The organism is Rhodococcus sp. IEGM 1366, from assembly GCF_033142425.1.
Classification (GTDB): Bacteria; Actinomycetota; Actinomycetes; order Mycobacteriales; family Mycobacteriaceae; genus Rhodococcus_F; species Rhodococcus_F globerula.
In genome coordinates this window covers 1-57,671 of record NZ_JAWLRZ010000015.1, presented here as the reverse complement: position 1 = coordinate 57,671, position 57,671 = coordinate 1, and the positions used below count along the sequence as shown (strand labels likewise).

The following is a 57,671-nucleotide window of genomic DNA, read 5'->3' as shown; positions in this document are numbered from 1 at the left end:
GAAGCGCGGCGCCGTCGACCATCGACACGTCCACGACCTGCCCGCTGCCGGACCTCGCTGCTTCGAGAAGTGCGCAGACGATCCCGAAAGCTCCCAGAGCCCCGCCGCCGGCGTAGTCACCGAGGTAGTTCACCGCTGGGCGGGGGCGTTCGCCGGGATGTCCGAGGGTGTGTAGCACTCCCGACTGGGCGACGTAGTTGATGTCGTGTCCGACGGACCTCGCCAGCCGGCCGGATTGACCGTAGCCGGTGATCCGAGCAAATACGATCGCGCGATTGCGTTCGAGGAGAACCTCGGGGCCGAGCCCGAGTCGCTCGACAACGCCGGGGCGGAAACCCTCGATGAAGATGTCGGCCGACTCGATCAGCTGCAGCACCGACTCGATACCCGAGGGGCTCTTGAGGTCGACCTCCACCGAGGTGGTCCCGCGATTGACTACGTCCCGGTCCGGGGTGAGTCCCTTGGTCTGTCCGATCTCGCGCGCGGAACGGTGCCGCGGGCGCGCGACGCGAACGACCTCGGCTCCCATGTCGGAGAGCAACATCGAGATGAACGGGGTGGGCCCGAGCCCCTCGAGTACAACGACCTTGGTTCCGGCCAGAGCACCCACTCCGGCACCGCCGCGCGCGGACATCAGTATGACCTCGGCATCTTGAGAACGTTGTGCGAGACGAAGTTGAGCACCATCTCCTGCGAGAACGGTGCGTTCAACTGAAGGCGGCATTCACGCCAGAGCCGCTCGACGTGGTACTCCTTCGAGTACGCGTAGCCGCCCAGGGTAGACATGGCCCGATTGCAGGCCTCGAACCCGGCCTCGGCACCGAGGAACTTCGCGGCCGCTGCTTCCTTGCCGCACTTCTGTTGGGTGTCGAAGAGGTCCGCCGCATGCATGGCCATCCGCTCAGCTGCCTCGAGACGGATCCAGGAGTCCGCCAACGGGTGCGCGACGGCCTGGTTCTTTCCGATGGGACGATCGAATACGACACGATCCTTTGCGTATTGAACCGCGATATCCATTGCAGCGCGGCCGATTCCGATCTGTTCCATGGCAACGACGATGCGCTCGGGGTTGAGTCCGTCGATCAGGTAGCTGAATCCCTTTCCGACCTCACCGACGACTTCGTCGTCACGGACCGGCAGATTGTCGATAAACAGCTCGTTCGAATCGAGCGCCGCCCGACCACACTTCTCGATTTCGCGAGCAGTGATGTGGTCGCGGTTCATATCGGTGAAGAAGATGGTCATTCCGTCGAGCGGGTTGTCGTCGTCACGCGGCGACGTACGGGCGAGTAGAAGGATCTTGTCCGCGTTCTGCGCGTTGCTGATCCACACTTTCTGACCGTTGACGACCCAGCCTCCCTCGACCTTCTTGGCCATGGTGGTGATCCGCGACGTGTCGACGCCTGCGTTGGGTTCGGTGATAGCGAAGCACATGAGGAGTTCGCCGCTGGCGATCCTGGGCAGCCACTGCTTCTTCATCTCCTCGGAACCGAAGTTGATGATCGGCGCCGGGGGGAAGATCGAGAAGTGAATTGCCGATGCACCACTGTTTGCGGCGCCGGAAGCGGAGATCTCGTAGAGCATCACCGCTGCCTCGGTCATCCCAAGTCCGAGTCCGCCGTACTCCTCGGGAATGACCAAGCCCAGCCACCCGCCGTCAGCGAAGGCTTTGACGAACTCGCGCGGGTATTCGGCCTTCTTGTCCTTCTGTCGCCAGTACTCGAGATCGAAGCTTCGTGCGAGCTCGCGCGTCGCCTTCCGGACAACGTCTACTGTGGTTTCTTCTGCGGTGATGGTCATCGTGTACTCCTACTTCTGCAGAGCTGGAATGGCGGCGAGGCTGTCCGGGGAGTCGAGTGCGGCGAGGTCACCGGTCGGCTCGCCGAGGTGTCGCGCACGAATTACCCGGCGCATGATCTTGCCGTTCTTGGTTTTCGGCAGAGCCGACACGACGTGGATGGTGGGCGCGAAGGACCGTCCGACGTTGTGGACCGCTGACGCGACCAACTCGGCCTCGTCGGTGTCTTCATCGCGCACGACGACGAAGGCCGCGATTTTCTGGCCGCGCTGCTCATCCGGTACACCGATGACGGCGACCTCGACGATGCGTGGGTCTTTCAGCAGTGCCGCTTCCAGCTCCGCCGGGCCGATCCGTCGACCGGAGACCTTCATCGTGTCGTCCGACCGACCGTGGATCGTCCAGCTCCCCTCCCGGGAGACGCTGGCGAGATCGCCATGAATCCAGACATCGGGCCATGTGCCCCAGTAGGTTTCGAGGTATCGGCCGTTGTCGCGCCAGAACGAATGTGTCATACCCGGCCAGGTGTTCATCACGGCCAGTTCACCGATCTCGTCGAACACCGGGGTTCCGGCTGCGTCGAGAACTGCAGCGTCCATGCCGAGCATCGGGCCGTTGAAGGACGCGGCGTCGGCGGCGAGGAACGGATAGCAGACGACGATTCCGCCGGGCACTTCGGTTCCGCCGCTGTAGTTGACGATCGGTCGCGTACCTTCGCCCACGTGGTCGAAGAGCCACCGCCAGGTCGGCTCGTCCCAGGCTTCGCCGGTGGAGGCAAAGGCGATGAGCGAAGACAGGTCCTGCTCGATGGCGGCGCCGTGCGTCACCGCCATGACCGCCCGCGCCGCTGTCGGCGCAATGCCTTGAAGTGTCACGCCGTTGCGCTCGACGATGTCCCATAGCCGCGAGGGCTCCGGGTACGTCGGAACACCCTCTGTGAGAACCAAAGTCGCGCCTTGCTGGAGCACTCCGATGAGAAGGACGCCGTAGAGCATCCACCCGATGTCGGCAATCCAGGCGACGACGTCACCGCGGTGGACGTCGAAACCATAGGCTGCGTCGACTCCGCATTTGACGGCCAATCCGCCATGCGAGTGCACGATGCCCTTCGGCGCGCCGGTGGTCCCGGACGTGTAAGCAATGATGACAGGGTCGTTCGGATCGGTGTCGACCGTCTCGACCGGCTCGGGGTCGGCCGGCAACTCGTCCCAGTAGACGTCTCGGCCGACGGTCATCGGAGCACTGTCTGCGAGGTTGCGCACGACGATGACCTTGCGAATCGAGGACGCTGCGGTGAGTGCCTCGTCGGCGGTTTCCTTGAGCGGAACCCTTTTTCCGCGTCGGGTGGTCGCATCCGCGGTGATCAACAAGACTGCATCGGAGCTGCGGATACGGGATGCCACTGCTTCGGCGCCGTAGCCGGAGAACGCCGGTACCACGACTGCACCAATCATGGCGGCGGCCAGAAATGCCACTGCAGTCTCGGTGACAACAGGTGTGAACAGCACGATTCGGTCGCCGCGCTGCACGCCGAGGTCGCGTAGGTTCGCCGCGAATCTGCGTACCTCACGGTCGAGTTCGGCGAAGGTCAGCGACTGTCGGGTGCCGTTGTCTGCCTCGTACACGATGGCGTCCCGGTCTGCGAGATCGCCGGTGGCGTGGCGGTGCGAGCACAACTCGGCCAGATTGATCGCGCCTCCGACGAACCATTTCGGGAGCGGCTTGCCGGCGGAGTCGTCGCGTACCGCCGAAAACGGTTTCGCGAACGTGATGTCCAGGTCCTCGATGACCGCTCGCCAGAACCATTCCGGGTTGTCGATGGACGCTCGGTGCAGGTCCTCGATGTTCTCGTATCCCCAGTGATGCATCGCCTCGAGGAGTCGGTTCCGGGAAATGATTTTCTCGGTGGGAATCCAGGCGGGTGCGGAGGAAGTTCCGAAAGCGCATTGCCCCTTCATCGCATGTCCTTCCTGTTTGATCGCATCGGTCAGCTCGGGCGCTTGAGCATGAGGCCGTTTCGGCGTGCGTCGCAGACGATCTCGTCACGCTGATTGAGGCCGAGGTGGCGGAAGAAGACGATTCCGGCATCCTTGCGGCTCTTGGACTCACGTTTGCCGACGATTTCGGTCCGGACGTGGATCGTGTCGCCGTGGAACACCGGCTTGGGAAAGGTGATCTCCTCGAAGCCGAGGTTTGCCACCGTCGTGCCCAGCGTGGTCTCCGGGACCGGCACGCCGCATACCAGTCCGAGGATGTACAGGCTGTTCACCAACCGCTGACCGAACTCTGTGCCCTTGCTGTACTCCGCATCCAGATGGAGGGGAGCAAGGTTCAGGGTCAGTGAGCTGAAGAGCACATTGTCGTACTCGGAGACTGTTCGCCTAGTCGGATGGTCGATCACGAGACCGGATTCGAACTCCTCGAAATACAAACCGGGCATGTCTGCGCCCCTGCCTTTCATTCTGTTTCTCACGACACCACCGTCATCAACAGCCGTGCCTCGGATAGGGGAAACCCTCGATCCCGCATCAAAGAGCGGGACCGGGTCGAGAAGGAAGCGTTCTGAACACTTCAACAAAAGTTAATCTATCGCAGATTAACTTGGTCGTCAACGAGTCGAATGTGCTAATTTTCAAGCGATGACCGATACGACGCACGACACCGACGCAACAGCGCCCGACACCAAAGCCGCACGCACTCGCGTGCGGATCATGGACGCCACCGCCCGCGTGCTCGGTCGACGAGGATTCGCGCGCACTCCACTATCGGAGATAGCAAAGGAAGCCGGCCTTCAGGCTGCCGCGATCTACTACCATTTCACATCCCGAGAAGAACTCATCGAAACAGTCATCAGAGAAGGAACCGTGCAGGTCAACAACCATGTCCGTCACGAACTGGCCGGACTTCCCGCCAGAACTGACCCACTGGACAAGATCGCGGTCGCGGTCTCAGCTCACCTGCAGGTGGCACTCGGATTGTCCGATTACATCATCGCTGCGGTCCGCAATTCTCGACAACTACCCGACTATATGCGGGACTCGATTCGAGTCAACGAAGAAGAGTACGCCGCACTGTGGCGCGACCTCATCGACGAAGCTCACCAGGCCGGCCGCATCAGGAGCGACGCAGATCCCTACCTCTCCCGAATGCTCGTCTTCGGCGCCCTGAACTGGGCAGTGGAGTGGTGGCGCCCCGAGAACCTGACCGCTGAGACGGTAATCGAGACAGCTCAGACCATTGTGCGCCGCGGATTGGAAAATCGTGCAGCGCCGATTAAATCGCCACTTTTCATCGAGCCGAAGTAGCACCTAGACCACTGCGAACAGCAGAAATCCCACGCTTTTCGAGGCATTCACCGTGCATCCGATCTGCTGACCGTCCGACATCTCGGGCTAGCATATGCAGCACATCGGGCCCTCCAAGAAAGCCTATTGTCAGCTAGGTCACGTTAATCTACGATAGATTTACAGACCGACAAGCCTCGGAGCGACCGAAACCCCGTAGTCAACTGCACCCGAAACCGCTCACATGCACGAACTCCGCGACTACGGCAGCCGAGCAACCTCTACCCAGAAGTTTCCGATGTGAACGCTTGCGCGGAATCAGAGAACACCCCACAAAGGAGCCTCCCCATGACCACTCTGCGACCCTATCGATCGATGCTCTTCGTCCCCGGGCACAAGGAAACCTGGGCCGATAAGGCCATCGCATCCGGCGCCGACGCCATCATCCTCGATCTCGAAGACTCCGTTCCTTCCGCAGACAAGAAAGACGCACGCAGCACTGTCGTCAATACCATTGCGCGTCTGCACAATCAGGGTATTCGTGCCGATGTGTGGGTTCGGCCGAACAGCCGCGACACCGGACTGATGGGCGCCGATCTCGAGGCCGTCGTCGTACCCGGCGTTTCCGGACTCCTGCTACCGAAGACCTTCGACGCCAACGAAATTGTCCAGATCGAGGCGGTCGTATCCCACCTCGAAGAGACACGCGACCTTCCTGCAGGCGAAATCGGGTTCCTCCTGAGCCTCGAAACAGCGTCGTCGATGGCGAACTGCGAGTCGATGGCCGCTGCCGCGCCCCGCGTCGCCGGACTCCTCGGTGCCACCGGCCCCAACGCCGACGTCGGACGTGAACTCGGGTTCGAATTTACGCCCGAGGGCCTGGAAACGCTGTACCTTCGCAGTCGCATCGTGCTCGCCTCCCGCGCGAACGGCCTGCACCACCCCGTGGGCGGTGTGTGGCAGGACATCGCGGATCTCGACGGATTCCGGACTTTCGCGGAAGACAATCGACGCCTCGGCTACCGAGGCATAGCTCTGATCCACCCGTCCCACGTTGCACTCGCCAATGAGGTATTCACCCCCAGCCCGGAGAAGGTCGAATTCTACCGTCGCATGGTGCAAGCCTTCCGTGATGCCGAAGCGCAGGGCCATGGCGCCGTGGACTTCGAGGGCCAACATATCGACCTGGCTCACGCCAAGACCGCAGAAGGAGTCATCGCCCTCGCGGCCGCCGTTGCCCAAGTTTGACCTTCACGGATCGGTGCTATGTGCCGTTTCCGATCCGCCCTCCTCCCCGAGCCTCCAGAAGGATCGCCATGTCCACCTCTGACGTTTCAGCGCCAGCGACCCAGGTCACCGTATCTGCCGCGCGGCGACGAGCCATTTATGCCGGAGCCATCGGCAACTTCATCGAATGGTACGACTTCGGCCTCTACGGTTTCTTCGCAGTCACCATCTCGGCATTGTTCTTTCCTGCCGCCGACCCGACCGCTGCACTACTGTCCACCTTCGCGGTCTTTGCATTGGGATTCTTCGTCCGCCCCTTCGGCGCCTTCGTCTTCGGATGGATCGGTGACCGCATCGGTCGCCGGGCCGCCCTGCTCAGCGCCGTTATCCTCATGAGCCTCTCGACCGTTCTTCTCGGAGTGCTGCCAACGCACGCCAGCATCGGCGTCTGGGCAACCGTTCTACTCGTTGTGCTCCGCCTGTTCCAAGGACTGTCCGCCGGTGGCGAATACGCCGGCTCCACGATCTATGTGGTCGAGCACGCCCCCCGTGGATGGCGCGGCCGTTACGGTTCGCTGTCACCCGCGGCAGTCGGAATCGGAACTGCCACCGCTGCCATCGTCTCCCTCGTCGTGACATCGTCGGTCTCCGAGGCGGATCTCGCCTCGTGGGGTTGGCGCATACCGTTCCTACTGTCCGGCCCGCTCGGCATCATTGCCATCTTCCTGCGAATGCGTATCGAAGAAACTCCGGAGTTCAAGGCAGTTCGCGATTCCGGTCAGGTCGTATCGGCACCACTGGCCGAGGGCTTCCGCGTGGCGAAGAAGTCGATGGCAACAGTTTTCGGGTGGAACATGCTCAACGGTGTCTCCTTCTACATGCTCACCGGTTTCACGGTGTCCTACATGATGAAGGTCGCCGAGCTTTCTTATACCGCGGCACTCACCGCACTAGCTATATCTCTGCTCTTTTACACCAGTGTCTCCCCCATCTACGGTTTGTGCGTGGACAAGATAGGCCGGCGCCCGGTCGCGATGTTTTCATCGCTGGGCACTGCGATCATCGCTCCGCTCTCGTTCTACCTGCTCCACCAGCAGACGTTCACAGCGTCACTGCTCGCGCTGATGGGGATCGCCTTCTTTGCCGCCGGAGTGACCTCCATCGTCGCGGTCTCCATGGTTGATCTCTTCCCTGCCCGTATCCGATTCTCAGCCGGCGCAGTGCCCTACCAGCTTTCCATCGCTATCTTCGGTGGCACCGCACCCTATGTCGCCACCTGGCTCGGTGGCACAGATGTGGAACTCGCACCCGGTTACTACCTATCGATCATCTCTGTCATAGCCGCAATCGTCGCTTGGTTCGGATTCAAGGGCATCACCGAGAATTCGAACGCGGAGCTCGTCGCGACTGCTGCCGCGGAAAACACACAGAAGTAGCTCGCCACCGGGACGGCAGAATTACCCGAATCGAGAATGCGGACTAGAGAGGCCTTCATGTCCACCGCCACCATGCCCACTGTCACAACCCAGCTACGCGACTCGATCGCAGTCATCTACCTGAACAACACCCCGATCAATATGGGCAACGCAGCGTTGCGCTCCGATATCGCCGCCGCCCTGCAAGACACAAGCACAAATTCGGCGGTGACGGCAGTGGTTATCGCATCCGCATTGCCGCATTTCTACGCAGGCTCCGATCTAGTGGAATTCGGCGGCGAACTCCACTCCCCCGAACTGCCATCCGTTATTGCGACGATCGAACAACTCGAGATACCTGTGATCGCGGCAATGAACGGACTTGTCCTCGGTGGAGGACTCGAATTCGCGCTCGGCTGCGATATCCGCATCGGCGATCCATCCGTACAGGTCGGATTCCCCGAAGTAACACTGGGCATGGTGCCGGGCGCGGGTGGAACTGTACGCACCCCCCGCGTGACCGGCATACCTACTGCCATCGATCTGGTGGCGTCGGCACGGCGAATAACCGCTGACGAGGCGCTGTGTGTCGGAATCCTCGACGAGATCGTCCCCGCCAGCGAACTCCTCGACCGCGCCCTGACACTGGCAAAGTCAATTCGAATCAAGTCCCGGGTAATCGACCGAGCGGTGCCGCCGGCTGCCCAGGAAGAGATCGATGCAGTAATTGCGAGGGTCGGTCGCCGGGCACGTCCCAACGTCCTCGAAGCGATCAACCTCGTTCAACAGGCCGGGGTCGGGAATCCTCATGACGCCCTGACGAACGAACGACGCGTATTCAATCGCCTCCGCTTCTCCGACGAGGCAAAGAACCTGCGTTATCTGTTTTTTGCCCGTCGGGCAGCGGCCAAGGCCTTGCGATCGAAAGCCAATCCGCTGCCCGTCCGAACTGTGGGGATCGCCGGTGCCGGGACCATGGGCGCCTCACTGGCCCGCACATTCGCTGATCACGGTTTCTCCGTCGTCGTCTTCGACCGTGATCCTGCGGCGACCCAACGCCTCGCCGCGCAGGTCGACCGGGTCGTCCCAGCTACCGACATCGCAGGATTGACGGACGCCGATCTCGTGATCGACGCAGTATTCGAGGACATGGCAGTCAAGACCAGCTTGCTACGGGAATTGGAACCCGTACTCGCGCCCACCGCCGTGATCGTCAGCAACACCTCGTATCTCGATCTCACCGAACTTTCCCGTGCGCTGACACATCCTGAACGTTTTGCGGGTCTCCACTTCTTCAATCCCCCGCATCGAAACCCACTTGTCGAGCTGATACCAACGCCCACAACCAATCTCGCCACCGCAGCCACACTGTCCCAGTTCATCACCAGGTTGGGCAAGGTCGGCATTCCGGCCGGCCTCGGCGACGGTTTTGTTGCCAACCGCGTCTACGCCGACTACCGCACTCAAGCCGAGTTCCTGGTGGAGGAAGGTTCCTCGCCGACAGAGGTAGACCGCGCGATGCGTGCACTCGGCATGCCCATCGGCCCCTTCGCGGTTGCCGACATGTCAGGCTTGGACATCGCATGGGCACGGAGGAAACGGTTGGCGGCGACGCGCGATCCGAATCAGCGGTACGTGGCGATCGCCGACCGACTCTGCGAAGCGGGCCGACTCGGGCAGAAGACGGGAGCAGGGTGGTTCCTGTACCCGGACGGCTCCCGCAGGGCGGTACCCGATCCCGACGTCGACACGGTCATCACGGCCGAACGCGCACTCAAGGGAATCGAGTCACATTCGATCGAGCCCTCGGAAATTCAGAACCGGGTGCTTGCGTCCATGCTGTGCGCCACAGCGGGACTTGTCGACTCCGGCATCGCCGAGCGCCCATCGGACATCGACGTAGCGATGACCGAGGGATTCGCATTCCCCAAGGAACTCGGGGGCCCGGTCCGAGAAATGTCCTCGCGACCGGACAGCGCGATCGTCGCCGCCCTCGCAGCTGTCTATGCCTCATGCCCCGTCACATTCGCAATAGCAGAACCCGCGTCGCGGGGAGTACTGCCAGAGACGGTGGCCCACTGCCTGAACGAGGTCCGAGAGCAAAATTGAGACACAACCGCGCCGCCATCGTCGATGAACCGGTCCACTACCGTGGAGCGATGACGAACGACGCTCCGAAGAAGGGACCGCGTGGTGAAACCACCACGCGCGGCGGCCGGAATACCCGCCAACTCATCCTCGACGCGGCTGCGGAAATAATGTGCCGAGACGGGTACGCAGGAACCAAACTGTCCGACATAGCGGAGATCGCCGGAATCAAAACACCGGCGATCTACCGCCATTTCCACTCCCGCGACGACCTGGTCGACGCGGTGATGACCGTCGGCCACCAACGGTTCATCGAACACGTGACATCCGTTATCGATGCGCTGCCACCAAACGCGACACCACTGGATCGAATACTCGCGGCGGTAGCCGGCCACCTGGAAGTGGCGCTGACCATGTCGCACTACGCGGCAGCCTCCACCCGAAATATGAACCAAATGCCCGACGACATCCGCATCAAGCAACAAGAACTCCGCCGAGAATACGGAGCTATCTGGCGGCGACATCTCTCCGAGGCGGCCGAAGCCGGGCAGCTTCACCCTGACCTCAATCTCTACGCCGCTCAGGGGCTGATCATCGGTGCTTTGAGTTGGTCGAACGAATGGTGGGATCCCGAACGACAGACACTCAAGCCGCTGATCAGAAACGCCCAAGCCCTCGTCCGGCAAGGGCTCGGCCGCTAAGCGCAAACGGCCGCACAGAGAGCGTCTCGATATGTGGCTGCACACGCTACGCCTACGGAATGCGGGTCGAAATCACCGACAAAAGGCCACTGTCACATTAATTGAAAAGTGTATCGGCACAGCTATTTTGAGTTGTCCGCTGCGTAGAGATGGTCCGGCCACCGGCTGTGTACTCGCCGGGGGTAGGCCATCTGGCGCACGCAAGATCAACGCGCCACCACCGGGACCACCACCTCATTACGACGACGAAACGGAACAGTCCAAGGCGGATCGTAAAACCAAGCAACCGGCTCACCGTTCGGAAACCACGCGGTTTTCTCCAACACACGCAACAGTTCGGCAGATCGCGCATCGACCGTCCCCCGGCTGCGGTCACCGGAAAAGCGCAACACCGCCACCGTCTCGCCAGCAACCTCCACGAGTTCCACGTTCTGCTCCTCGGGAGTGGGCAGAGTGTTCATCGTGGACTGCGATGGCATGTAGAACCGGACTATCCACGAGTCACCCGGACCGCGAGCCTGCGATACCGGCGCGGTCATCGCGATCTTCGACTTACTCACGTTGGCCCCGAAGATGTAGCCGGCCAGACGCCGACAACCTGCGCTACGGGCGCTCTCCTCGCCCCCCGGCACCGTGGTCTCCGCAGCGATACGCGGACCGTACCGGCGGATCTCGAGCCCGTGAGTCGTCTCCTGGACGTCATAGCGAGGCTCCTCGGTGCCGCCGCGAACACCTACCAACGAACCGAAACCCTTCGCCACATCAGTCACCATCGATGCCAACCGCATCTCGTCCTCCTATCGGAACAGCTCTGGCCGGAACAGCTCTGGACATTGAAAAGGGGCAGTGAAAGGGACCGGGAGCTTCGCCGACGGACAGTCCGACGTATCGGCCCAACCCGGCGAAAACGTCGTCGCCGCCGAAGTCGGCAACCCCCGCGGCACGAAGAAGGATCTCCTGGACGCAGACCGTGCCGGGCGCGGATGGGAGCCGGCACCCGGCACGTGATCAGTCCCGTCAGCACAGACAGGAACTGTCCTTACTGTCCCCTGTTTGCGCGGACAACGCCAGAAGGCGCGCCGAATCATCCTGGAAGCCTGGAAGAATTCGGCGCGCCCCGGCGGCGAAGCCGGACACTCATCGCACGAGTCCCGCGAGGAGCTCCTCCGCGACGATGTACAGCTTCGTGTTACTTCGCTGCGAGGTCTCGACAAGGCTGGCGAACGCAGTGTCCGCATCGATGGAATGCACAGCCATCAGAACACCTTTCGCTTGATCGATGACAGCGCGAGAGTCGAGGGCCCGTTCGGATTGGATCACGCGGTGGCGGGCGTCACGATAGCGTTCCCCGCTCGTGATCGCATACCCCGCCGCTGTCACGAAAAGAGTCAACACCGCGGCCTGCGAGTGCCGGAAACCCTCACACCGCGCACTGTAGAGGTTGACTGCGCCGGAGCGAACTCCTGGCGGTAGAGATGGAAGGGGCACGGACAGGAAGCTGTTCACCCCGTACCTGCGCGCTTCGGCACAGAACCCGGGCCAGCGGCACACTGCGTCGGTGTGGGCGGCGACCACGACGTCGAGTCCTTCCGCAGCTTCGAGACACGGCCCTGCACCCGACAGATACTGGAGCGTGTCGATTCGTTCGACAACCGGGGCAGTGCAGGCGGCGGTGTACGGATTGCCGTCGCTATCGACGAGGGTCACTCCCGCCATGTCGGAGTCGGCGACGAGTTCGACGGCATACTCGCATAGTCGGGTGAGAGCCGCATCGAGATCCGCTGCCCAATCCAGGCTTTCGTACAGACGCTGCAAAGCTCGGGAAGTCGCGTCGGGAGTCGGCAACCACTCATCCCTGAGTGTCTGCTCATCTACGCAGAAGGCCCTCAGCGTGCGAGGATCCGCTGCGCGACTGCGACTTTCGACATCGTGGGCTCCCATCGTCGCCTGAACGGATTGGATGTTCCGGACAGAAGGGGTCCGCTGGCCGGCGTTCATCGCGTTTCAGCCGCCCGAGGCGGCCCGGCCAGCAGTATCAGGCCGTCGACCACCTGGTAGGCGCGATGTTCAGCGGCCCGATCATCGAGCCCTCGCAGTGCAACGATATCCGGGCGCGGGTCAATCGACGTGTGAGTCGACGATGACATCTGGGTTCATCTCCTCGAGTCAAACGGTAGGCGAATGGCCGCCTTCCGGTTTCGATGGTTTTCATTGGCCAGGTAGAGCTTTCGGGCGCAGATGGCTTCAAACGCACCGATGGCATGCTCGGGAAGGTGTCGAGCGATGTCGGCTTCCTTCGCGCCGGCAGGCAGGGGCACGGATTGGTAGAAGCTTCCGTAACGGCTTTCCGACCCGGGTACCTTCGTGCTGTTTTCGGTGCGATCGGCCTTGATAGTCACAAAAGTGCTGCTCGATGCGGACCATGTTGCCTTCGAGGGCACGTCCAGATGGGCATCGCTTCGAATCTGGTCATCAAATCGGACCAGTCGGGCAGCGGCGTAGGAGTGCCGTGTGGGGCGGGAGAATGCTCATCGTTGTCTTCTCCAAAGATCTCGGGGATTCACCTGACCCTTCCGAGTCCACTCTCCTTCGAGTGTTGCCAGTAGGGTCGGCGGTCCTCACTTGGATGACCTCTGATCACGTGAGGCGCTCATTCGACTACGTGCCGGTTCGTCGATCACCCCACGTGATCAGCAGTTCCAACCGCCGTGAGTCGTTGTCGATTCGGCTGAATACTGCCCGAGAGGTGAAAATTTCTGTTACCGCAGGTCATTTCGTTCACTGTGGAGGTTGGTCGTCAGATAAATCTGAAACCAGTCATGGGCCAGCAGCGCAAACATCATCGAGAGCGCCGAACTCCTCGAAGAGATGGGTGGCCCACGGGCACTATCGCGATGTATACCCCAACTGCATCCTGAGCATTCCGGTTGACTTCCAGCACGCGAATCGAAATACTCTCATAGGTTTCGCTCTCCCACAGGAGAATTCACTGAAATTCACCTTGACTACCCTGCATCAGACTGCACTGCACCAGACAGGTGTACCGGAACCGAATTCACTTTCCGGCACCTCCGACCGACCGCGGACCGGTTTGAAAACTGGGTGGGTGCGGCATCCCTGATAAGAATGATGCTCTCGTCCCCAGCCCAGAGCGCTCTGTTTGCCCAACTACCGCTGCACTGCCGCCGACTCGAATCGGATAAAACCAGTCCTTCCTCCAGGTATTGCCAATAACCGATTCACGACCCGACGGCCGACAAGCCGAACCGAACACCCGAATCACTGACCTCACCGAGCGGGACCACCGAAGCAAGCCGGACTCCCCAGGACCGTGCCGACGGACCACGACTGCAATGGAGGACAAGGATATCGTAGGTCCCTCGGCAGTACCTTGAGCAAAGGAAAAGAGAGACGCTGTGGACGACTCCCATCCCCCGCAGGCGAGGCCACCACGACCGCCACCGCGCCAGCGACAGCCCGCTGCGGCTACACGCGGCCTGACAGTCCGCTACCTGACGGCCGGCGATCGGCATGCGGTGCAAGTGCTACACGAACACATGTCAGGGCACGACGCTCATCTGCGCTTCTTCGGGCCTCGCCCGAAACACCTCGAGAAACTAGCGGAGGCAATCTGTCGACAGAACGACGCGTGTCTTGCGCTCGGCGCCTTCGAGAGTGCCCAGCTAGTCGGTGTTGCCAATTACGTCATTACAGAGACCACCACCAGACACATCAGCGCCGAAATCGCGCTCGCAGTCGTCGACAACGAGCAAGAGCACGGAATCGGCACCCTGCTCCTCCGACATCTGGGAAACGCCGCATACCAACATGGCGTGACAAACCTGACCGCAGAAATCCTGGCCGAGAACGACCAGATGCTCGCAGTCATCGAGGAACAAGGCTGGTCGAACACACTCCACCACCAAGGCTCGCTCGTACATTTCGACCTCACATTGGTTTCGCAACCTGAGCCGGCCAACATCGATATTCCCACATCGACAAACAGTCGGGTAGCCCGTGCTCTGCGCAAAGGCGGGCGGTGACGCGTCCGGAAATTATCACCATTCTCAAATCACCTATTCCCAAACATTATTGGGATAATTGAACCTGAAGTAGACCCCCTTTCTTTCGGGATCGGCGTAGCCGGTTCTCGAGTGCAGAGCACCCGAATGCGCCGAGCAGTCGAAAAATATCATGCGCTCATGCTGAGGGAGAGGATCGCACTGTGATCGCCTGCGGGGGAACGTCGGATGTGCGGAATGAAAACGATTGTATGCGGAACCTTGTATCCGGCAAGATTTTCCGATACTGCTCGGCCAGGTCTTCGGTATCGACGCAATCTACGCCGGTGCGTATTCGACCACCGCGGTGACCTGTTTCCTGAACCTGGTGGGCCACATCCACAACGACGACATGCATCACTGAAGGGTGGCTTTGGAGTTCCGCTTCCACCTCTTCGAGTAATACTTTTCTGTGTTCAACCCACTTCGGAGAAGCCCTCCAGGATCCAACACGAATGGCATTCCGGCACTGAACGTTATACATCAACGCCTCTCGGACAATCAGTGTGAATCACAGAGCGTGAAAAATTGAAGGTTCCTTCCCCCAGGACGTAGCCGCCAGGCAGTCTTGACACATTAAGGTTGCGACCTTAATGTATGGGTATGACCCAGACCACGTCTCGACTGGCGATGATCGAAGCGGCCGAACACATCGTCGCCGAACGTGGCTTACACGCACTAACTCTCAAGGACGTCCAACTCACAGCGAACCAATCGAACAAATCTGCAGCGAAATACCATTTCGGTTCCCGGGAGGGTCTCATCGAGGCCCTTGTCGAAGCTCGGATGTCCCCCGTTGATACGCATCGACAAGAAATGCTCGACGAGATAACGCGACTGGGCACGCCACCGACTACCCGACAAGCCGTCGAGGCCCTTGTCCGGCCGTTGGCAGCCGAAACTCTCGGTCGCTCCGGTAGTCGCTACGCGCGGTTCCTCGTCCAAGCCCTGTTCAACCCCGCTCTCGCCGACATGATTGAGAAGCACCTGAGAGCAGAAAGCTACAAACACGTCCGGCAGTTGCTGATCGAACTCTGTCCGGCACCGAACCCGATCGCGATCTGGCGCACCGATGGCATCGTCATGCACAACATGACAGTGCTCGCGGCACACGAAGGAAGCGATCGCTCTCCCGCAGAGAGTACGGCGATCGTCTGCGATCTCGTCGATACCTGCGTGGCCATGCTCGAGGCACCGACCTCGATGACAACCAAATCCTCAGGAGCATCCTCATGACATATGCACTTCCCGCTACTGCAGCACCCACACCGACCGATCCCCTCGCATACTTCGGACCGATCATCGCCCCGCGAACCGCAGAGAATGTGGAAACTCCTCCCTACGAACTGTTCTCACTAGAACCACAGACACCGACCATCGGTGCCGAAATCTCCGGAATACGACTGGGCGGAAATCTGTCGGACGAGGTCATGGCGGAACTGCGCCGCGCACTGCTCGAATGGAAGGTCCTGTTCTTCCGGGACCAGGACATCGAACGCGCGGACCACCGTGCCTTTGCCGAAGCATGGGGAGACCTCGAACAGCACCCGTTCTACCAGTACACCCAACCAGGACAAAGCGACGTCGACGTCGCCACCCTCGCCAAGGACGCAGCCGCCGTCGGCGCCGAGAACATCTGGCACAACGACGTCACATGGCACGAATTCCCCTCGTTCGCAGCAGTTTTACGTGCCATCGAGATCCCCACTGTCGGCGGCGACACACTCTGGGCCGACACCGGCGCGGCATACGACTTGCTTCCCGGCGACATCAAGGCCCGGATCGATCACCTCGAAGCCGAACACGACTGGATCACCTCGTTCGGGTCCGGGATGCCACAGGAAGCGATCGACAAGCTCCGACCGAGCTTCCCACCGGTGCACCACCCCGTTGTGCGAGTGATCCCGGAAACCGGTCGGCGCGTACTTTTCGTCAATGTTGCATTCACACAACGAATTCTGGGTGTATCAGAGCAAGAATCAAACGAACTCCTGCGCCTGCTGTACCGTCACCTGATGCGCCCTGAGTTGCAGGTTCGGTTGCGGTGGAAGCCGAATACCATCGCTTTCTGGGACAACCGGACGTGCCAGCACTACGCGTCGAGCGACTACTACCCGGCGCGCCGTGTGATGGAACGCATTTCGATCGTAGGAAGCAAGCCCACCGGCATCTCGCGGTAACCCGGCAGGAACTGCGACATCGCATAGCATCGCGACGAGCCGAGCCGAGAGCGAATCGTCGCCACCTCGGCTTGTCATTGCATTCTCGGACTTCGCAGCCTTCGAGACCATCCGAGTTTCGCGTGCTGAGGAACACAGCGCCCGATCCAGGCCCGCACATGGCATACATCTGCCGTAATACGCTTGTGGACAATACTTTTGACTCGCGGCGGTCACGGCTGTTCATTCGGATGATCCACTGCAGCCCAGAACCAAGATATGACTACCGCCCCATCTCCGGACTCCCCATCTTCCGGCCATTTACAGGAGTGTCCTCGTGACCGAAGTACCCACCTTGCCTGTCCACACTGATCTGCGGTCCATACTCGAGACGCGCAGCAGCTGTCGCGCGTTCCAACCGGACCCCGTTACGCGTGAGACGATCGAGCAGATCCTCGAGATGGCACAGCGCACTCCCTCCTGGTGCAACACGCAGCCCTGGCAGGTTTCGATTACCGAAGGGCAAGGCACCGAGCGCTTCCGGAAGGGACTCGCCGAGTATGTTCGGTCGTCACCGCAGGCACCGGATTTCCCTTTCCCGGCCGAGTACCGCGACGTGTACGGCACGCGCCGTAAGGAGTGCGCGACGCAGTTGTATTCGAGCGTGGGCATCGCGGCGGATGACCGGAAGGCCTCGTCTGAGCAGACCATGAAGAACTTCGATCTGTTCGGTGCGCCCCACGTCGCGGTCATCACCACCGACGAGGCACTCGGCGTTTACGGCGCGATCGACTGCGGGTTGTACGTCAACACGTTCTTGCTCTCCGCGCACAGCCTCGGTGTGGCCGCTGTTCCGCAGGCTGCTCTCGCCGGGAGCGCGCCTTACCTGCGCAATTTCTTCGACCTTCCCTCTAACCGAAAGGTGGTGTGCTCGATCTCGTTCGGCTATGCCGACGAATCCCACCCCGCCAACGGCTTCCGCACCGATCGGGTGGACATCGGAACGGTCGCCGACTGGGTGTCCTGAGTCGACGGCCCGTCGCTGCCCCAGTCTTCGTTCCACTCGAGAAGGACCCCTCACATGTCGTTGAACCTTGCAGACCTCTTCGAAGCCGTTGTCGACAAACTTCCCGACCGCACCGCCCTGGTCTGCGGCGATGAGCGTCGTACGTTCTCCCAGCTCGACCAACGGGCGAACCTGCTCGCCCACCACCTCGCTCAGCGAGGTGTCCGGGTGGGTGAACATGTCGGCATCCACATGCGCAACAGCACCCAGTTCGTCGAGGCCCTGCTGGCATGCCTCAAGATTCGTGCGGTGCCGGTCAACATCAACTACCGGTACACCGAAGACGAGCTGACGTACCTCTACAACAACTCTCAGATCGTCTCGTTGATCGTCGACGGCGAGTTCGTTCCGATCATCGCCGGCGCCCTCCCCGCCTGCCCTGGCATCAAGGACGTACTGGTATTCGGATCCGTGGATGATCCGACGTCGATATCCCTGCCTCTCAATGACTTCGACGACGCGATGCGGACCCAATCGGCGGACCGGGATTTCGGCCCACGCAGCGATGACGACAGATTCGTCATTTACACCGGGGGCACAACCGGAATGCCGAAGGGAGTGGTGTGGCGACACGTGGACTTCTTCATGGCCGCACTCGCGGGTGGAAACCACGGAGGTGCCGCCTTCACCAACACCGCCGACCTCGCCGACGCTGTCGCAGCCAACTCCCACCCCATGGCGTTTCTGCTCCCGGCACCGCTCATGCACGGCGCAGCGGTGTACTCGGTGTTCAGCGGCTTCTTCAGCGGCGCAAAGCAGGTTCTATTGCGCAGCTTCGAACCAGTCGAAGCGCTCCGTCTCATTCAGGACGAGCAGCTTTCCTGCGTCACGGTCGTCGGTGACGCGATGGCACGTCCGTTCACCGATGCGATAGCCCGCCACGGCTCCGACTACGACCTCACCTCGCTGACACTTGTCAGCTCCGGCGGTGCACTGTGGTCACGCAGCTCGAAGAACCAGCTTCTCGAACTGATGCCGAACTTGTTCTTGCGCGACGGATTCGGAGCATCGGAATCCGGGGTGGACGGCACACTCGAGATCGACGCGGACGGCAACATGCGTGTCGTGGGCAACCCCAACATGCTGGTCGTGGATGAAGAACTGCGTCCGATCGAGCCCGGCTCCGACATGCTCGGATACATTGCCCGTGTTGGACACGTACCACTCGGGTACTTCAACGAGCCGGAGAAGACCGCAGAGACCTTCCCCGTGGTCGACGGGGTACGGATGTCGATCCTCGGCGACATGGGCCGGGTCGAACCGGACGGCTCGATCGTGCTGCTCGGCCGCGGCTCGGTGTGTATCAACACCGGCGGTGAGAAGGTGTTCCCCGAAGAGGTCGAGGCTGCCATCAAGAGTCATCACGCCGTGATGGATGCCGTCGTCGCCGGCACACCGAACGCGCTTTTCGGCGAACAAGTCTCGGCTGTGGTGCAACTTCGCGAGGACTTCGAGGATATCGACACCGATGAGATCGTCGAACATTGCCGGGCCTCGATCGCCGGGTACAAAATCCCGCGTTCGATCGTCGTCGTTCCCGCCATCGTGCGCTCTCCCGCCGGAAAGGCGGACTACCGCTGGGCTCGCGCGACCGTCGCGGAGGTTGTAGGCGCATGAGCGTAATCCAAGAACAGCACGGCAGGATCCTGCTCATCCGCCTCGATCGGGAGAACAAACGCAACGCGATCGACCGCACCATGGCAGAGGGAATCGACGAGGCCCTCAACCGACTCGACGACGATCCGGCTCTGTGGGCCGGAATCATCACAGGGACAACGACGATCTTCAGTGCAGGCACCGACCTGAGCGAGCGCGCCGACCTGAGAACCGAACGCGGTGGCGAGTACGGGATTATCCGACGGCAGCGGAGCACCCCTCTGATCGCCGCCGTCGAGGGACCGGCTCTCGGCGGAGGATTCGAAATCGCACTTGCCTGCGATGCGCTCATCGCTTCCCGTACAGCGAGTTTCGGACTCCCCGAGACCCGTCGCGGACTCGTCGCGACATCGGGCGCCCTCTTTCGGGCCGCGCGGGCATTGCCACCGAACATCGCGCGAGAACTACTTATCTCGGGTCGCACACTGGACTCGGACCGGGCCTACCAACTCGGACTGGTCAACGAGGTGGCCGACGCGGGATGCGCGCTCGATCAAGCCATGGCGCTCGCCGAAGACATCTGCCTCTCGTCCCCGATGTCGGTACGTGAGAGTCTGCGTGCGCTACGCACCCTGACCGTCGACGAGGACGCACTCGGATGGCAGGCCACCGAACGAGCGATCGAGGTCTTCCTCGAATCGGACGACATGAAGGAGGGCATCAGCGCATTCTTCGAGAAGCGCCCGCCGCAGTGGCTCGGACACTGAGCCACTGGCACACGACGAGAGTCACGACGATGAAACAACAGACGATGAACGAGCTCGTATCGATCAATCCCGCCACGCTCGAGGAGATCGGGCGTATTCCAATCACGACCGAGGAGGAGCTGGATCAGGCCGTCCGGAACGCAGACTCGGCCCTCGCACAGGGTAAGACCGACCGTGCATACCGGCAAGAGCTGCTGCAATCGTGCGCTCTCGAGCTGACACGTAAGAACGCCGAGATCGGGCCCCTGCTGGTGATGGAACAGGGCAAGACGACCACCGAGGCCGGCGGTGAGATGTGGATCAGCGCGAAAAACTTCACACACGCGGCTCAGATCGACTGAGCTGACGAAGAATTCGGTCCCGATCTCGCCGGGCGAACCGCCCGCTATCACGCCATCGGGGCGACGCGACTCTGGCCTTTCGCGCAGCGTGCCCATGACAAGATCCTCCGACACCTTGCTTGTCCAGGCTCTCACGATCATATGGCGCCTCATCTGCGCGCCCCGGTGCACCGGGAGGCCGTACTCGCGAAACTGCTGACATGGCCTGATCCACCGGCAACCCCACACGATTTCTGGTGCCGTATGTCAGCGGCTCAGCGCGAGAGTATCGAACAGAATGTAGGCGGCAACGGCGAATACCAGGTACGCGAACCAGCGCTGGAGTGATCCGGTGTTGACGCGGTTGCCGAACCTTCCGGCGACCAAGGAGGCAACGATCGCAGCTCCGCTGAAACTGATCGTGATGGCCGGATCGATGGCGACGCCGCTACCGAGATGTGAGATCAAGCCGGCGGCGGAGTTCGCGACGATGATCAGAAGCGAGGTTCCGATCGCGATCTGCATGTCTATTCCCAACATCAGGACAAGGGCGGGGATGATGAGAAATCCGCCGCCGACGCCGAAGAGCCCGGTCAGCACACCGACAGCGAATCCGGCCGGGATCGCACGAGGTGCGCAGCGACGCCAATTGATACCGGAATCACCTACGCTGCAGGCGGTCCCGGCATTGCCGCGGTCGGCGAGCATACGAGCACCGGCAACGATCATGACCGCGGCGAACCCGGTCATCACGACGGACTGCGGGAGCAGTCGCCCGAGGGCACTACCAATGAAGGTTGCGGGGATACCTGCAGCGGCGAACACGGCGGCCAGTCGCCACTGCACCAGGTGGGCACGAACTTTCGGGATGGCTCCGACGGCAGAGGCGACACCGACCACGATCAGTGAGATCGGGATCGCCTGGTCGATGTCGAGGCCGAGGGCGAACACCAGGACCGGTACGGCGAGGATGGAACCGCCACCGCCGAGGAGTCCGAGAAGGATGCCGATGACAGCGCCGGCCGCGAGTGCGATTGCGAGGGTCATCGGAATCCGTTTCCGTTCATCGGCGGTCGAGGATCTGCCGCATTGTCACGAGTCAGTGTGGTTGCGTGGTAAGTGAATCGAGCGCAGCTTGCAGTCTGGTGGCCGCTTCGTCGGCGATGGCCCCCAGTGCCGGCTCGCCGGTCACCTCGGCCATGAGGGCGGGGTTCATCGCATCGACGATGACGCTGTTCTCGGCGGTGCGGTCGGCGCGCACGACGACGTTGCACGGCAACAGTAGTCCGATCTGCCGCATGACGTCGACGGCTCGATGCGCCAACGGCGGATTGCAGGCGCCGAGGATGAGATAATCCTCGATGTCTTCGTCGAGCTTGGCCTTGAGAGTCGCTTTCATGTCGATCTCGGCGAGTATCCCGAAACCTTGCTCCGCCAATGCGGTGCGGGTTCGTTCGACGGCGTCGTCGAAGGTGGTGTTCAGGGTGGCCGTGAGTGCGAGTTGCATGATCTACGTCCTTTTCGGGGATCCAGGGTCTGGGATCGGTCAGCGGGTGCCGAGTCGTGGGATACCGAGGCGTTGGAGTATCAGGCTCATCGGGCACCACCCCACTGCGCTGTAGAGCAGGAGATTCGCAGCGACGAATGCAGTGAGAATGAGCCACCAGGTGGAGAAGGCGAGTGTCAAGGCCACACTGAGTAAGACGACCACCCCGCCCAGCAGGGGAACGATCCGTTCGATAGTCCAGCCGTGATGCCGAGGGAGAGCTGTCATGATCTGTGTCTTCCTTTCCGATTCGTTGTTCCGCGATACCCGCGGGTCAAGCGAGCGCGAGGAAAAGCTTTTCCAGTTGGGCTTCGGTCATCGGCTCCTTACCGTTCTCGGGATCGCCGGTCATGCATTCGCGCAGGCCGGTAGCGACAATCTTGAAGCCCGCCCGGTCCAGGGCCCGCGAGACCGCGGCGAGCTGAGTGACGACGTCTTTGCAGTCGCGGCCCTGTTCGATCATCGAGATCACCCCGGCGAGTTGGCCGTGAGCGCGGCGGAGCCGGTTGAGTACCAATGCGATGCTGTCGTCGTCGCCGACCATGGGAATTCCTTTCGAAGATGAATCGCTAAACTAATTATACCCCTAGGGGTATTTATAGCTCGCGGTTCGGCAGGTCTGTCCGTCACATACCTGCCGAACCGCCGTGGCTGTCGGCCAACTCCGTCAGTGCGAAAAACTGATGTCGGGCAGCACTTTCCGCAACCACGCCGGGGACCACCACGCGGCATGTCCGGTCAACCGCAGTAGCACCGGCAACAGGATGAGGCGGATCAGGACCGCGTCGAGTAGGACTGCGACACCGAGAATGATGCCCATCTCCTTCGGCGGTAACGGGTCAGCGAGCGCGAAAGTGAAGAACACGGCCACCATCACCGCGGCGGCGGCGAAAATCACTCGTCCGGAATGCGCCAAGCCGGCGACGTGTGCGACCTTAGGGTCCCCGGACCGTTCGTAGTGTTCTTTCGCCGTGGCGAGGAGGAACACCGTGTAGTCCATGGCGATCGCGAAGATCATCGCGAAGAAGAACACCGGCCCCCAGCCATCGAGAAAGCCTTGCGGGGTGAATCCGAGCAGGGATGCACCGTGCCCGTCCTGGAAGATCAACTTCGCAACGCCGAATGCGGCTGCGGTGGAGAGCAGGCTGACCACGGTGCCCAGGATGGCGATCAGTGGCGCTTGCAGAGCCACCAGCAGCAACACGAACCCGAGCACCAAGATGATGCCGACGATCAGCGGGAAGTAGTCGTTCAGCGCTTGCTGCAGATCGAGGTTCTCCGCCGGCGCGCCGCCCACGAGCGCGCCGGAGGGGAGGTCCGCACGCAAGGTGTCGAGGATAGTGCCCATCTGTGCATCCGACGGGTCGACGGTCGGCATGGCCTGCAGCATCACATAGTCACTACCGTCCGGGGCGGGTTGCGGCGGCGTGACCATAGCGATGCCGTCGGCCCCAGCAGCAGCCTGCGCCGTCTGCGAGGCTTCGGCGGCGGGAGCGATGATCTGCACCATCCCGGGCGCACCCTCACCCATCTGGGCCTGGACGAGTTCGTAACCTTGGCGCACCGGGGCGTCGGCGGGGACGACTTCAATGGAAGGCATCGCAACCTTGAGACCGAGGACCGGGATCGACAACGCGATCAGCACCAGGACAGAACCGATAGCGAACGGCCACGGGTGACGATGCAACAGCTCACCCCAGGCTGCGAACCGCGGAGAACGATGCTCTTGCCGCTTCGCGTAGGGAAGCGAGCCGGCGTTGACTTTGCCACCCAGCGCGCCCAGAGTCGCCGGAAGAAGCGTCATCGAGGCCAGCAGAACGAAGAAGACGGCGAGCATGATGCCGATCGCCATCGTCCGCACCGCAGGGGCCGGAACGAGAAGCACGGCCGACAAACTGACCAGCACTGTGATACCGGACAGGACAACGGCTTTGCCCGCCGTGTCCATGGTTTCCGCCACAGCTGCCTGCTTGGAGGAGGCGTGCGCGATCGCGTCACGGAAGCGGGCGACGATGAACAAGGCGTAGTCGATACCGAGAGCGAGAGCGAACATCATCGCGAAGTTCATCGCCCACACCGATATCGGAGTGACCTGGTTGAGTAGGACCAGGCCACCTGCCGAGGCGACGAGTCCGGCCAGGGTCAACAGCAACGGGAGCCCTGCGGCGACGAGGGACCCGAACGCGAGCACCATGATCGCGAGGGTGACAGGCCAGGAGAACAGTTCGGCCTGAATCATCGCGTCGTGGTTGGCTTTGTTGAAATCACTCCACAGTGCCGAAGCGCCGGTCGGGTAGACCTCGATGCCGTCTCCGGACAGAGCGGTCAACTCCCCCTTGAGATCGTCCACTGCCTTGACCATCTCGTCGGTGGACGCGTTCGCGCCCGCGATGAGAATTCCTGTGTGCCCGTCCGGGCTGATGGACATTCCCGGTTGCGGTGCGATGATGGCACCGAAACGGGTGTCCCCGGCGAAGACATCCGCGACCGCAGTGAGCGTTTGCTGCACTTCGGGACTGTCGACGGTGCGGTCGCCGGAATGGACCACGACCTGGACCGCGGCGGAGGAGTTACCGCCGAAGTGTTCCTGTGCCAGTTCGCGGACCTGGACCGATTCCGACCCGTTGGCTTGCCATCCGGCGCCCGCGAGTGAGCTGAACACTGATGGTGCGGCGGCGCCGAGGCCGACGAGGACGATCAGCCAGACGCCGAATACCCATTTCGCATTGCCTGCCATGGCCGCGCCCATACGCCCGAGCGCTCCGCCGGAGGATCGAGAGGCCGACGTAACGCCTTCCTCGACAGTAGATTTACCGGTCATTGGTTAACTCCTGAAGATGCGGTGAATGGGAGGGGCGTGCGCAGCAGTATCCGGTGCGCCGGTCAGCGGCCGAAAAGGGATCGGAAGAACCCGGACCCCGAGTCAGGAGCAGGGGTGCAGGTGCAGCGCCGCGCTTTCGGGACACCTGCCATGACCTGATCGGAGTGCTGGCCGCATCCTGCCCAGGTGGTCTTGGAGCAGGAAGAACATGTCGTGGGGTAACACATCTGGAATCTCCTTGTCAGACGTTGTGCCACGTATGGGCACGAGAGTTTTCGTGATTAGGCACTATTCGAACGACCGGTCGACCCAGGCCGAGTATCCGCCGACCAGGTCGCTGACGTTCTCGATGCCATCGGCCCGCAACAGTGACGCGGCGACGGACGAGCGCCAGCCGCCGGCGCAGTGCACGACGATGGGCTTGTTACGTGGCAGGTCCGCGAGCTGGGAGCGGAGCTGGGCGAGCGGAATCGACCGGGCACCGTCGATGACCCCGAAGTCGCGCTCGCCGGGATTTCGGATGTCGATCAAGGTCACCGCATCCGAATCCAGGAGCCTCTCCAGTTCGACCGCAGCAGTACGCGGCGCGGTACGGACAAGGTCTGTGAGCGAGTTCGGAAAGATGCCATCGGCGTCGACAGTGAGGTAGCCGAGTGCGTTGTCGGATCCGATGCGCGCCAAACGCATCGCCGCAATCTGTTCCTCACCCGGATAGGTGATGAGTACGATGCGCTCGCCGATATCGGCGACCATGCCACCGGTTTCGGCGAACCTGCCCTCGAATCCGACATTGATCGAGCCGCGCAGATGCCCGCCAGCGAAGTCGTCCGGGGTGCGGGCGTCGAGAACGCGAGTTCCGTTGGCCATTTCTGTCCTGAGCTCCTCCGGTGTCAGCTCGGCGATGCGCCGATCTTGTTCGAGGAGAGCGCGATTCGATTTGTTCAGGGCCACATCGGTAGAAAAGTACCCCGGCACCGCAGGCTGACCGTCGGTGATCAGAGCAACGAACGTATCTTCACTCATCGGCTGCACCGACGGGTTCGTGCGGCGCTGCTCGCCGATGGTGGAGGTCAACTCGGCGGAGAGGTTCTTGCCGCAGGACGATCCTGCGCCGTGGGCCGGCATCACGGTCACCGAATCGGGCAACGCCAGCAGTGTCTGGTGGACGGTGCGGTACATCGCCCGAGCCAGGTCGGTACTGGTGCCGTCGCCGAGATTAGCCAGGTCGGGGCGGCCGACATCGCCGATGAACAGCGAATCCCCGGTCAGCACAGCGGACGGCGTTGCATCTCGATTCTCGCGCACCAGCAGGCTGATCGACTCCCACGTGTGGCCGGGAGTGGAGAGGATCTCGATGTCCACCTCCCCCAGTGTCAGGTGTTCGCCATGGCGAAGTCGGCGGATCGGGTAGTCGGTGTCCGCGATTTCGCCGAAACCGATCCACGCGCCGGTCGCCTCGAGCAACTCGAGGTGGCCGGAGACGAAGTCCGCGTGAAAGTGCGTGTTGACGATCCCTTCGATAGTCAGGTCATGGCGGCTTGCGTCCTCGAGGTATTCGGTGATGTCGCGCCGCGGATCGACCACGATGGCACGGCCTGTGCTCTCGTCGCCGATCAGGTACGACGCATGCGAGAGGCACTCGATGTAGTACTGCTCGAGGATCATCGAACAACCTTTCCTGAATCTGGAGGATGGTGTGCACACAGGATGCCATATACCCCCTGGGGTATGTCAAGTACCCCCTGGGGTATATGGATCAACGTACTGATTAGGTGAAGAAGTCGTTCACTCGTCGGTGCAGAGTCCTCGATCGCCACGGGCCCCGCTGGGTCGTGACCGCCGGTTCAGTCCTCGCGGCGCCCACGCTGGTGATCATCGCGACGGCTCTCGCGCTCCCGATCTTCTTCGCGGGGTGGGAGATCGCCGGTATCGCGATGGGCGCGGTGCCCTATCCACCTGCATTCGCCGCCCTGACCCCGCTGATACGGCGACAACTACGTCAAAACGCTGATGATCCTCACCCTCGCTGCAGGTCTGGCCAGCACCGTCTTCGCACCCCTCGCCGCCCCTGGCCGATCGATTCGATTGGCGTACAACCTACTTGGTTTGTCAATGGTGTTGGCTCTGGTCACGATCCCCGGGCGTGTGTAGGGATTACGGGGGGGGTAGGTGGCCTGACCCGATTCGTCTACCGCACGCGCACCTCAGTGATCATCGCATCGGTAGGTACTGCCGCTCCTCGGAATCGTTGGGTTCCGCCGGGTTTCTTCGCACCGTGAGAGACAAATGCGTACGCTGACCGTACGGATTGAGAGGGCTGACGGTCCGGCGTGAGCAAATTTAGTCCGAACTGCTGGTCCGGCGCTCGAGAAGCACTGTGTCGTACTGCTTCCGATCATCACCGCAGTCGGTAGAAATTATGCGAAAACAGATGACGAACCGTCTCTCGCCGCTGCCACGGAATTATCACCGCCCAGCAGACGCACAATGCGCCGTAGGATCGAAAGGTGGGGCCGCTCGAAGGAGGAGCTGTGGCTAACTATCCAGAAATGTATGAGCGTCTACGGGCGCTGATGGGTCAACTTGGACGCGAAGCGCCGGCGGCGATGGGCGCTTTCGGCTCGCTGCACATGGCAAGTACCGCAGACGGGGCCTTGCCGAGGAAAACCAAGGAGTTAATGGCCTTGGCGATCGGGATCGCCGCGCACTGCGATGGATGCATCGCGTATCACGTGCATGATGCGCTGAAAGCGGAAGCTTCTCGTGCCGAGGTCATGGAGACCATCGGTATCGCAGTGATGATGGGCGGAGGGCCCTCTGTCGTCTACGGCTGCGAGGCGCTCGAGGCAGTCGAACAGTTTGCCGGTTCAACCGATTGACAGCGGGACAGGGTTCTCTTTCCGACGGAAATTTCGAACGGGCCCGCGCGCAAGCGTCACCGTAGATGAAACCGCGTGCGTGTGTTCTCACCAGCGGCCGGAGGCCCTCGACTCGGCACACCGCTGTTAGAGCAGACTCTCAGACACCCAACGGTGCCTTACCTGACAGGCCGAGGACACGAAACTGCCATTCCGTCGCCAGTTGGCCCAGCGAGTGCGGCCACATGAGACCGGGACTGGTTGAACCCGTTTTCCACCTCGACAGACTGCTATGACCTCTATGGAAGACGGGATGCTGTGCTCACCCAGATAACCTCAGTTCACCGACTTTGATTGTTGCCGGACCACGGAGATTCGGCGTGTATACCACGCGTCGCCTGGGCGAGCGTCACATAGATCTGAAGGTCACTCTGCACGTGAAAAGTCTTCTCTCCATCTCGAATCCGAATGGTGCCACTCATTTCGAAGCCGCACCGTGGGAGGGGCGGCAACATGGCGCAACGTCTAGACGCATCTTCGATCACAAAGATGGTGCCTCCACCACCTGATCCTGACCACGGTTACGAAATTGTGTGACTTTTGGTCGATCCTGCATTAGATGACAGCTGTCAGGCGGAAGGGGATAGGAGCCGAACGATGACCTTCGGCCCTGGCTCTGCCACCAAGACCACGAAAGGGTAAAAGCAGGGACCCCTCATCCAACGCAGAAATTGTGTTACGAGCCTGACACATGAACACCGCGCCATTTGATGAAAGAAGCCATGATTAACCGAAATTCAATGCAGCACAGATCTATCCATGATTATGAGGAAGGGTCCGCATTACGGCGCCCACCTTTGAGAGTCGCGGTATTACGTCTCCTCGGCTGCGTTGCACGGACGGTGAACCTCGTCGCCCAGCGCCGCATCTGTCAACCGATAGAGCACGTAGGGCAAGAAATGACTTTCGCGGACGGCACAACTGGAGTCGTCTACCGGGAAACCGTCGTGAAGGGACCGCCTCCTGTCGACCCGGTTGTCCTCGTCGTAACCTTCCGACTGCGGGGTATTCATGGCCGTGCACACGCTCTGTTTCGGACCGAAAGCCTTTTCAACACACCGCTTTTCGTTGGCTTTCCCGGATTTGTCTCGAAACTGTGGTTGACTGCTGATGAAGAAAACCGGTACCGCGGATTCTATCAGTGGGATGGAGAAAGGTCCGCTCGAGAATACGCGTGCACGTTGTGGTGGATTCTCGCATTGGTGTGCTCTCTCGATTCGATTCGCTATCAAGTGCTGCCAGGCGCATTTCGTGACAATGTCCTCGCGGACACGCTGTCGGCAGGAAAGGCCATGCCGGAAGGCGTCATGAGTCCGACCGACGCAGCGTGGTGGCGGCTGGTCCAAGAGCGAAAGCCATAGATTCCGTTGCCGGAGCGGGGTTAGCTGTCGGTCGGGGGCAGCGACCGTTGATCGGCTGTGGCGCTTCAAGGCGTAGCCGTGCCGACGCACGGAGCTATCGTGCGCTCCGGCTCCATTCTGGTGAAGGGGTCGTCACTGCCGAGACAATCGGGAATACCCTAGACACCGACAGCCCCGCACACCAAACTCGCGCGCCGGCGCACCACGCCACTAAACACGCTGAACCTGCGACATTCTTCGCGGATGGCCTAATACACTGGGCCGAAACTTCAACGTGTTTGCACTGCTCCGTCCCGCCAAAGGCCCTGTAATCAGGTTGGCACCGCAGTGATCATGAGTTTCACCAATGGCGAAGGGTGACGCAACCTCCGTTGTCGGGACCTCGCTCGTGCAGCTGCCTGCTGGGTAGGTGTTCATGGAAAGTCGCCGTCCTCCTGGTCGAAATGATCCCGAGTTACACGCTCGGGAGTGGTCGTTACTTTTCCCTCCGCTTGGGTGGCTGGCCCCCACAACTCCCAGTCGGTACCTGGCCTTGAACTATTCACCCACGCTCCGAGAATCTCCGGTACACAATTCGAAGGCATGCTGCTCATGGTTCCCGCTGATCAGCATGAAACCATCACTGCAGCGTCAATTCCCCGCGGACACAGAGCCAGCACCGCGCGAAAACCATCGGAAAGTGCCGCCATCAGCACCGACAGATCAGGAGTCGCACCAGCATCCGCGTTGATTCCGATACACGCGTGCGTCGTGTACGACATCAACGTCACGTTGAATGCCGAGCCGAGAGTGGGACTGAACGCAAATTGCCTGGTGATCTCCGCGCCCGCAAGATACAAAGGTACCGAGGAACCTACGACGTTCGAAGCGACAAAATCCATGTGCTTGAGCATGTCGCCGGTCACCGCAACCGGCAGCATATTCAGCATCGCAGCCAAGTGCGGAGAGAGCGGAATTGCAGGTTCATTACGCCAGCTGTCGACGATGTCGTGGACTCGGCGCATCAGCTGATCCGGACTCGCGATATCGAGTGGTAACGCAAATCTTGCCAATGAGATTCGGTTGCCGCCCAATGGGTCTCGATCGGTACGCAGGCTGATCGGCAAGGTCACCATCAGCTCCGGCGGCACAGCACCATGGCGGCGGTGGTACTCGGCCATTCCGAGGAGAACAGCAGCCAAGAATGCATCGTTGATCGAGCACTTGGTGGCAGTCGCGGCTGCGGCAAGCGCCGCGACCGGCAGCTCGACCACACCGAAACTTCGACGCGTACTACGAGCAGTCATCACCGGTGACAATGTGGTAGTCGCCGGTCGTGTCATACGCAGAGCCGAACCGAGGATTCGTGCGGCGCCGCGGCCGGTAACGGCAGGATGCCGCACCGCACGTGCACCCTGTCGAACAGCGGAACCAGCCGCTGTCCCCAGTGCACTCGCCACGGCGTTGGCACCGGTCGGATGATCAATAGATGTCATTGTCTCCCGCGCGGATCGGCGCGATTCGCCTTCTCTTGTCTCGTCTGTGATTTCACGTGTCAGTTGCATTCCCCCGACCCCGTCGGTGAGAGAATGATGAACCTTGACCACCAGTGCCGCGCCGCCGTCAGCGAGTCCGTCGAGCACTGTGAACTCCCACAGCGGACGATCCTTGTCGAATGCGGCCATCCCAGCTGTGCGTGCGAAATCGAGAACCTCTTTCCAGGTTCCTGGCTCCCGCACGGTCAACCGACGCAAATGCCAGCTGAGATCGAAGTCAAGATCGCCGACCCACCGAGGTGGAATCCAAGGAATCGAACTCGGAACCGCTCGGCATCTGAACATCGGCACCACATCGATCGCGCGATACATGACGTCGATCAATCGATCTTGGTCAGGACTTCTGTCCAGCAAAACAATCGAGACGATGGTCGAGCGAAGAATCGGATCCTCTTCCATCCGCCACGACATCAGATCCGTCTGCGTCATCGATCGTGCGCACGCTGCATTCATTGCTACTCGATCCAGTTCTCGTCACCCGTCATCACATCTGTTGCTGTTCAGGGTTGTAGTCGTATCTCGTCTACTCCAGGAACCGACGATGCAAGTGCGATGACAACTCCTCGCTGCGGATCGTCCTCGGAAATGCCACTGACAGTAAGTGTTCCGTCGACAAACCCCACTGCCCACAGATCCGGGCCGCCGTAGAGGTCGAGTCTATGCCGCACTTCGTCGACGATGCGATCAGGATCAAGCGCCAAGAGGCCGATCAGGTCCTGGCGCGTCACTATTCCGATGACATCGCCTTCCTGCACAATCGGCACCGCACGCAGTCCGGACCGGAGCATGGCCGAGGCGAGGGCGTTGATCTCAGCGTCTGCGGTCATCGCAATGACCGGCTTGGTCATCACGTCAGCGACGGATTCGTCGGCGGACACGACCCGATCTTCCTGCGACGCACCGTGAAACCTACTCCGGAGAAGGTCACCCTCGGAGACGATCCCGACAAGGTGCTTGTGTTCGTCGATCACCGGAAGCACCGAAAACCCTGACCGAGAAATTACTTGCAGGCATTGGTCCGTACTCGCCGCCTGATCGATCGTCGTCACCGGACTACTCATGATGTGCCGTGCGAGCATGACGATCTCCTTTGGCTGCCCGGTAAGGCAGCAGACGTCGAAGGACTGATGTATCCAGCGTGACGGAATCCCATTTCGAGCGGAAGGGTCCTGGGCACCGCGCGTGTACTGGTAATCGACATCGAGTGCAGTGACTTCCGCCTCTGTCGACCCGACACGCACCAGAGTTCGCTGAACACTGTCGGCCGCGATCAGGTGAGCGGCCCCCCTCCGATCGGGAGAGCCCATGAAGACGAGCCGTTCAGCCGCCACGCATCCAGTCGCCACACACAGGTGGGTTGTACCGATCGATGCGGTCGGCCCCGGCGATGCTCCCACTATCGGCGGCAAGGCCGCCAACCTCGGCGAACTGATGCGGTCGAAATTCCCGGTTCCCCCGGCATTTGTAATCAACACTGCAGGTTATCTCGACGCAATGGAAGCTTCCGGGTTTCGAGAACTGCTGAAAACGGGGCCTCTGCCACACGTTGACAGCACCAAAGACGCGATCTGCTCGGCAGTCCTCCCCGATGCGATGCGCGCGGAGATTATCGACGCTTATCGTGTCCTCGGCCCTTCGACGACACGCGTCGCCGTCCGTTCGTCAGCGCCGGCCGAAGACGCGGCCGACACGTCGTACGCCGGTATTCACGATAGCTTCACGAACGTGTCCGGCGACAGGAATCTGATCCACGCGGTCCGAAAGTGTTGGGCATCTCTGTGGTCGGATCGAGCATTGACGTACCGCAGTCTCCAAGGGGTAACCGAAGAGCCGTCGTTGGCAGTTGTTGTCCAACGCATGGTCGATGCTGAACAGTCCGGCGTCGTGTTCACCGCCGATCCACGCACCGGCGCGAGAGATCGCATCGTGATCGAAGCTGCTACCGGCCTGGGCGAAGTAGTCGTGGGCGGGCAGGTGGAACCAGATACGTATGTGGTGTCGAAACCGGACTTTTCCGTGCTCGATGTGCATATCGGCTCGCAATCCTTCGCGATTGCGCTATCGGAGGGGACTGAACGATCGTCGGAAATTCCTCTGCTGCAACGTGAACAACAGATCCTCACCGAAGATCAGATCCACCGGCTCGCGGTTCTTGCGGCAGCCGTGGAAGATCACTATCAGCGACCGCAGGACCTCGAATTCGCCTACAGCGGGCAGCAACTGTGGCTGGTCCAAACACGCCCGATCACCACGCTGGGGCAGCGTACAGAATCGAAACGACCTGACACACAGGCAGATATGTCGAGCGCACAGATCCTGGCCCACGGACTGGGAGCCGGACCGGGCACAGCCACCGGCCGGGCACGGGTCCTGCGTTCGGTGGCCGACGGTCGCAATCTCCTCGACGGCGAAATTCTTGTGGCACCGATGACCCGACCGGACTGGCTGCCTGTTCTCCGGCGCGCTGCCGCAATTGTCACCGATGGCGGGGGCATCACGTGCCACGCCGCCATTGTCGGCCGCGAACTCGGTCGGCCGGTCGTCGTCGGAACACGCACGGCGACATCAGATCTTACCGACGGAATGTTGATCACTGTCGACGGAACCGCGGGAACGGTCCGCGCGGGAGATACTGCAGCGGCCGCAACGACGAGCGCACCCACAACCCAGATCGCACCTTCCGCCGTGCCGCACCGCGGACCGACAACGGCAACATCCGTCTACGTCAACCTGGCAACACCGGAGGCTGCGGAGCGAGTAGCCGCCACAGATGTCGACGGTGTCGGCCTGCTCCGGGCAGAGTTTCTGATCATGGACGCCCTCGAAGGACTGCATCCCCGCACGATGATTGCGCGTGGCCTACACGAGAAGTACGTAACCGCAATGTCTTCGGCTCTCTCGCGGATCGCAGCCGCATTCGGTGCACGTCCCGTTATCTATCGCGCCATCGATCTCCGTACCAACGAATTTGCGAACCTCGAAGGTGGCGAGGTCGAACCGCACGAAGACAATCCGATGATCGGCTACCGCGGATGTTTCCGCTACATCCGTGAACCCGAATTGTTTGCACTCGATCTCGATGTCATCACCGAAACCCGTAAGCGCCACCCGAACGTTCATCTCATGATTCCGTTTGTTCGAACTGGGTGGGAACTGTCCAAATGCCTCGCGCAGTTGGACGCGCATCCTCTCGGGGCGGATCGTCGTATGCTGCGATGGGTCATGGCCGAGATACCCTCGGTGGCGTATTGGATACCGCGTTACGCAGCAATGGGCATCGACGGAATATCCATCGGCACCAATGACCTCACACAATTGGTGCTGGGCGTAGACCGGGATTCGGAAATCTGCAAGGACCTCTTCGATACCATGGATCCTGCAGTACTCGAGACCATCGACACGATCATCGAGCGGGCCACCGCCGCAGGTTTGACGACCTCCCTCTGTGGCCAAGCTGTGTCCACCGATCATGCTTTGGCGGAACATCTAGTGAGACAAGGGATCACGTCTGTCTCTGTGACTCCGGATGCAGCCGATGCGACTCGTCGAGCAATTGCGGTGGCCGAGCGTCGAATACTTCTCGGTCAGGCTCGTGCCCACGAAATCCCGGCCGACAAGAATCGTCCGTAAGCATAAGAAGTTCAGCCGGTGGGTAGTGGTTGAACGGCTGTGCCGCCGGCAGGGTGCAATGCCCCCGATCAGGACGGAAATACTCTTAGACCTGACAGTTCACATATCCGCGTGTAATACCGCTCGACATCCGCAGGTCTGCACGGCGCAGTTCCTGGCGTCTGCAGCATCGCTGCACCCGCCGCAACACCGAACTGCACGGCTTCGATCAGCGAACGATCATGCACGAGCGAATACACGATGCCCGCAACCATGCTGTCACCTGCACCGACTCCACTGATCGACGCCACATCCACCGAGGGAACATACTCGGATACATCAGCCGTAATCACCAGAGCTCCCTCCGCCCCCAGCGAGACAACCACCACCTCGGACAATCCCTGTTCAACAATGCTTCTCGCCGCCGCTGCTTGTTCCGCCCGAGACTCGAGAGGCAGATCAACCCAATCACGGAGCTCTCGAACACTCGGCTTGACGAGGTAGACGCCCCGCTGCAAGGCCCGCAACGCGACGCCGGAGGTGTCTACGACCAGCAGGGTCGGTGTGTCGGCCAGCAGATCGGAAAGACGCTGACAGAAATCGGCGTCTACCCCTGGAGGCAGGCTTCCGCTCACGACGACAAAGCGGGAATCGGTTGCGAAGTCGCGCACACGCTCGAGGCACGACTCCACCTCTGCATAGGCAACTGTCGGGCCGGGCAGCACGAAACGGTACTGGAATCCCGTCGACAGGTCGTCGACGGTAAAGCTCTCGCGGGTAGAACCGGTGATCGGCACCGCAGAGAACCGCACCTGCTCACCAGTCAGTAGATCCTGAACCGCCTGCCCACAGTGCCCGCCCGAGGGAAGGAGCGCTGTCGCGTCCTCCCCGAGCGCATGCAGAACTCGAGCCACATTCAGTCCACCTCCCCCGGGGTCGCGGCGAGGGGCTGCGCAGCGCATCTTATCCGTGGCATGCACTGCAGGTGCGCTGGTGGAGATATCGAGCGCCGGATTCATCGTCACCGTCACGACACGCGAGCTATTCTGCGACATGCAGTTTCACCTCTAGATGAAGTGTGGATCCGTCACGACGGAGTGAATGTGCCCAGCCTCGTTCCCGGATGACTTGAAGCATGGGTGCGTTCTCCCCCATCACCTCGGCCACCATGCGCCGCGCACCGTGTCGGTATGCCTCATCTTCGAGTCCATCCAAGAGTGAGGTACCGATTCCGTGCAGCCGCTCATCCTGCGCGACTACGAGGGCGAACTCCACCGTGGTCGGTGAAACCCCGTCCAACATGACGAAGTTGCCGACCCCAACCAATTCGTCGCCGATGAACGCCCCGATGGCGCATCGCCGCTTGTTGCACTCGCACAACTGATCGGAAAAGGCGGTGAGCTGTTTCGGCTGCGGCCCGAACCATCGCATGTACGAATCGTGCTGGTCGAGACGCGCATGTAATCGCTGCACCGCACCGGCGTCATCTGCGCCGAGGCACCGAACTGTTGTCGTGTCGATTCCGCTGCCCGTCGCGGCCATCGCTCATCACCTGATTCGGCTGGAGGGATACCTCCCGATTGAACCGTGGCATTGCCTGTAGAGGGCAGAGACTTTTGTCATCGAATACCGTCCTTCGCCCACTACCCGCCGACAGTCACCCCGCGAACACTGGATTGTGGAGAAATACGGATGTCGCCAGCAAGGAGGACCCATGACCGGCACCAGATCACCGACCGACGTCACTCGCGATCACGTCGTCATAGACCGACGCGGGCTCGACGACCTGATCACAGTATTGTCCGCCGAGGGTTACCGCGTCATCGGCCCCACGATCCGCGACAGCGCCATCGTTCTCGATACGCTCGTATCCGGTGACCAATTGCCGGCGGGCTGGGGTGTAGAGACCGGTCCTGGTCGATATCGACTGCGTCGGCGGGCAGATGCCGCCGTCTTCGGTCACTCTGCCGGGCCGCAATCGTGGAAACAGTATCTTCATCCAGCGCGTCAACAACTGTGGAGCCAATCCCAGGACGGTATGTTCCACGCGCCGGCGACCACGCCGGTGAAATATGCCTTTCTCGGCGTACGCGCGTGTGACCTTGCAGCGATCGGAATACTCGAGACGGTCCTGGCCGCCGGCGGACGTTCGAGTACCGGTCCTGTCGAGAATCTGTTCATCATCGCCGCCAACTGCACCGAACCCGGCGGGGTCTGTTTCTGTGCGTCGATGAATACCGGCCCCGAAGCCAGAAGCGGGTACGACTTGTCTCTGACCGAAAGAATCGACGACGACGGCCACCGATTCATTACACGGGTCGGCACCGAAGAAGGAGCACGGATACTCGCACTCGTCCGAAGCAGACAAGCCACTGACCGGGAAACTACCGAGGCCGCACGAGCTGTCGCCGACGCGGCACACCACATGGGCCGCGAAATGCCCGACATCAACCTTCGCGGCATGCTCCGCGACGCTCGGGACGCCGATGTCTGGGAGGACGTCGCCTCGCGGTGCTTGACGTGCGGAAACTGCACAATGGTCTGTCCGACATGCTTTTGCACCACCTCCGAGGACGTCTCCGACCTCACAGGTGACCATGTAGAACGTTGGCAGCACTGGTCGTCGTGTTTCGACCTGGACTATTCACAACTGCACGGCGGCATAGTACGGACCAGCGGCGAAAGCCGTTATCGCCAGTGGATTTCTCATAAACTCGGCACCTGGCACGACCAATTCGGTTCGTCCGGCTGCGTCGGTTGCGGTCGATGCATCGACTGGTGTCCCGTGGGAATCGACATCACGGCAGAAGCGGCTCGCCTGACTGGTGCCTTGAATGTGGAACCCGACAGCGATACCGGTGGTCTCTGATGAGCGAACCCCCAGGCAACGCCTGCCCGAAAGGATTCGAGGACCTTGCCGATGACCAACAGCGCCGGCTCGCTACTATCTCTCACGAAGTGCAGTTCGCGGAAGGTGCCGTACTGTTTCACGAGAGCGGCCACGCTGACAGGTGCTGGTTACTTCAGTCAGGCCGAATTGCCCTCACCACAAAGATTCCCGGGCGCGGCGACGAAACTGTCGAAACGCTGTCCGTCGGCGAAGTGTTAGGCGTTTCTTGGTTCAGCCCGCCTCGACAATGGCAGTGGACAGCGACTGCGCTCACACCCGTGACAGCAGTCGAGATCGATGCCACGATGCTGCAAGCGGTCGCCGAAAGCGATCCTGCGCTCGGACGGGCAGTGTACTCGATCCTCGCGGACACACTCCTCCACCGAATGCAGGCGACGCGCGCACGCTTGCTCGATGTCTATGCACGCGAGCATGTTCGGTAAGCCGTCGAGCGAGCGGGGCATGGCTCCCCGACGCGATGCACTCGTGCCAACCGCCTGCCGAGTCATTTCTCACCACGACGAGAACAGCGATACTTCGACCCTGACCCTGGCCGCACCCGAGCATGAGTTCCCCGGGTTCCGTTCCGGACAGTTCATGATGGTCTATGCGCGGGCGGTGGGTGAGATTCCCTTGTCGATCAGTGGAGACCCCACTCGTACCGATCACACTGTGGTCCATACTGTTCGGGCTGTCGGGGCGGTCAGTCGCGCACTGCACGAAGCGTGTGTCGGTGATGTCGTCGGCATACGAGGGCCTTTCGGAGCTGGATGGGATCTGGAGTCTGCGAAGGATGATCTGATTGTCGTCGCCGGTGGGGTCGGCTTGGCGGCAGTACGTTCGGCGGTCCTGGAGGCACTGGCTTGCGGTCGATTCCGTCGTATCGCCCTCCATGTCGGCGCTCGCCGACCATCCGATCTGTTGTACAGCGCGGATCTCGATACCTGGAGTAGGGGAAACGTGGTGGACGTCGAGTTATCCGTCGACGTGGCCGATCCTGCCTGGCGCGGGCATGTCGGCTTTGTCACGCAGTCACTCGGAAGAGGTGTTCTCGAACCCGAATCCACGACGGTTCTTCTGTGCGGGCCTGAGCCGATGATGCGGATGTCGGCTCGCACCATGATCGGTAAAGGGATTGCACCGCAGAATATTCGGGTTTCACTCGAGAGGAACATGCAGTGCGGGGCCGGGCTGTGTGGGCATTGCCAACTCGGCGAACTTCTACTCTGTCGTGACGGTCCGGTGGTCGACTATTCCGTAGCCGAGCCACTTCTCGTAGTGAAGGAGTTGTGATGAGCACCCCGACTATGGCGGTCTGGAAGTTCGCATCCTGCGATGGATGCCAGTTGACGCTGCTCGATTGTGAAGACGAATTGCTCCCTTTGGCCGAGACCGTTCACATTTCGCACTTCCTCGAGATGTCGAGTGCTGTGGAAGTGGGGCCCTACGACCTCTCGCTGGTCGAGGGGTCGATCACCACCGCTGCCGATGTCGAACGTATTCACCGAATCCGGGACAACTCCGAATATTTGGTGACGATCGGGGCCTGCGCGACTTCTGGTGGGATACAGGCCCTGCGGAACTTTGCGGATATCACCGAGTTCATGTCCGTTGTGTATGCGAGCCCCGAATACATCGATACTCTCGCCACCTCCACACCGATCGCCGCCCATGTGCCGGTCGATTTCGAATTGCGGGGCTGTCCTATCGATCGTCGACAACTACTCGAGGTGATCTCGTCGTATTTGGCCAGACGCAAGCCCAATATCCCGGACACCAGTGTTTGCGCCGAGTGCAAACGACGCGGTCTTACCTGCGTCATGGTCTCCGACGGCACACCGTGCCTGGGGCCGGTCACACATTCCGGCTGCGGCGCGCTGTGCCCCGCGCAGTCGCGGGGGTGCTACGGATGTTTCGGTCCGTCGTCCGATCCGAACTTGACTGCCATGTCCGGGTGGCTGCGCGTCTGCGGGATGACCGACGAGGGCATCGAGCGCGTCTTCTCGACCTTCAACGTCGCCTCCCCCGAGTTCGACGGGATCAGGCGAGATGGACAATGACAGCGCCCGGAATACCACCCGGGTCACGCTGGGTTCCCTTGCACGTGTGGAAGGGGAAGGCCGCCTGTCCTTCACGGTCCGAGATGGCCGTGTCGAGGCCGCTGAGTTGAACATCTACGAACCCCCACGGTTCTTCGAGTCGTTTCTCCGTGGCCGCGATTTCCGCGAACCTCCCGACATCACCTCCAGGATTTGTGGAATCTGTCCTGTTGCTTATCAAGTCAGCGCATGCAACGCGATCGAGCAGGCCTGCTATGCCGACCTCGACCAACCGATCCTCGATCTGCGCCGACTCCTCTATTGCGGCGAGTGGATCGCCAGCCACACTCTTCACATCTACCTGCTCCATGCTCCTGACTTCCTGAACGTGAGCGATGCCGTCGAACTCGCCCGCATCGCGCGTCCAGACGTCGAACGTGGCCTGGCCTTGAAGAAAGCAGGAAACGCGATACTCGACCTGATCGGTGGTCGATCGATTCACCCGGTCAATGTGCGCCTCGGCGGCTTTTATCGAGCGCCGACGCTCAGCGAACTCGGGCCTCTCGCCGAACAATTGCGCACGGCGCTCGACGACGCTCTCGCGACGCTGCGGTGGGTGTCGCACTTCGAGTTCCCCGATGCCGAGATCGATTACGATCTGCTCGCACTTACACACACTGGCCAGTATCCGATCGAAAATGGTTCATTGACAACCGCATCCGGATCGATTTTCGCGCCGTCAGAGTTCTGCGATCATGTCGAGGAACGCCAAGTTCCTCATTCGACGGCGCTGCACGCATACTTCGACGGCCACGCCTATCTCACGGGGCCGTTGGCGCGATACAGTCTCAACTCCGCCGAACTATCGGATACCGCACGTCAAGCGGCCACCGAAGCAGGCTTGGGAGCAGTGTGCCGCAACCCTTTTCAGAGCATTGTGGTGCGCGCGGTAGAAACCGTATTTGCGGTAGACGAGGCGTTACGACTGATACGCGAGTACCAACGACCGGATCAACCGTACGTCGACGTCTCGCCCCATGCCGCGACCGGACACGGCGTCAGCGAAGCACCGCGGGGCGTGCTGTACCACAGCTACCAACTCGATCCAGAAGGCCGGATCCTGCGCGCCACCATCATTCCGCCCACCTCACAAAATCAGGCAGCCATCGAAGACGACCTCCGCAAGACCCTCGCCGCGAATCTGATGTTGACAGACACCGAGTTGGCAAAGCTGTGCGAGAAAACCATCCGGAACTACGACCCCTGCATCTCCTGTGCCACCCATTTCCTCGATCTGACGATCGACCGCGCATGACCGTCACGGTGATCGGGATCGGCAACGACTTTCGCCGCGACGACGGCGTCGGACTTGCCGTAGCGCAAGCGATACGGCACCTGCACCCTGCCGGCGCCCGTGTAGTGGCCACGAACGGCGAGGCTTCCACGCTGATCGATACCTGGTCCGGCTCGGAGTTGGCGGTATTTGTCGACTCGTATCTCCAGACACACGCTGTCGACAGTTCACGGCAACCGGGAAGGATACGTCGATTCACGAGATGGCCGAACGAACACTGCGGACACTGCACCAGCTCACATGGACTGGGCATCGTCGAAGCGCTGGCATTAGGGGCTGCACTCGACCGAAAACCACGCCGCGTGGCGATCTATACAGTCGAGGCACAAGACATCGGTTTCGGCATCGGACTTTCACCCCCCGTTGCGGCGTCCGTCTCCGTAGTTGTATCCGCGATCATCGAAGAGATCGTCAACCCTGCGAAGATCCCTTCGTCGAACAGATCACGGACTTTCGCCGTCGAATACGGCACTTCGCCTCTATTCCACAGGTCGTTCACCCCAGGACAATGAAAAAGTGCCCGTACCGCGAACCACACCATTCCGTCACGGAGACAACATGTGTCAGTCGCAGCAACAACGGCGAAACGATCGCGAGGTCGCGGTCACGTGTCATCGGTGCGACCAGCGACACGTGAATGCAGAGGAGTCGATCCATGAACGAAAAACACTGGTCGGTGGACATCACCATCGACGAGCACACATCAGCAAACGGTAACCGCACTCGCGCGATCGCGCGACTGCATTCACAGGACGACACGCACTTCGCCGGCGCGGGATTCGCGCGCCGCAACCCGTCCGACCTCGACGTACCCGAAATCGGTGACGAACTCGCAGCTTCGCGCGCTCTTGCCGACCTGTCGCGACAATTGATCGAAGCCACCAGAGCGGATCTCGTGGGCATCACGCATGAGCCTATTCACCTGACTTCCTGAGCCGATTCGAGCACGCGGGAGGAAGGTGAAAAATAATGTCGGACAAGTTAACTCCACTCGATGCCGGGTTTCTCGAAGTCGAGGATTCGGATTCCCACGCGAGTCTCGCCATCGGGGCATTGGTGATAGCCGAAGGCCCCGTACCGACCGATCGCGAGTTTCTCGAGCGATTGAGCTCACGGATACGATTCATCCCACACGGCACGGACTGTCTCCATACAGTTCCCGTCGATCTGGCGGCCCCGACGTGGACAGCGGATCCGAACTTCGATCCGGCGCGCCATGTTATGAGGATCGCAGTGCCCTCGCCCGGGCGACTGCAAGACGTTGCCGCGACGGTGGCGTGGATCATGTCCGAGCGGCTGGATCGAGATCGCCCACTCTGGCAGTGCTGGCTGATCGAAGGCCTCGAAGCAGATCGGTGGGCAGTACTGACGAAAGCGCACCATTCGCTGGTGGACGGGGTCAGCGGCGCTCGCTTGTTCGACGTACTGTTCGACTCGCCGCCGGAATCCGAACCGGTTGGTGACAACACCACGAGCACGAGCGGTACCGCATCGGAGAAATCGGCGTCCCTGTACAGCACGTTCATCGGTGTTTCGACCGCCGCGCTGGGCGCACCTGTCCGTGTGTCTCGCCAGCTACTGCGGAGAGCCGCGGGTTTTGCACACCTTCTCGGCGATGTGCTGACCCCGAGCCGCCGAACGACGCTGATCGGGCCGATCGGTAGTCAGCGGAGATACGCCACGGCCAACGTTCGGATGCAGGACGTGAAGGCAATTTGTTCGACGTTCGACGTAACCGTCAACGACGTGGCACTGGCTTGTGTGACTGGTGCCCTTCGTTCACTTCTTCTGCACCGCAACGAGGACCCCGACGGGCACTCAGTGCGTTGCCTCGTGCCGGTGTCGGTTCGGACACCCGACGGCGATGTATCGCCGCACAACGAGGTTTCTCTTCTTCTCCCGTTTCTACCCGTGGACGTACCCGATCCTGTCGACCGACTTCAGGTCATTCACGAGAGACTCTCACGGTACAAGCGAGGAGGGGAATCTCGCAGTGGTCACTTCGTCACGACGCTCGCCCAGTATGTCCCGTTCGTATCGTCTGCATGGTTCGTGCGACTTGCGGCGCGGGTTCCTCAGCAAAGCATCGTCACCGTTGTCACCGACGTCCCTGGACCTACAAGGAAATGCCGACTGATGGGTCGAGAGATAGTCAGCATCTACCCTTTCGTGCCGATTGCCGTGCGCTTGCGGCTCGGATTCGCACTACTGAGCTACAGCGGCCAATTCGCGTTCGGCATCACAGCCGACTACGATTCAGTCCCCGAAATCGATCTTTTACCAACATTTTTGGAGAGTGAACTGAGAATCCTCGTGAGCGCCCAGGAGTCGAGCGTACGAGAACCCGACGACACAACCGAGAGTGGACCGTAGCTTCGGCTACGCCTGCCCGGATCGGCGCCGCCGCGTCCACCTCCATATCTCGTCACACCCCCACACCAGGATCGGCAACGGCAGTAGCCACAGAACCTGGTACCACTCTGGCGTCACCGTTCCGAATACTCGCTGCAATGGAGGTACCGTAACCACAATGGCAGCGAATGCCACTTCGAACGCAATTCCCCACAGCAACAACCTATTCGAGAACAGTCCGATCTGCTGCAGAGACGCATGCTCGGTGCGCGATGCCATCGCCGTGCCGATCTGACAGGACACGATCCCGAGAAAACTCATTGTCGTGGCCAGCTTCCAGGTGTGCTCGAGCGAGCCAGTCGACACGTCCGCCCCGAAAGTCCACCCTCCAGATAGGAGAGTTGCCATGAACAGGCCCATGACTGCCGCTGCCGAGACCCCACCGAGCAATCCCCACGACCGAATCAGCATCGCTTTGTCCACGACATTTTGCGAGGCTTTTCGCGGCGCCCTGTCCATCAGTCCGGGTTCTTCTTGTTCGCGGCCCAATGCCAACGCCGGCAACGTCTCGGTACCCAAGTCGATCGCCAGTATTTGCATCACTGTCAGAGGAAGCGGAATCTGTCCTCCGGACAGCGCGTAGACGAGAAAGGGCACCACTTCCGGTGTGGCGTGCGCAAAAATGTAGACGATGAATTTCCGGACGTTGTCGTAGACCCTGCGCCCCGCTTGGACGGCTTCGACGATGGTGGCGAAATTGTCGTCGGTGAGCACCATCGTCGCTGCTTCCCGGGCGACATCGGTGCCGGATCTGCCCATTGCGACCCCGATATCCGACCTTCGCAGTGCCGGAGCGTCGTTGACGCCGTCGCCGGTCATCGCGACCACATATCCACCGGCGCGTAGAGCGTCCGTAATCCGCAGCTTCTCCTCGGGCGAACTGCGGGCGAAGATAATCTCGTTTTCGGTGTAGAGGAGCGCGTCGAGGTCCTTCTCCGACATATCTTCGAGTTCAGCTCCGGTCACCACCTGCAAACCCCTTTGCCCGATCCCCACACTTTCGGCAATTCCGCGGGCGGTCAGGCCGTGATCGCCCGTCACCACGATGATGCGAATTCCGGCCGAATGGCATTTCGCCACAGCGTTCTTGACTTCGGGCCGTGGCGGATCGATCATCGCGGCGATGCCGAGCAACGTCATCTCTCGTTCGGCCTCGCCACGATCGAATAGTTCTCCGCCGGCAACGCTGACCGAGCGTTCTGCCACCGCGATCAGTCTCAGGCCCTCACCTGCCCAATCATGCACCAGCGCAGCAAGGTCGGAACGATCTTCAGCCGTAATGTTGCGCTGCGCCCGTTCGGGTTCTGCGATGTGCGTGCACAGGGACAGGATTTCCTCCGGCGCGCCCTTCGCATAGACCTCGAACCGATCGTCGACTCGATCCACCGTCGACATCCGGCGTAGTTCGGGATCGAACGGGAAGGTGGCGTCATGGCCTTTCGTCGTGGGAGATAGAGGCTCGCCGATCAGAGCCGATGCGCGCAACATCGCCAACTCCGTGGGGTCCCCGGTGCTCGTGTTCTCTCCGGTCGGAGTGTCCTCGCGTAGTTCGGCAGAGCAACAGGATGTGACGGCGTGTGCCATCCGGCGCGACAGGGATTCGTCAGGCTGAGGTTGATTATTTCCGTCGAAAGTGAGAACTTCGCCCGGTGTCCATATCTTGATCGTGCGCATACGGTTGACAGTCAGTGTCCCGGTCTTGTCGGTGCAGATCACGCTCGTGGAACCGAGCGTCTCGACCGCCGAAATCCGTTTGACCAGAGCACCCTTCCTGGCGAGTGTGCGTACTCCGACAGCCAAAGCCAGCGTGATGGTCGGCAGAAGTCCTTCCGGAACGTTGGCCACAAGGAGCCCGATTGCAAAGTTCACCGAATCCCCCCAGGACAGTCCCGCAATCAGACTCCCGAGCGGTATGAACGCCGCACCCATCACGACGGCCACGCAGGCAATCAGCCACGCCACCTTCTTCACTTGCTTCTCGAGCGGGCTTTCGTCCCGCCCTACCCGTTCCGACAGAGCCGCGATTCGTCCGATCTCCGTCTTCATGCCGGTGGCAAAGACCAATCCGATTGCCTTGCCGCCCAACACGTCCGTCCCACTGAAAGCGATGTCCCGAGCCGCCACAAGAGGACCTGTGCCGCCACCTGAATCAGCGGAAATGGAGACGGGAACGGACTCTCCGGTCAGTGCCGACAGATCGACCTGGACGGAACCGGACACCAACCGTGCATCTGCCGATACCCGCCCCCCCTCGTCGAGAACGACGACATCGCCCGGAACGAGGGCCCGCGCGTCAACGACTGTCTCGACCCGGTCCCGCAACACTGTCGCCTGAGAAGGAAGGAATGCAGAGAGCGCCTCCACCGCTTGCTCGGCGTGTAATTCCTGGACGAACGCGAAGACCGCATTGACCAGAATCACGAAGACGATTGCCACGCCTAACGGGGTAGCGCCACTGACAACCGCGAGCGCCGCAGCCATCCACAGAAGCAGCGCGAGCGGATGAGTCAACTGCCGAAGCACCTGACCTGGCCACTCACGCCCGCGCCGACGCTGGAGTTCGTTCGGTCCGTGGACAATAGCTCGACGCTCAGCCTCCCTGGACGAGAGGCCCTGCCGACCTGACCTCAGATCGCGAAACATCCGTTCGACGGATTCACGCGGATTCACCGCATCCGATTCCGAATCGATGACCGTTTCGGACACACACACACCTCCCACACGGAACGAAATTCCGCGAACAGTTACTCGGTTCGAGGTTTCTCCGTACACGAGCGCAATACCAGGGTCATCGGTCGTCAAATCGTGGCTCACGACCTGCCAGATCGGAATCGAGGTCGCAGGCCATACAACTAGTGACATTCGACCATGTAGACGACGGTCAGATGGGCGCAAGGCTGGACGGTAAACGGAACACGTCCCTCACGTCCTGTCCTCCAGCAGGACTGGACAGTTCGAGTCCGTTCTGCACAGAATCAGGAATCACCATGAACGCAACGATCGTCGTCGTCATCATCGTCATCGTCGTCGCATTTCTGCTTTTCGCCATGGCAGTGCGAGTGGTCACCCAGTACGAGCGCGGTGTTCACTTCCGGCTCGGAAGGATCATCGCGGTGCGCAATCCCGGCCTCACGCTCATCATTCCCGCGATCGACCGGATGACCAAGGTCTCCATGCGGATCGTCACGATGCCGATCCAATCGCAGGGAATCATCACCCGTGACAATGTGAGCGTCGACATTGCGGCAGTTGCCTACTACCGCGTCATCGATGCCGAGAAATCAGTGGTCACTATCGAAAATGTCAGTTCCGCCATCAACCAGATCGCCCAAACCACTCTTCGCAACGTAGTAGGTCAACATTCTCTCGACGAAGTCTTGTCGGAGACAGCGGTTATCAACACCAGCATTCGTCAGATACTCGACACAACCACGCTGGACTGGGGTGTCGAGGTAACGCTGGTAGAGCTCAAGGACATTCAGCTGCCCGAGAGCATGAAGCGAGCGATGGCTCGCGAAGCTGAGGCCGAGCGGGAGAAGAGAGCGAAGATCATTGCGGCCGAAGGTGAAGCGCGTGCCGCCGCCGGGCTCGGCGAAGCGTCGGACACCATGATGGCCCACCCGTTGGCACTCCAACTGCGTAATTTGCAGACCCTTGCCGAACTCGGTGTCGAGAAGAACACCACCGTCGTATTCCCCGCGCCGCTGATGAGCGCAATCGGCGAACTGGGGTCGTTCCTCCAACGGGAAACTACTTCTGCCGAAGAGCTGTCCAGCCGCGGGTCGAATGAAAACACCGTCAACGAAACAATCTTCGACGACAACGCCCTCGACACCATCCGTTCGTGACGTAGCCCGTCAACTCATGCCGCTCTGGAAGGCGGACACCATGCGCAGCTATCTGATTTGCTCGATCACTCGGCCCATTCGCTGGTGGAATCAGGTGCCGTGGTCCTCGAACCGGCTGATGCGCCCCTCGGACCGACTCCTGTCCTCTCTGATTATCGCCGCATGCGCAATCGGTGCTCTCGGAATACCTGTCTCGGCGGCAATCGGGACTTCCGTCTACACATCCGGCCGAGCCCGAATCGAACAGCAGTACAACACCTACCGACAGTGGAACGGAACAGTCGCAAACACCTCTCCATCGGTTCCATCGACTCCCGAGATTCCAGCAACCCCGATAGGTTCGGAGACAACAGTTGCCGGTGCCGCGAGGAAAGTCGTGACGTGGACGATGAACGGAAACTCCCGCACCGAACCGGTGATTGCACACTTCGGTGCGCATGCCGGTGACACGATCAAGGTCTGGACGAACGGCAACGGCAACCAGGTTCCACCACCACCAGAAACGTCGATTGCGGCCGTAGACGGAGTGGCCGCTGCGATCGTGTTGTATGGTGCGACCGTTTTCGCGATGTGCATGATGATTTCCGCAGCACGAACAATGATCGGTTGGCACAACGATCGGATGTGGGACATGGAGTGGAAGAACAAATTTCAGCAGCAGGCGTGAAAACTGAAAACCTCCGCAACGAAATCAACCACGCGCATCCTCATCCTCCGTTTCCGGCTCGTCGGCAAGAACGAAATAGCTTTGTTCCTCTTGGCGGAAGTGCAGCCTCAGTACGGCATACAGCCCGTACAGGCAGGCAAGGAGGTCCTGTACCTGATCCGCTTTCACCGCACCATTGAGGTCGGCGGTTCTGACGTGATAGCCCAACCTTCGACTGAGCCGCTCGATTTCGGCGTGCGCACCGGCCATTGTCGCGATCGAATCCGCGCCACCAATCGAACGCTCCAGCATCGGGTAGAGATTCGCGCCCTCGGAACGCTCGTGGGGAAGAATCACGTCTTGGAGAAAGCTGTCGGTTTCGTGCAGTCGACGCAAAGCGGACGTACGATCTCCACTCACCACCGCCTCTGCGGTGACACGGATTACTTCCAGTCCATCTCGCATCTCTCGATGATCCGAGGAAAATCCTCGGAGCATCGTCAACAACCTCGGATCGAGCACCGGAACCGTCGATCTCCCGCCGTTCAGTGCACGTAACGCGTTGAGTATCACGGCAACATCGATCAACTCCTGCAACAAGGCACCGACTGCGGGAATCAGGAATCCGAAGGCAGCAAAGATCATCGCGACAAGCGACAGCGTTGTTCCGAGTATCGCGCTCTGTAACGCGATTCGGCGGGATCGACGGGCAATGTCCATGGCGTCGGCAACGCGGGAGAGTCGATCGGTTGTCAGAACCACGTCGGCCGCCTCCGACGACGCTGTCGCCCCGCGCGCGCCCATCGCGATTCCGACCGATGCTGCCGCCAAGGCCGGTGCGTCGTTGATTCCGTCACCGACCATCAGCGTCACTGCCTGGGCCGATTCTTCGCGGACACGTGCGACTTTGTCGTCCGGTTCTTGTTCTGCATGAACGCAATCGAGCCCCAATGCAGATCCGACCTCGACTGCGGGTTCTGGTCGGTCACCCGTCAGCATGACAATCTTGCGTATCCCGGCTGAGCGCAGTCGTCGTATCGTCCACGGCGCGTCCGTCCGTATCGGGTCGAGCAGGAGAATTGCGCCACTGAGAGTGCCGTCGACACTCACCCAGGCAATCACGGCGCCGTCCAGACGCGCACGATTCTCCACTGCGGCAACCCACTCGGGACGATCGACAGTCCCGTCAATTCTCCCCACTGTGACGATTCGGCCGTCGACCGTCGCAACAACACCATAGCCGGGTCGCTCAGTCACCATTTCTGGTGTGCTCAGCGATAATCCACGTTTGCGGGCACTGCGAACGATCGCTTCCGCCAGAATGTGTGACGATACCTGATCGGCAGATGCCGCCAATCGAAGGAGCGTCGCACTGTCGTAGCTATCACCACATACAACATCTGATTGTGTCGGCCGTCCGCTGGTCAGAGTACCTGTCTTGTCGATAACGAGGGTGTGGGCGCTTCCGAGCTTCTCGAGCGCTCCACCCGACCTGACGATCACGCCGATGCGCGAAGCGCGCGAAAGTCCGGAGACAATGGCCACGGGAGCGGCCAACAACAACGGGCACGGCGTTGCGACAACCAGCACGGCGACAGCCCGAGGGAAGGAATCACTGATGGCCCACGCGGAACCGGATATGATCAACGTGGCCGGAAGAAACCAACCCGCTACCCGATCGGCCAGTCGCACAACCGGTGCGCTCTCGGCTGCCGCGTCCTGCGCCAACCGAACGATTCCTGCGTAGGTGCTCGATTGCGCATCGCGACTTGCCTCGATGCGGCAGGCCCCACCGGCATTGACCGCACCGCTCCGCACGGCGTCGCTCACAGGTCTTTCCACGACGTTGGCCTCGCCGGTCAGTGCAGATTCGTCCAGCAGTGCCGGCTCGCCGACAATCCAACCGTCGGTGGGCACCACGCTGCCAGGCCCGACCAATATCAGATCTCCGGGACCGATCTCGTCGAGTTTCACTGTCTCGAGTTGTCCGTCATGCTCGCGTTGCGCAGTGCCCGGTACGTGGTCGCGAAGAGAACGCAGATCCCGCGTCGCTCTGCGGTTGGCTGCGGCGTCGAGCGTGCGACCGGTCGCCAACATGACGGCGATCAACGCGCCGGCGAGATATTCGTCGATCCACAGGGTTCCGAGGAGGGAAAGGACGGCGATGACGTCCACGCCCACTCGACCTCGGCGTAGCGCGTCGATGACCCACCATGCTGCGGGGATCACGGCCACGATCGCCCCCGTTGCCCACAATGCCTCCGCTGACGGACGACTGTCGAATACCCAGGCGAGAGCGCCAGCAGTCAACGTCGTGACCGTTACGACCAATAGGACCGTCTCTGCGTTGGACAGCAAACGCGCGAGCAGGTCTCGAATCACCGGCATGTTTCCAGCGTGGCTTGGCCGATCGAATATCCGGTAGTGCCGTAATGCCTGGTTCGATCACCGCAAGACCCCGTGACAACCGCCCCGGCTTCCGAACACACTTGAAGGCAAGAGGGGTAGCGAACCGACACTGTCTCGGCAATTCGAGGAGCAAATTCAGGTGGATACGCGGGACTCGTACATCGATGTACACGAGACGACTACAGGTGTGGTCCTTCTTGTCCGTGAGCGCGCGTACAAGATCAAAAAAGCGCTATCGACCGCCTACCTGGATTTCGGAACACCTACGCAACGACAGACGGCGCTGCTCCGCGAACTCGAACTCAACCGCAGGATGAGCCCGGACGTGTATCTGGGCGTAACACAGCTCAACGATCCGCTCGACGCAACGAGAGAGCCGATACTGGTGATGGCCCGGATGCCTGAGGACCGGCGACTGTCATCGGTGATCACCTCAGGTCAGGACGCCGCGGGCGAAGTGCACAGTATCGCTTCCCTGATAGCCGATTTCCACCGCCGAGCTATCCGAGGCGCGTGGATAGACGAGCAAGCGACAGCGGAGAGTGTCGGCGCCCGGTGGAAATCGAACATTGCCGAACTACGAGAATTATGTGTCGGCACCGTTCCCGTCGGCAGCGTCGATGAGATCAGCACAATGGCCGAGACGTTCTTGTTGGGCCGAACAGTGCTGTTCGACAGGAGAATTGCCGACGGACATATCGTTGACGGACACGGCGACCTGCTGTCCGACGACATATTCGTCCTTCCTGACGGTCCTCGAATCCTCGATTGCCTCGACTTCGACGACCAACTCAGATTCGTCGACACGATAGACGATGCAAGTTTCCTCGCTATGGACCTGGAATTCCTCGGGCGAGAGGATCTAGCGGACGAGTTTCTCACCACGATAGTCGCGCTGTCGCAGGATCTTCCACCGCGGGCGCTGATCGACCATTACATCGCATATCGTGCGACTGTCCGCGCGAAAGTCGATGCACTGCGTATGAGGCAAGGTGGAACGGGCAGCATCGCGCGACTCGAACGCCACCTCGCTCTTGCCTGTTCTCACCTTCGGCGTGCCGAGGTGCGGTTGTGCCTGGTCGGCGGACTCCCAGGTTCGGGTAAATCAACACTGTCGGTCGGTCTCGCCGAACATACCGGCGCTGTTGTCATTTCGAGTGACCGACTGCGTCGCGAACTGATGGAGGATGGCACACTCACCGGCGCGGCCGGCGAGTACCGGCAAGGTCTCTACTCCCCCGCAGCTCTGGACACGGTCTATGCCGAGATGTTGGCACGGGCGCACCGGCAGCTGACGATGGGACAGTCCGTCATCCTGGATGCGACATGGTCAGATTCCAGGTATCGACACAACGCTCAGGGATTGTGTTTGTCCACGTCGTCGGCGTTGATAGAAATCTGCTGCAGTACGCCGTTACTTGTTGCTGTACAACGAATTGCGATGCGCACGGAATCGCTGTCCGACGCCACCGCCACAACGGCGGCCGCTATCGAAGCCGGACAGGATCCGTGGCCTGAATCCGTTTCGATCGACACCAACATCGACATCGACGTCAGCATCGAAGCCGCGGTGAATGTGTGGAATTCATCAGGGCATTCACCCGTCGACGGTGCGTAATCACGGTACGACGGTCAGGACCTCCTCGACCGTGCGCCTACCCGAGACAACGGGTTCTGTAGCTCCCAACTGCACTTGCCCCGATGCTGTATCCGCGGAATGCGATGATAATCCGATCCGGATCATGATCTGCGGATTCTGGAATGTCTCGCCCGACCTACATGCGACGTCGCGCACGATCTCCCGACTTGCCTCCACCTCCGTGAGGTGTGTCAGTGGACAGGTGGCGAGATGCGAGGCAGTTGCGTGTAGCAATACCGACGACAATGCCTGTCCCGCGTTCAACCAGTCTTTCGGCGTATCCGATGCAGTACTGAGCAGAACCAACGCAGCATTATCGCGTGCACCGCGTTGGATCTTCAGGTGCCCGGAAGGGAATGCTCGGGCGGATACGTCCTCGTGTGAGGAGAGCGCATCGGGCAATGCACCAAGAGGAACGCCGGACTCGGCACCATCCGGAGTAGTCCACGCCTCGAGTTCGTTCCAATAGGCGGTATCACTGCGGTGCTCCTGCGCGGCGATCCTGGACGCCTTGTCGAGCATCGCGCCGTAGCGGCGCACGATGACCGTCATCGACGCCTCGAATTCGCGCGCGTTCACTGCCAAACCGGTCAACGCCCCAGCCCGAGGTGGATCGAAGGGGCGTCTGTCGGTCCGTCGACGCTCCAAGGTCGAGAACAGGGCTGCGCTGGAACCTATCGGTTCCGCTCGACCCCGGAACGTGATCGAGGCCAACAGATCCGGGTCGGTGTGGTCAGGGAGTGTCGCAACGATCGGTTCGAGGAGATTGTGTTCCAGAGCAACTCGCAGGTGATGGAGCGCTGCGCCACAGCTGATGAACAATTGCCTACCGCTAGGGTCCTCGATTGGGATCGAGCGGCGACGATCGACGTACAGGCTGAGTTCACCGCGCCGCAGTCGCCAGGACCACGGTTGAATGTTGTGGACGGATGGGGCCAGACACGCGTATGAAACGGCACTCGAGATCGTTTCGGCATCCGCGCTTGCGTAGTGCACCATGTTCGATCACTCTCGTCTGGAATTTCCCACGGCAGTGCGCACCGCGGGCATCTTTCGATCGTGCACCGATCAGCATCGTTCTCGCTACGGCCGTTGGTCATCGTGATCGTCACATGACTCCGTAGTTTCAGGGTCAGTCCTCGAGTTCGTTTCGAAGGTTCGCGACGATTCCCTCGGCCCAGTGTTCGATGTCGGACCAATCTCGCGCGTCACCGTACTTGCCGCCCATGAGGGCGAACACGCATCGTCCGAACAGTGGCCAATCGCCGCGTCTGACTACGCCGGCAAACTGTCGATGGTCGCGTAGGTCAGATCCTGACCTGAGTCGCGCGACGGTATTCGGCTCCCGAGCCGTCGCGCGGATGCGCCGCGTGAGTCGGTGAGCAAGAAGAGTCGATGTCTCGCCCCAAGTGGACACCGAGAACGCCCACACCGGTGGCACCTGTTTGCCGGCGAGCAGTCGATCCACCGCCGTGCGAGCCGAGGGCAACCAGTCCCGATCGTGTACTGCGCTGCCCAATATTGCAGCGTCGAATCCATCGAAATCTGAATCTTGTTCCACCGAAACAATTTTCGTGTCTACTCCCATCTGCTCACAGCATTCTCCGATCTTTCGGGCGATTCCTTCCGTGGATCCTTTGGCGCTCGCGTACTCGATCAGAATTCGGGGCATCGTCATTCACCCCTGTCCGGGAGTGGAACGGACCACACCAGGGTGGTACCGGACCGGGTAGTCGTTCGCACATCGAATGTTCCGTCGAGTTCAGCTGCCCGCTCAGCCAAGTTGCGTAGTCCCCGCCTGTGGATTCCCAGTGGAATCCCGACTCCGTCGTCGGCTATCGTCATCGTCAGATCATCGAGCACCTCGACGGCAACCGTTGCCGACGACGCCCGCGCATGCTTGACCACATTGCTGAGTCCTTCCCGCAGTACGGCTTCGACATGGTCGGCGACCTTCGGACTTATTACGGTCAGTGGACCTTTCACCTGCAAAGAGACCTTCAAGTCGGTGTCCGCGGTAACCTCGGCGATCACGCTGTGCAGACGGCCTCGAAGGGTGGGGACTTCATCCCCGAATGCATGTAGATCGAAGATAGTCCTACGTATGTCCTGAATGATGTCCTGCAAATCGTCAATAGTTGCCGTGAGCCTGCGCTGAACCTCCGGTGTCCGCGCACGTTGCAAGGTGCCTTGAATCGACAACCCGACGGCGAATACGCGTTGAATGACGTGATCATGGAGATCGCGCGCGATCCGATCACGGTCGGCGAGTACGTCGAGCTCACGTAACCGACGTTGATTGTGGGCCAGCCGAAGCGCGACCGCTCCTTGATCGGCAAATGCCGACATCTTCTCCACTTCGTCCGGTCGGTAAGCTTGGGACTCCCGGAGTTTCAACACTGCCAGTACTCCTGTGACCTGTTGTCCATCGCGTAGTGGGAGAACGATCGCCGGACCGTAATCGTGTTCGTCGTCGAACCCCGGATCGAACGCCAGCGAGTTCGTGCTGATCGGCTTCTTCAGCCGGTAGGCCTGCCCTGACGTGGAGCAGTCCAACGGAATGCCGTGGCCGACGAGTATGTCGGAGCCAGGGCCGCTCGCAACCGTGATGACCAATTCGACAGGTTCAGCGGACGTCAGTTCCGGGTCAGGTGGCACTGCCAGGAACGCGCAATCCGATTGTGTGAGTGAAAGAGATCTGTCGGTGATGAGCTGAAGAACCGCGACTGGATCGGCACCTGCAAGCAAGGCCGTGACAACCTCACCTGTCGCATATTGCCACTGTTGCTTGATGTTTGCCTGTGCGTAGAGCTGTGAGTTTTCGATCGCGATCCCGGCTGCCGACGCGAGGATCTTGACGATCATCTCATCGTGCTCGGTGAAGGACTGCCCGTTCGTCTTCTCCGTGAGATAGAGATTGCCGAACACCACCCCTCTGGTCTGGATGGGTACACCGAGAAAACTGTGCATCGGGGGGTGGCACTCGGGGAAGCCGACTGACGCCTCGTGGTGGGACAAATCATCCAAGCGCAAGGGTTTCGGGTCCGAGATCAGCACGCCGAGCACACCACGGCCAAGCGGGAGGTCCCCAATCTGCGCGCGAGTCGCCTCGTCGATTCCCTCGAACACTAATTGCTTCAACTCGTGATCTTCACCCAGGACACCGAGCGCACCGTACTTCGCATCGACCAAGGAAATTGCGGATTTGACGATGGTACGTAGCGTTACGTCCAGATCAAGTCCTGCCGAGACTGCAAGCAACGCTTCCAGAAACCCGTCGACGCGAATGAGTTCGTCTGATCGGGCATCACATTCGTTTTGAGGATGTCCGAACAGTCTTTCGTGATCCAGCTCGTCGTTGGTCATTGCGGTGGCAGATGCTCATGCATTTTCGTAGCGAGAATCGCAGCTTGAGTGCGGCGTTCGACACCCAGTTTGCTCAACAAACGCGAGACATAGTTCTTCACCGTCTTCTCCGCCAGGAACATCCTCGCAGCAATCTGCCTGTTCGTCAGACCCTCGCCCAGTAGTCCCAGTAACACGCGCTCCTGATCGGTCAGTTCTTCGAAGGGGCCGTTCTTCTCCGCCGCATCGGTCCGAAGCTTCGCCATCAGCGCCGCGGCGGCACGGTTGTCGAGCAGCGACTTTCCCGATCCGACGTCATGGACGGCACGGGTCAGATCCAGCCCCTTGATGTCTTTGACGACGTACCCACTGGCTCCGGCCAGGATCGCGTCCAGCATCGCCTGATCGTCTTCGAACGAGGTGAGTATCAAGCAACGAAGTGCAGGCAATTTCGACAGCAGTTCCCGGCACAGTTCGATCCCGTTACCGTCCGGCAACCGGACGTCGAGGACAGCAACATCGGGCACAAGAGCCGGGATCCGCGCCAGCGCATGCGCGTAGCTCGACGCTTCGCCGACGACCCGCAGATCCGGATCGTCATCGAGCAACTCCGCAAGACCACGACGTACAACTTCGTGGTCGTCGACCAAAAACACGTCGATCATCGATACGTCCGTTCTCCCGCGTGGATAAGTGCGATTACCCACACTCCCCGGCTACCCATCGCAGAGTGAACGAATCAGTAACTCGAGAGGACGTCGGTCACGGGCCGGCGCGGCGTCGGTTGTGGGCGGGTGCCAGTCGGGGCCCGGCCGACACGCACGAGCATCTGCGGTGTTCCGATTTCGGGCACGATCCGTTGAATGATCGAACGACTTCTCGGCACCTCGGTCACATGCGACAACGGACACGTCGCTGCCCCTCGCACCGTGGCATCGAGCAGAATCGCGGACAGGGCGTGGCCACAGCGCAACCAGTCCATGCGACTGTCCGATGGCGTACCGAGCGCGAGCACTGTCGACTCGTCAGCAAATCCTGCCGAATCGGTCGGCGCATTCTGCCGCACGGGAAAGGTTCGGCCGATCGGAACCCCACCTGAACCTGCCACCAGGGACGTCTCCGGGATCCCTCCTGATGTCATGGAATGCCCAGCCCACCAATGCAGCTCGGTTTGATATTCCACGTCGTAACGTCGAGCAGCCGCCGTCGACCGCGTTGCCTCCACAAGACCTTCCCTCTGAGCTTCACCCAAGGCGATAACGCTGACGTTCAACTCCTGCGCCTGGTCGACGGCGCTCACGACCAGAGCGTCGATTCCCTCAAAGGTACCGAAAGCCCGGCGATCAGTCCGACGACGGCGAATCGCCGTCAGCATGTCGAAGTCATGCGAGCGCGGACGCGCATCACGCCGGAAGCCGATCGTGGCAAGCAAGTCCGGGGATATGGCGCGGCGTTCGTATCGAATCTCGGTAGTCCACCGCAAGCCAAGCAAACCCACACTCAGGTGGTGCAGTGCGGCACCGCAACTGATGTGCAATTGGCGACCGGTGGGATCAGCTGCCGGAAGTAGCCTGGTGCGGTCACCGAAGAGCTTCAGCTCACCACCAGAGTGCTCCCATCGCCACGGCTGGCTGTTGTGCAAAGAGGGTGCCCGACATGCCAACTCGACGGCTAGCTGCACGACGCTCGAATCGGGTCTGGTGATGTCCATTTCCCCTTCTCCTCCAGTGTCAACCGAACAAAGGTTCCGGATACTGCTGTCAGTAGAAGCGTCGCAGCACCGAGGCATCTACAGAAGTGCCGATTGTCACCGCCTCACAGATATCGGAAACCAGATAACGCGTAGAAGGGAATGACACCGGAAATGACTTTCTCCTCTGCTGTCAGGACTGCCGCTAGCCGACGATTCAATAACAGTCCCGTCGTTCTTGCCTCGAGTCGAAGGAGATCAGCCGTGAGAATCAACCCCCCTGTAGTTGTCGGATACGACGGATCGGCGCAATCACGAGACGCGGTGTGGTGGGGCGCATATGACGCGGTTCTCCGCGACGCGCCACTTCTCCTGGTAACGACGATGTTCACACCCACGACCTACGGCGCTCCGATCGGCATGCCCACCGTCTACTTCGACGAACAGGAAGCTTCAGCCAAAAAACGCTTGACTGAAGCAACTGAACTAGCCAGGGCCGCGATCGGAAAACGCGGACTCGACATCGAAGTCGATTACGCTACCGATCCGCCCATCCCTGTTCTCCGGCAAACATCCAAGACCGCCCGAATGATAGTGCTCGGATCTCGAGGACACGGCGAATACACCGGCGGCCTGATGGGATCGGTAAGCACTTCGCTTGCAGTGCACGCGCTGTGCCCCGTTGTCGTAATCCGTAGTCTCGGAGAGAACACCGACATCGACAAACGCCCTGTCGTCGTCGGCGTCGACGGAAGTGTGCACAGTGAACCCGCGATCGCTGCAGCTTTCGAGGAAGCTTCACTGCGAGGGGTCGACCTCGTCGCGGTGCACGCCTGGTCGGATATGGCTCTCGACGTTGTTTTCTCGAAGTTCCGGGATGTCGATTGGGAGGCACGGCAGAACACCGAACAGGCGCTCACGGCGGAAAGCCTCGCCGGACACGGTGACCGATACCCGGACGTACGTGTGACAACCATTGTGGTCAAGGACAAGCCAGGCAAGAATCTGATCGACCATTCCGGACGCGCACAATTGATCGTTCTCGGTCGACGTGGGCGCGGCGGATTCAGTGGAATGCTCCTCGGAAGCACCTGCCGAGAAGTTCTACACGAGGCACAGTGTCCACT

54 protein-coding genes (1 of these 54 running past the window's edge) are annotated in these 57,671 nt (G+C 60.8%); 29 read left to right on the top strand and 25 right to left on the bottom strand.

Annotated features, from left to right (window positions below; genetic code table 11):
- The 4 genes in view from R4P64_RS30785 to R4P64_RS30770 are tightly spaced (at most 29 nt apart) and all read right to left on the bottom strand, a layout consistent with a single transcriptional unit that may run on beyond the window.
- Positions 1 to 634: the 5' portion of a CaiB/BaiF CoA-transferase family protein gene (locus R4P64_RS30785; RefSeq protein ID WP_317824002.1), read on the bottom strand. 530 nt of this gene lie to the left of the window's left edge; only the first 634 of its 1,164 coding nucleotides appear in the window; the start codon lies at positions 632 to 634; its stop codon lies off the left edge, out of view.
- Positions 634 to 1,800 (bottom strand): acyl-CoA dehydrogenase family protein, encoded by a 1,167-nt coding sequence (locus tag R4P64_RS30780; RefSeq protein ID WP_317824001.1) that lies wholly within the window; start codon positions 1,798 to 1,800, stop codon positions 634 to 636. Before R4P64_RS30780 ends, R4P64_RS30785 begins: the two co-directional genes overlap by 1 nt.
- Before the next feature lie 9 nt (positions 1,801 to 1,809).
- Positions 1,810 to 3,756, bottom strand: a complete 1,947-nt coding sequence (locus tag R4P64_RS30775; protein WP_317823999.1) for an AMP-binding protein — start codon at positions 3,754 to 3,756, stop codon at positions 1,810 to 1,812.
- Between the two features lie 29 nt (positions 3,757 to 3,785).
- Positions 3,786 to 4,238: a MaoC family dehydratase gene (locus R4P64_RS30770; RefSeq protein WP_317823997.1), complete on the bottom strand. Its 453-nt coding sequence runs from the start codon at positions 4,236 to 4,238 to the stop codon at positions 3,786 to 3,788.
- A 199-nt stretch (positions 4,239 to 4,437) separates the two neighbouring features.
- Here R4P64_RS30770 and R4P64_RS30765 point away from each other — a divergent pair, with 199 nt between their 5' ends.
- The 5 genes from R4P64_RS30765 (at position 4,438) to R4P64_RS30745 (ending at position 10,513) form a co-directional block, all read left to right on the top strand.
- Positions 4,438 to 5,103, top strand: a complete 666-nt coding sequence (locus R4P64_RS30765) for a TetR/AcrR family transcriptional regulator (RefSeq protein ID WP_317823995.1) — start codon at positions 4,438 to 4,440, stop codon at positions 5,101 to 5,103.
- A gap of 336 nt (positions 5,104 to 5,439) precedes the next feature.
- Positions 5,440 to 6,330, top strand: coding sequence for a CoA ester lyase (locus tag R4P64_RS30760; protein ID WP_317824064.1), 891 nt, complete (start codon positions 5,440 to 5,442; stop codon positions 6,328 to 6,330).
- Between the two features lie 68 nt (positions 6,331 to 6,398).
- Complete coding sequence (locus tag R4P64_RS30755) at positions 6,399 to 7,745, top strand: MFS transporter (protein WP_317823993.1); 1,347 nt, start codon at positions 6,399 to 6,401, stop codon at positions 7,743 to 7,745.
- 57 nt (positions 7,746 to 7,802) lie between these two features.
- On the top strand, positions 7,803 to 9,833 hold the full coding sequence (locus R4P64_RS30750; protein ID WP_317823992.1) for a 3-hydroxyacyl-CoA dehydrogenase NAD-binding domain-containing protein: 2,031 nt from the start codon (positions 7,803 to 7,805) through the stop codon (positions 9,831 to 9,833).
- A 50-nt stretch (positions 9,834 to 9,883) separates the two neighbouring features.
- The gene (locus R4P64_RS30745; protein ID WP_317823990.1) at positions 9,884 to 10,513 is read left to right on the top strand and encodes a TetR/AcrR family transcriptional regulator; all 630 of its coding nucleotides are present in this window, start codon (positions 9,884 to 9,886) and stop codon (positions 10,511 to 10,513) included.
- 206 nt (positions 10,514 to 10,719) lie between these two features.
- Here R4P64_RS30745 and R4P64_RS30740 read toward each other — a convergent pair whose 3' ends face one another.
- Positions 10,720 to 11,301 (bottom strand): heme-binding protein, encoded by a 582-nt coding sequence (locus R4P64_RS30740; protein ID WP_317823989.1) that lies wholly within the window; start codon positions 11,299 to 11,301, stop codon positions 10,720 to 10,722.
- 58 nt (positions 11,302 to 11,359) lie between these two features.
- Here R4P64_RS30740 and R4P64_RS30735 point away from each other — a divergent pair, with 58 nt between their 5' ends.
- The gene (locus R4P64_RS30735; RefSeq protein ID WP_317823986.1) at positions 11,360 to 11,521 is read left to right on the top strand and encodes a hypothetical protein; all 162 of its coding nucleotides are present in this window, start codon (positions 11,360 to 11,362) and stop codon (positions 11,519 to 11,521) included.
- 129 nt (positions 11,522 to 11,650) lie between these two features.
- Here the strand turns inward: R4P64_RS30735 and R4P64_RS30730 are convergent, their stop codons facing one another.
- From R4P64_RS30730 to R4P64_RS30720, 3 genes are all read right to left on the bottom strand, one after another.
- Positions 11,651 to 12,358, bottom strand: a complete 708-nt coding sequence (locus R4P64_RS30730; protein WP_317823984.1) for a GAF and ANTAR domain-containing protein — start codon at positions 12,356 to 12,358, stop codon at positions 11,651 to 11,653.
- Between the two features lie 149 nt (positions 12,359 to 12,507).
- On the bottom strand, positions 12,508 to 12,660 hold the full coding sequence (locus R4P64_RS30725) for a hypothetical protein (protein WP_317823982.1): 153 nt from the start codon (positions 12,658 to 12,660) through the stop codon (positions 12,508 to 12,510).
- Positions 12,661 to 12,666: 6 nt separating this feature from the next.
- Positions 12,667 to 12,912: an Hsp20/alpha crystallin family protein gene (locus R4P64_RS30720; protein WP_317823981.1), complete on the bottom strand. Its 246-nt coding sequence runs from the start codon at positions 12,910 to 12,912 to the stop codon at positions 12,667 to 12,669.
- A gap of 1,017 nt (positions 12,913 to 13,929) precedes the next feature.
- Here R4P64_RS30720 and R4P64_RS30715 point away from each other — a divergent pair.
- The 8 genes from R4P64_RS30715 (at position 13,930) to R4P64_RS30680 (ending at position 20,503) form a co-directional block, all read left to right on the top strand.
- Positions 13,930 to 14,556 carry a GNAT family N-acetyltransferase gene (locus tag R4P64_RS30715; RefSeq protein ID WP_317823980.1) on the top strand — a complete coding sequence of 209 codons (627 nt, stop codon included), beginning with the start codon at positions 13,930 to 13,932 and terminating at the stop codon, positions 14,554 to 14,556.
- A 226-nt stretch (positions 14,557 to 14,782) separates the two neighbouring features.
- Positions 14,783 to 14,938, top strand: coding sequence for a hypothetical protein (locus R4P64_RS30710; protein WP_317823979.1), 156 nt, complete (start codon positions 14,783 to 14,785; stop codon positions 14,936 to 14,938).
- 239 nt (positions 14,939 to 15,177) lie between these two features.
- On the top strand, positions 15,178 to 15,810 hold the full coding sequence (locus tag R4P64_RS30705; RefSeq protein ID WP_317823978.1) for a TetR/AcrR family transcriptional regulator: 633 nt from the start codon (positions 15,178 to 15,180) through the stop codon (positions 15,808 to 15,810).
- A complete protein-coding gene (locus tag R4P64_RS30700; RefSeq protein WP_317823977.1) occupies positions 15,807 to 16,754 on the top strand; it encodes a TauD/TfdA dioxygenase family protein in 948 nt (315 codons plus the stop codon). The genes R4P64_RS30705 and R4P64_RS30700 overlap by 4 nt, the downstream gene beginning before the upstream one ends.
- A gap of 316 nt (positions 16,755 to 17,070) precedes the next feature.
- Positions 17,071 to 17,760: a nitroreductase gene (locus R4P64_RS30695; RefSeq protein WP_317823976.1), complete on the top strand. Its 690-nt coding sequence runs from the start codon at positions 17,071 to 17,073 to the stop codon at positions 17,758 to 17,760.
- A 54-nt stretch (positions 17,761 to 17,814) separates the two neighbouring features.
- Complete coding sequence (locus tag R4P64_RS30690; protein ID WP_317823975.1) at positions 17,815 to 19,416, top strand: acyl-CoA synthetase; 1,602 nt, start codon at positions 17,815 to 17,817, stop codon at positions 19,414 to 19,416.
- Positions 19,413 to 20,162 carry an enoyl-CoA hydratase-related protein gene (locus R4P64_RS30685; protein WP_045067662.1) on the top strand — a complete coding sequence of 250 codons (750 nt, stop codon included), beginning with the start codon at positions 19,413 to 19,415 and terminating at the stop codon, positions 20,160 to 20,162. The genes R4P64_RS30690 and R4P64_RS30685 overlap by 4 nt, the downstream gene beginning before the upstream one ends.
- Positions 20,163 to 20,191: 29 nt before the next feature.
- Entirely contained in the window at positions 20,192 to 20,503 is a 312-nt protein-coding gene (locus R4P64_RS30680) for an aldehyde dehydrogenase family protein (RefSeq protein ID WP_317823974.1), read from the top strand.
- 246 nt (positions 20,504 to 20,749) lie between these two features.
- Here R4P64_RS30680 and R4P64_RS30675 read toward each other — a convergent pair whose 3' ends face one another.
- The 6 genes from R4P64_RS30675 to R4P64_RS30650 all read right to left on the bottom strand — a co-directional run bounded on the left by R4P64_RS30675 (position 20,750) and on the right by R4P64_RS30650 (position 26,514).
- Positions 20,750 to 21,529: a sulfite exporter TauE/SafE family protein gene (locus R4P64_RS30675; RefSeq protein WP_045067661.1), complete on the bottom strand. Its 780-nt coding sequence runs from the start codon at positions 21,527 to 21,529 to the stop codon at positions 20,750 to 20,752.
- A 52-nt stretch (positions 21,530 to 21,581) separates the two neighbouring features.
- Entirely contained in the window at positions 21,582 to 21,989 is a 408-nt protein-coding gene (locus tag R4P64_RS30670; protein ID WP_045067660.1) for a DUF302 domain-containing protein, read from the bottom strand.
- 39 nt (positions 21,990 to 22,028) lie between these two features.
- Positions 22,029 to 22,256: a DUF2892 domain-containing protein gene (locus R4P64_RS30665; protein WP_045067659.1), complete on the bottom strand. Its 228-nt coding sequence runs from the start codon at positions 22,254 to 22,256 to the stop codon at positions 22,029 to 22,031.
- A gap of 46 nt (positions 22,257 to 22,302) precedes the next feature.
- Positions 22,303 to 22,572, bottom strand: coding sequence for a metal-sensitive transcriptional regulator (locus R4P64_RS30660; RefSeq protein WP_317823973.1), 270 nt, complete (start codon positions 22,570 to 22,572; stop codon positions 22,303 to 22,305).
- Between the two features lie 123 nt (positions 22,573 to 22,695).
- Positions 22,696 to 24,849, bottom strand: a complete 2,154-nt coding sequence (locus R4P64_RS30655) for an MMPL family transporter (protein ID WP_317823971.1) — start codon at positions 24,847 to 24,849, stop codon at positions 22,696 to 22,698.
- A 288-nt stretch (positions 24,850 to 25,137) separates the two neighbouring features.
- On the bottom strand, positions 25,138 to 26,514 hold the full coding sequence (locus R4P64_RS30650; RefSeq protein ID WP_317823970.1) for an MBL fold metallo-hydrolase: 1,377 nt from the start codon (positions 26,512 to 26,514) through the stop codon (positions 25,138 to 25,140).
- Between the two features lie 866 nt (positions 26,515 to 27,380).
- Between R4P64_RS30650 and R4P64_RS30645 the strand changes: the two genes are divergently transcribed.
- Both R4P64_RS30645 and R4P64_RS30640 read left to right on the top strand, forming a co-directional pair.
- Positions 27,381 to 27,728, top strand: a complete 348-nt coding sequence (locus R4P64_RS30645) for a carboxymuconolactone decarboxylase family protein (protein ID WP_317823969.1) — start codon at positions 27,381 to 27,383, stop codon at positions 27,726 to 27,728.
- Between the two features lie 938 nt (positions 27,729 to 28,666).
- The gene (locus R4P64_RS30640) at positions 28,667 to 29,128 is read left to right on the top strand and encodes a hypothetical protein (RefSeq protein WP_317823968.1); all 462 of its coding nucleotides are present in this window, start codon (positions 28,667 to 28,669) and stop codon (positions 29,126 to 29,128) included.
- Between the two features lie 605 nt (positions 29,129 to 29,733).
- On the opposite strand, the gene R4P64_RS30635 is transcribed toward R4P64_RS30640, so the two are convergent.
- Positions 29,734 to 31,092, bottom strand: coding sequence for a wax ester/triacylglycerol synthase domain-containing protein (locus tag R4P64_RS30635; protein WP_317823967.1), 1,359 nt, complete (start codon positions 31,090 to 31,092; stop codon positions 29,734 to 29,736).
- 71 nt (positions 31,093 to 31,163) lie between these two features.
- The gene (locus R4P64_RS30630; protein ID WP_172935471.1) at positions 31,164 to 31,742 is read right to left on the bottom strand and encodes an HPP family protein; all 579 of its coding nucleotides are present in this window, start codon (positions 31,740 to 31,742) and stop codon (positions 31,164 to 31,166) included.
- A 226-nt stretch (positions 31,743 to 31,968) separates the two neighbouring features.
- Here R4P64_RS30630 and ppsA point away from each other — a divergent pair, with 226 nt between their 5' ends.
- Positions 31,969 to 34,293 (top strand): phosphoenolpyruvate synthase, encoded by a 2,325-nt coding sequence (ppsA, locus tag R4P64_RS30625; RefSeq protein ID WP_317823966.1) that lies wholly within the window; start codon positions 31,969 to 31,971, stop codon positions 34,291 to 34,293.
- Positions 34,294 to 34,361: 68 nt separating this feature from the next.
- Here the strand turns inward: ppsA and R4P64_RS30620 are convergent, their stop codons facing one another.
- A complete protein-coding gene (locus tag R4P64_RS30620; protein ID WP_317823964.1) occupies positions 34,362 to 35,327 on the bottom strand; it encodes a 1-phosphofructokinase family hexose kinase in 966 nt (321 codons plus the stop codon).
- Positions 35,314 to 35,814 carry a GNAT family N-acetyltransferase gene (locus R4P64_RS30615; protein WP_317823963.1) on the bottom strand — a complete coding sequence of 167 codons (501 nt, stop codon included), beginning with the start codon at positions 35,812 to 35,814 and terminating at the stop codon, positions 35,314 to 35,316. The genes R4P64_RS30620 and R4P64_RS30615 overlap by 14 nt, the downstream gene beginning before the upstream one ends.
- Before the next feature lie 172 nt (positions 35,815 to 35,986).
- Here R4P64_RS30615 and R4P64_RS30610 point away from each other — a divergent pair, with 172 nt between their 5' ends.
- From R4P64_RS30610 to R4P64_RS30575, 8 genes are all read left to right on the top strand, one after another.
- Positions 35,987 to 37,141, top strand: a complete 1,155-nt coding sequence (locus tag R4P64_RS30610) for a 4Fe-4S dicluster domain-containing protein (RefSeq protein WP_317823962.1) — start codon at positions 35,987 to 35,989, stop codon at positions 37,139 to 37,141.
- Positions 37,141 to 37,605 (top strand): Crp/Fnr family transcriptional regulator, encoded by a 465-nt coding sequence (locus tag R4P64_RS30605; RefSeq protein ID WP_045067647.1) that lies wholly within the window; start codon positions 37,141 to 37,143, stop codon positions 37,603 to 37,605. Before R4P64_RS30610 ends, R4P64_RS30605 begins: the two co-directional genes overlap by 1 nt.
- Entirely contained in the window at positions 37,583 to 38,455 is an 873-nt protein-coding gene (locus R4P64_RS30600; RefSeq protein WP_317824062.1) for an FAD/NAD(P)-binding protein, read from the top strand. The genes R4P64_RS30605 and R4P64_RS30600 overlap by 23 nt, the downstream gene beginning before the upstream one ends.
- Positions 38,455 to 39,222: an oxidoreductase gene (locus R4P64_RS30595; protein ID WP_317823961.1), complete on the top strand. Its 768-nt coding sequence runs from the start codon at positions 38,455 to 38,457 to the stop codon at positions 39,220 to 39,222. The genes R4P64_RS30600 and R4P64_RS30595 overlap by 1 nt, the downstream gene beginning before the upstream one ends.
- On the top strand, positions 39,212 to 40,516 hold the full coding sequence (locus R4P64_RS30590; RefSeq protein ID WP_317823960.1) for a Ni/Fe hydrogenase subunit alpha: 1,305 nt from the start codon (positions 39,212 to 39,214) through the stop codon (positions 40,514 to 40,516). Before R4P64_RS30595 ends, R4P64_RS30590 begins: the two co-directional genes overlap by 11 nt.
- The gene (locus R4P64_RS30585; protein ID WP_051730687.1) at positions 40,513 to 41,067 is read left to right on the top strand and encodes a hydrogenase maturation protease; all 555 of its coding nucleotides are present in this window, start codon (positions 40,513 to 40,515) and stop codon (positions 41,065 to 41,067) included. Before R4P64_RS30590 ends, R4P64_RS30585 begins: the two co-directional genes overlap by 4 nt.
- Positions 41,068 to 41,210: 143 nt before the next feature.
- Complete coding sequence (locus tag R4P64_RS30580) at positions 41,211 to 41,489, top strand: DUF1876 domain-containing protein (protein ID WP_317823958.1); 279 nt, start codon at positions 41,211 to 41,213, stop codon at positions 41,487 to 41,489.
- Positions 41,490 to 41,524: 35 nt separating this feature from the next.
- Positions 41,525 to 42,928, top strand: coding sequence for a wax ester/triacylglycerol synthase family O-acyltransferase (locus tag R4P64_RS30575; RefSeq protein WP_317823957.1), 1,404 nt, complete (start codon positions 41,525 to 41,527; stop codon positions 42,926 to 42,928).
- Positions 42,929 to 42,934: 6 nt separating this feature from the next.
- On the opposite strand, the gene R4P64_RS30570 is transcribed toward R4P64_RS30575, so the two are convergent.
- Positions 42,935 to 45,673, bottom strand: coding sequence for a cation-transporting P-type ATPase (locus R4P64_RS30570; RefSeq protein ID WP_317823956.1), 2,739 nt, complete (start codon positions 45,671 to 45,673; stop codon positions 42,935 to 42,937).
- Between the two features lie 281 nt (positions 45,674 to 45,954).
- Here R4P64_RS30570 and R4P64_RS30565 point away from each other — a divergent pair, with 281 nt between their 5' ends.
- Positions 45,955 to 46,815, top strand: coding sequence for a slipin family protein (locus tag R4P64_RS30565; RefSeq protein WP_317823955.1), 861 nt, complete (start codon positions 45,955 to 45,957; stop codon positions 46,813 to 46,815).
- 40 nt (positions 46,816 to 46,855) lie between these two features.
- On the top strand, positions 46,856 to 47,482 hold the full coding sequence (locus R4P64_RS30560; RefSeq protein ID WP_317823954.1) for a hypothetical protein: 627 nt from the start codon (positions 46,856 to 46,858) through the stop codon (positions 47,480 to 47,482).
- Between the two features lie 24 nt (positions 47,483 to 47,506).
- Here R4P64_RS30560 and R4P64_RS30555 read toward each other — a convergent pair whose 3' ends face one another.
- Positions 47,507 to 49,849, bottom strand: a complete 2,343-nt coding sequence (locus R4P64_RS30555; RefSeq protein ID WP_317823952.1) for a heavy metal translocating P-type ATPase — start codon at positions 49,847 to 49,849, stop codon at positions 47,507 to 47,509.
- Between the two features lie 160 nt (positions 49,850 to 50,009).
- Between R4P64_RS30555 and R4P64_RS30550 the strand changes: the two genes are divergently transcribed.
- A complete protein-coding gene (locus tag R4P64_RS30550; protein ID WP_317823951.1) occupies positions 50,010 to 51,488 on the top strand; it encodes an AAA family ATPase in 1,479 nt (492 codons plus the stop codon).
- On the opposite strand, the gene R4P64_RS30545 is transcribed toward R4P64_RS30550, so the two are convergent.
- The 5 genes from R4P64_RS30545 to R4P64_RS30525 all read right to left on the bottom strand — a co-directional run bounded on the left by R4P64_RS30545 (position 51,489) and on the right by R4P64_RS30525 (position 56,565).
- The gene (locus R4P64_RS30545; protein ID WP_317823950.1) at positions 51,489 to 52,508 is read right to left on the bottom strand and encodes an Acg family FMN-binding oxidoreductase; all 1,020 of its coding nucleotides are present in this window, start codon (positions 52,506 to 52,508) and stop codon (positions 51,489 to 51,491) included. It abuts the gene before it with no gap.
- A gap of 133 nt (positions 52,509 to 52,641) precedes the next feature.
- The gene (locus tag R4P64_RS30540) at positions 52,642 to 53,181 is read right to left on the bottom strand and encodes a flavodoxin domain-containing protein (RefSeq protein ID WP_317823949.1); all 540 of its coding nucleotides are present in this window, start codon (positions 53,179 to 53,181) and stop codon (positions 52,642 to 52,644) included.
- 2 nt (positions 53,182 to 53,183) lie between these two features.
- Positions 53,184 to 54,875 carry a GAF domain-containing sensor histidine kinase gene (locus R4P64_RS30535; RefSeq protein ID WP_317823948.1) on the bottom strand — a complete coding sequence of 564 codons (1,692 nt, stop codon included), beginning with the start codon at positions 54,873 to 54,875 and terminating at the stop codon, positions 53,184 to 53,186.
- Positions 54,872 to 55,519 (bottom strand): response regulator transcription factor, encoded by a 648-nt coding sequence (locus tag R4P64_RS30530; protein ID WP_045067635.1) that lies wholly within the window; start codon positions 55,517 to 55,519, stop codon positions 54,872 to 54,874. The genes R4P64_RS30535 and R4P64_RS30530 overlap by 4 nt, the downstream gene beginning before the upstream one ends.
- Positions 55,520 to 55,593: 74 nt before the next feature.
- Positions 55,594 to 56,565: an Acg family FMN-binding oxidoreductase gene (locus R4P64_RS30525; protein ID WP_317823947.1), complete on the bottom strand. Its 972-nt coding sequence runs from the start codon at positions 56,563 to 56,565 to the stop codon at positions 55,594 to 55,596.
- Positions 56,566 to 56,808: 243 nt separating this feature from the next.
- Here R4P64_RS30525 and R4P64_RS30520 point away from each other — a divergent pair.
- Positions 56,809 to 57,671 (top strand): universal stress protein (locus R4P64_RS30520; protein ID WP_317823946.1); only part of this gene is annotated, 863 nt, incomplete at its 3' end.

Bases quoted from the DNA above. Each gene is read 5' to 3' on its own strand.
- R4P64_RS30555 (WP_317823952.1), bottom strand. From the start codon at position 49,849: ATGCCGGTGATTCGAGACCTGCTCGCGCGTTTGCTGTCCAACGCAGAG.
- R4P64_RS30685 (WP_045067662.1), top strand. From the start codon at position 19,413: ATGAGCGTAATCCAAGAACAGCACGGCAGGATCCTGCTCATCCGCCTC.
- R4P64_RS30565 (WP_317823955.1), top strand. From the start codon at position 45,955: ATGAACGCAACGATCGTCGTCGTCATCATCGTCATCGTCGTCGCATTT.
- R4P64_RS30700 (WP_317823977.1), top strand. From the start codon at position 15,807: ATGACATATGCACTTCCCGCTACTGCAGCACCCACACCGACCGATCCC.
- R4P64_RS30755 (WP_317823993.1), top strand. From the start codon at position 6,399: ATGTCCACCTCTGACGTTTCAGCGCCAGCGACCCAGGTCACCGTATCT.
- R4P64_RS30580 (WP_317823958.1), top strand. From the start codon at position 41,211: ATGAACGAAAAACACTGGTCGGTGGACATCACCATCGACGAGCACACA.
- R4P64_RS30770 (WP_317823997.1), bottom strand. From the start codon at position 4,238: ATGCCCGGTTTGTATTTCGAGGAGTTCGAATCCGGTCTCGTGATCGAC.
- R4P64_RS30660 (WP_317823973.1), bottom strand. From the start codon at position 22,572: ATGGTCGGCGACGACGACAGCATCGCATTGGTACTCAACCGGCTCCGC.
- R4P64_RS30665 (WP_045067659.1), bottom strand. From the start codon at position 22,256: ATGACAGCTCTCCCTCGGCATCACGGCTGGACTATCGAACGGATCGTT.
- R4P64_RS30585 (WP_051730687.1), top strand. From the start codon at position 40,513: ATGACCGTCACGGTGATCGGGATCGGCAACGACTTTCGCCGCGACGAC.
- R4P64_RS30640 (WP_317823968.1), top strand. From the start codon at position 28,667: ATGACTTTCGCGGACGGCACAACTGGAGTCGTCTACCGGGAAACCGTC.
- R4P64_RS30740 (WP_317823989.1), bottom strand. From the start codon at position 11,301: ATGCGGTTGGCATCGATGGTGACTGATGTGGCGAAGGGTTTCGGTTCG.
- R4P64_RS30530 (WP_045067635.1), bottom strand. From the start codon at position 55,519: ATGATCGACGTGTTTTTGGTCGACGACCACGAAGTTGTACGTCGTGGT.
- R4P64_RS30560 (WP_317823954.1), top strand. From the start codon at position 46,856: ATGCGCAGCTATCTGATTTGCTCGATCACTCGGCCCATTCGCTGGTGG.
- R4P64_RS30775 (WP_317823999.1), bottom strand. From the start codon at position 3,756: ATGAAGGGGCAATGCGCTTTCGGAACTTCCTCCGCACCCGCCTGGATT.
- R4P64_RS30765 (WP_317823995.1), top strand. From the start codon at position 4,438: ATGACCGATACGACGCACGACACCGACGCAACAGCGCCCGACACCAAA.
- R4P64_RS30590 (WP_317823960.1), top strand. From the start codon at position 39,212: ATGGACAATGACAGCGCCCGGAATACCACCCGGGTCACGCTGGGTTCC.
- R4P64_RS30680 (WP_317823974.1), top strand. From the start codon at position 20,192: ATGAAACAACAGACGATGAACGAGCTCGTATCGATCAATCCCGCCACG.
- R4P64_RS30615 (WP_317823963.1), bottom strand. From the start codon at position 35,814: ATGGCCGCGACGGGCAGCGGAATCGACACGACAACAGTTCGGTGCCTC.
- R4P64_RS30610 (WP_317823962.1), top strand. From the start codon at position 35,987: ATGACCGGCACCAGATCACCGACCGACGTCACTCGCGATCACGTCGTC.
- R4P64_RS30595 (WP_317823961.1), top strand. From the start codon at position 38,455: ATGAGCACCCCGACTATGGCGGTCTGGAAGTTCGCATCCTGCGATGGA.
- R4P64_RS30540 (WP_317823949.1), bottom strand. From the start codon at position 53,181: ATGCCCCGAATTCTGATCGAGTACGCGAGCGCCAAAGGATCCACGGAA.
- R4P64_RS30600 (WP_317824062.1), top strand. From the start codon at position 37,583: ATGCACGCGAGCATGTTCGGTAAGCCGTCGAGCGAGCGGGGCATGGCT.
- R4P64_RS30630 (WP_172935471.1), bottom strand. From the start codon at position 31,742: ATGCTCGCACGGCACATCATGAGTAGTCCGGTGACGACGATCGATCAG.
- R4P64_RS30605 (WP_045067647.1), top strand. From the start codon at position 37,141: ATGAGCGAACCCCCAGGCAACGCCTGCCCGAAAGGATTCGAGGACCTT.
- R4P64_RS30525 (WP_317823947.1), bottom strand. From the start codon at position 56,565: ATGGACATCACCAGACCCGATTCGAGCGTCGTGCAGCTAGCCGTCGAG.
- R4P64_RS30745 (WP_317823990.1), top strand. From the start codon at position 9,884: ATGACGAACGACGCTCCGAAGAAGGGACCGCGTGGTGAAACCACCACG.
- R4P64_RS30575 (WP_317823957.1), top strand. From the start codon at position 41,525: ATGTCGGACAAGTTAACTCCACTCGATGCCGGGTTTCTCGAAGTCGAG.
- R4P64_RS30650 (WP_317823970.1), bottom strand. From the start codon at position 26,514: ATGATCCTCGAGCAGTACTACATCGAGTGCCTCTCGCATGCGTCGTAC.
- R4P64_RS30670 (WP_045067660.1), bottom strand. From the start codon at position 21,989: ATGCAACTCGCACTCACGGCCACCCTGAACACCACCTTCGACGACGCC.
- R4P64_RS30620 (WP_317823964.1), bottom strand. From the start codon at position 35,327: ATGTCGCAGAATAGCTCGCGTGTCGTGACGGTGACGATGAATCCGGCG.
- R4P64_RS30705 (WP_317823978.1), top strand. From the start codon at position 15,178: ATGACCCAGACCACGTCTCGACTGGCGATGATCGAAGCGGCCGAACAC.
- R4P64_RS30780 (WP_317824001.1), bottom strand. From the start codon at position 1,800: ATGACCATCACCGCAGAAGAAACCACAGTAGACGTTGTCCGGAAGGCG.
- ppsA (WP_317823966.1), top strand. From the start codon at position 31,969: ATGAAGACGAGCCGTTCAGCCGCCACGCATCCAGTCGCCACACACAGG.
- R4P64_RS30635 (WP_317823967.1), bottom strand. From the start codon at position 31,092: ATGACGCAGACGGATCTGATGTCGTGGCGGATGGAAGAGGATCCGATT.
- R4P64_RS30690 (WP_317823975.1), top strand. From the start codon at position 17,815: ATGTCGTTGAACCTTGCAGACCTCTTCGAAGCCGTTGTCGACAAACTT.
- R4P64_RS30535 (WP_317823948.1), bottom strand. From the start codon at position 54,875: ATGACCAACGACGAGCTGGATCACGAAAGACTGTTCGGACATCCTCAA.
- R4P64_RS30655 (WP_317823971.1), bottom strand. From the start codon at position 24,849: ATGACCGGTAAATCTACTGTCGAGGAAGGCGTTACGTCGGCCTCTCGA.
- R4P64_RS30750 (WP_317823992.1), top strand. From the start codon at position 7,803: ATGTCCACCGCCACCATGCCCACTGTCACAACCCAGCTACGCGACTCG.
- R4P64_RS30545 (WP_317823950.1), bottom strand. From the start codon at position 52,508: ATGGTGCACTACGCAAGCGCGGATGCCGAAACGATCTCGAGTGCCGTT.
- R4P64_RS30725 (WP_317823982.1), bottom strand. From the start codon at position 12,660: ATGTCATCGTCGACTCACACGTCGATTGACCCGCGCCCGGATATCGTT.
- R4P64_RS30675 (WP_045067661.1), bottom strand. From the start codon at position 21,529: ATGACCCTCGCAATCGCACTCGCGGCCGGCGCTGTCATCGGCATCCTT.